Annotated in this window: 53 protein-coding genes (1 of these 53 only partly in view); 25 read left to right on the plus strand and 28 right to left on the minus strand. The window is 51.7% G+C overall.

Annotated features, from left to right (window positions below):
• The 6 genes from pseC to M0R33_RS02225 all read right to left on the minus strand — a co-directional run.
• A protein-coding gene (gene pseC, locus M0R33_RS02200; RefSeq protein ID WP_292564387.1) for a UDP-4-amino-4,6-dideoxy-N-acetyl-beta-L-altrosamine transaminase crosses the window boundary here: on the minus strand, window positions 1-361 show its start. Its footprint begins 794 nt before the window's first position; only the first 361 of its 1,155 coding nucleotides appear in the window; its start codon is at window positions 359-361; its stop codon lies off the left edge, out of view.
• A 15-nt stretch (window positions 362-376) separates the two neighbouring features.
• A complete protein-coding gene (gene pseB, locus M0R33_RS02205) occupies window positions 377-1,369 on the minus strand; it encodes a UDP-N-acetylglucosamine 4,6-dehydratase (inverting) (protein ID WP_292564389.1) in 993 nt (330 codons plus the stop codon).
• 157 nt (window positions 1,370-1,526) lie between these two features.
• On the minus strand, window positions 1,527-2,945 hold the full coding sequence (locus M0R33_RS02210) for an MBL fold metallo-hydrolase (RefSeq protein ID WP_292564392.1): 1,419 nt from the start codon (window positions 2,943-2,945) through the stop codon (window positions 1,527-1,529).
• 9 nt (window positions 2,946-2,954) lie between these two features.
• A complete protein-coding gene (locus tag M0R33_RS02215) occupies window positions 2,955-3,614 on the minus strand; it encodes a Uma2 family endonuclease (RefSeq protein ID WP_292564394.1) in 660 nt (219 codons plus the stop codon).
• Between the two features lie 28 nt (window positions 3,615-3,642).
• Window positions 3,643-6,678, minus strand: a complete 3,036-nt coding sequence (locus M0R33_RS02220; protein WP_292564397.1) for a DEAD/DEAH box helicase — start codon at window positions 6,676-6,678, stop codon at window positions 3,643-3,645.
• Window positions 6,679-7,348: 670 nt separating this feature from the next.
• Window positions 7,349-7,807 carry a hypothetical protein gene (locus tag M0R33_RS02225; RefSeq protein ID WP_292564399.1) on the minus strand — a complete coding sequence of 153 codons (459 nt, stop codon included), beginning with the start codon at window positions 7,805-7,807 and terminating at the stop codon, window positions 7,349-7,351.
• A 312-nt stretch (window positions 7,808-8,119) separates the two neighbouring features.
• Between M0R33_RS02225 and M0R33_RS02230 the strand changes: the two genes are divergently transcribed.
• Both M0R33_RS02230 and M0R33_RS02235 read left to right on the plus strand, forming a co-directional pair.
• Window positions 8,120-8,374, plus strand: a complete 255-nt coding sequence (locus M0R33_RS02230; RefSeq protein WP_292564402.1) for a type II toxin-antitoxin system prevent-host-death family antitoxin — start codon at window positions 8,120-8,122, stop codon at window positions 8,372-8,374.
• Window positions 8,367-8,630, plus strand: a complete 264-nt coding sequence (locus tag M0R33_RS02235) for a Txe/YoeB family addiction module toxin (RefSeq protein ID WP_292564405.1) — start codon at window positions 8,367-8,369, stop codon at window positions 8,628-8,630. The genes M0R33_RS02230 and M0R33_RS02235 overlap by 8 nt, the downstream gene beginning before the upstream one ends.
• A gap of 38 nt (window positions 8,631-8,668) precedes the next feature.
• Here M0R33_RS02235 and M0R33_RS02240 read toward each other — a convergent pair whose 3' ends face one another.
• The 14 genes from M0R33_RS02240 to M0R33_RS02305 form a co-directional block, all read right to left on the minus strand.
• Entirely contained in the window at window positions 8,669-9,061 is a 393-nt protein-coding gene (locus M0R33_RS02240) for a type II toxin-antitoxin system VapC family toxin (RefSeq protein ID WP_292564408.1), read from the minus strand.
• A complete protein-coding gene (locus tag M0R33_RS02245; RefSeq protein ID WP_292564411.1) occupies window positions 9,058-9,288 on the minus strand; it encodes a type II toxin-antitoxin system prevent-host-death family antitoxin in 231 nt (76 codons plus the stop codon). Before M0R33_RS02245 ends, M0R33_RS02240 begins: the two co-directional genes overlap by 4 nt.
• Window positions 9,289-9,429: 141 nt before the next feature.
• Window positions 9,430-12,168 (minus strand): Hsp70 family protein, encoded by a 2,739-nt coding sequence (locus tag M0R33_RS02250; protein ID WP_292564414.1) that lies wholly within the window; start codon window positions 12,166-12,168, stop codon window positions 9,430-9,432.
• Window positions 12,169-12,270: 102 nt separating this feature from the next.
• Window positions 12,271-13,416: a heme d1 biosynthesis radical SAM protein NirJ gene (nirJ, locus tag M0R33_RS02255; RefSeq protein WP_292564417.1), complete on the minus strand. Its 1,146-nt coding sequence runs from the start codon at window positions 13,414-13,416 to the stop codon at window positions 12,271-12,273.
• Between the two features lie 3 nt (window positions 13,417-13,419).
• Window positions 13,420-13,899, minus strand: coding sequence for an AsnC family transcriptional regulator (locus tag M0R33_RS02260; RefSeq protein WP_292564420.1), 480 nt, complete (start codon window positions 13,897-13,899; stop codon window positions 13,420-13,422).
• On the minus strand, window positions 13,899-14,342 hold the full coding sequence (locus M0R33_RS02265; protein WP_292564422.1) for an AsnC family transcriptional regulator: 444 nt from the start codon (window positions 14,340-14,342) through the stop codon (window positions 13,899-13,901). The genes M0R33_RS02260 and M0R33_RS02265 overlap by 1 nt, the downstream gene beginning before the upstream one ends.
• Window positions 14,335-14,844, minus strand: a complete 510-nt coding sequence (locus M0R33_RS02270; protein WP_292564424.1) for an AsnC family transcriptional regulator — start codon at window positions 14,842-14,844, stop codon at window positions 14,335-14,337. The genes M0R33_RS02265 and M0R33_RS02270 overlap by 8 nt, the downstream gene beginning before the upstream one ends.
• Window positions 14,837-15,292 (minus strand): Lrp/AsnC family transcriptional regulator, encoded by a 456-nt coding sequence (locus tag M0R33_RS02275; RefSeq protein WP_292564427.1) that lies wholly within the window; start codon window positions 15,290-15,292, stop codon window positions 14,837-14,839. Before M0R33_RS02275 ends, M0R33_RS02270 begins: the two co-directional genes overlap by 8 nt.
• Before the next feature lie 3 nt (window positions 15,293-15,295).
• Window positions 15,296-16,474, minus strand: a complete 1,179-nt coding sequence (locus M0R33_RS02280; protein WP_292564430.1) for a cytochrome D1 domain-containing protein — start codon at window positions 16,472-16,474, stop codon at window positions 15,296-15,298.
• 76 nt (window positions 16,475-16,550) lie between these two features.
• Window positions 16,551-17,174, minus strand: coding sequence for a cold shock domain-containing protein (locus M0R33_RS02285; RefSeq protein WP_292564432.1), 624 nt, complete (start codon window positions 17,172-17,174; stop codon window positions 16,551-16,553).
• A gap of 20 nt (window positions 17,175-17,194) precedes the next feature.
• Entirely contained in the window at window positions 17,195-17,611 is a 417-nt protein-coding gene (locus tag M0R33_RS02290; RefSeq protein WP_292564435.1) for a DUF3465 domain-containing protein, read from the minus strand.
• Window positions 17,608-17,916, minus strand: a complete 309-nt coding sequence (locus tag M0R33_RS02295) for a cytochrome c (protein WP_292564438.1) — start codon at window positions 17,914-17,916, stop codon at window positions 17,608-17,610. Before M0R33_RS02295 ends, M0R33_RS02290 begins: the two co-directional genes overlap by 4 nt.
• 3 nt (window positions 17,917-17,919) lie before the next feature.
• Entirely contained in the window at window positions 17,920-18,228 is a 309-nt protein-coding gene (locus tag M0R33_RS02300; protein ID WP_292564440.1) for a c-type cytochrome, read from the minus strand.
• Window positions 18,225-19,805: a nitrite reductase gene (locus M0R33_RS02305; protein ID WP_292564442.1), complete on the minus strand. Its 1,581-nt coding sequence runs from the start codon at window positions 19,803-19,805 to the stop codon at window positions 18,225-18,227. Before M0R33_RS02305 ends, M0R33_RS02300 begins: the two co-directional genes overlap by 4 nt.
• A 204-nt stretch (window positions 19,806-20,009) precedes the next feature.
• Here M0R33_RS02305 and M0R33_RS02310 point away from each other — a divergent pair, with 204 nt between their 5' ends.
• The 11 genes from M0R33_RS02310 (at window position 20,010) to M0R33_RS02360 (ending at window position 33,260) form a co-directional block, all read left to right on the plus strand.
• Window positions 20,010-20,573 carry a MarR family winged helix-turn-helix transcriptional regulator gene (locus M0R33_RS02310; protein ID WP_292564445.1) on the plus strand — a complete coding sequence of 188 codons (564 nt, stop codon included), beginning with the start codon at window positions 20,010-20,012 and terminating at the stop codon, window positions 20,571-20,573.
• A gap of 42 nt (window positions 20,574-20,615) precedes the next feature.
• A complete protein-coding gene (pdxA, locus tag M0R33_RS02315; RefSeq protein WP_292564448.1) occupies window positions 20,616-21,614 on the plus strand; it encodes a 4-hydroxythreonine-4-phosphate dehydrogenase PdxA in 999 nt (332 codons plus the stop codon).
• Window positions 21,614-22,393: a 16S rRNA (adenine(1518)-N(6)/adenine(1519)-N(6))-dimethyltransferase RsmA gene (gene rsmA / locus M0R33_RS02320; RefSeq protein WP_292564451.1), complete on the plus strand. Its 780-nt coding sequence runs from the start codon at window positions 21,614-21,616 to the stop codon at window positions 22,391-22,393. Before pdxA ends, rsmA begins: the two co-directional genes overlap by 1 nt.
• A gap of 517 nt (window positions 22,394-22,910) precedes the next feature.
• Complete coding sequence (locus M0R33_RS02325; RefSeq protein WP_292564454.1) at window positions 22,911-23,462, plus strand: hypothetical protein; 552 nt, start codon at window positions 22,911-22,913, stop codon at window positions 23,460-23,462.
• Window positions 23,463-23,547: 85 nt separating this feature from the next.
• Entirely contained in the window at window positions 23,548-24,060 is a 513-nt protein-coding gene (locus M0R33_RS02330; protein ID WP_292564457.1) for a transposase, read from the plus strand.
• A gap of 1,110 nt (window positions 24,061-25,170) precedes the next feature.
• Entirely contained in the window at window positions 25,171-25,809 is a 639-nt protein-coding gene (gene adk, locus M0R33_RS02335; RefSeq protein WP_292564459.1) for an adenylate kinase, read from the plus strand.
• Window positions 25,810-25,885: 76 nt separating this feature from the next.
• Complete coding sequence (gene leuC / locus M0R33_RS02340) at window positions 25,886-27,295, plus strand: 3-isopropylmalate dehydratase large subunit (RefSeq protein WP_292564463.1); 1,410 nt, start codon at window positions 25,886-25,888, stop codon at window positions 27,293-27,295.
• 363 nt (window positions 27,296-27,658) lie between these two features.
• Window positions 27,659-28,297, plus strand: coding sequence for a 3-isopropylmalate dehydratase small subunit (leuD, locus tag M0R33_RS02345; protein ID WP_292564466.1), 639 nt, complete (start codon window positions 27,659-27,661; stop codon window positions 28,295-28,297).
• A 16-nt stretch (window positions 28,298-28,313) separates the two neighbouring features.
• Window positions 28,314-29,393, plus strand: coding sequence for a 3-isopropylmalate dehydrogenase (gene leuB / locus M0R33_RS02350; RefSeq protein ID WP_292564469.1), 1,080 nt, complete (start codon window positions 28,314-28,316; stop codon window positions 29,391-29,393).
• Between the two features lie 5 nt (window positions 29,394-29,398).
• Window positions 29,399-30,421, plus strand: a complete 1,023-nt coding sequence (locus tag M0R33_RS02355; RefSeq protein WP_292564472.1) for an aspartate-semialdehyde dehydrogenase — start codon at window positions 29,399-29,401, stop codon at window positions 30,419-30,421.
• A gap of 85 nt (window positions 30,422-30,506) precedes the next feature.
• Window positions 30,507-33,260, plus strand: a complete 2,754-nt coding sequence (locus M0R33_RS02360) for a FimV/HubP family polar landmark protein (protein ID WP_292564475.1) — start codon at window positions 30,507-30,509, stop codon at window positions 33,258-33,260.
• Window positions 33,261-33,339: 79 nt separating this feature from the next.
• Here M0R33_RS02360 and glcF read toward each other — a convergent pair whose 3' ends face one another.
• The 3 genes from glcF to M0R33_RS02375 are packed head-to-tail and all read right to left on the minus strand — an operon-like array spanning window position 33,340 to window position 37,061.
• Window positions 33,340-34,545, minus strand: coding sequence for a glycolate oxidase subunit GlcF (gene glcF, locus M0R33_RS02365; protein ID WP_292564479.1), 1,206 nt, complete (start codon window positions 34,543-34,545; stop codon window positions 33,340-33,342).
• 3 nt (window positions 34,546-34,548) lie between these two features.
• Window positions 34,549-35,604, minus strand: coding sequence for a glycolate oxidase subunit GlcE (glcE, locus tag M0R33_RS02370; protein WP_292564482.1), 1,056 nt, complete (start codon window positions 35,602-35,604; stop codon window positions 34,549-34,551).
• Window positions 35,604-37,061 carry an FAD-linked oxidase C-terminal domain-containing protein gene (locus M0R33_RS02375; protein WP_292564485.1) on the minus strand — a complete coding sequence of 486 codons (1,458 nt, stop codon included), beginning with the start codon at window positions 37,059-37,061 and terminating at the stop codon, window positions 35,604-35,606. Before M0R33_RS02375 ends, glcE begins: the two co-directional genes overlap by 1 nt.
• Window positions 37,062-37,304: 243 nt before the next feature.
• Between M0R33_RS02375 and M0R33_RS02380 the strand changes: the two genes are divergently transcribed.
• The gene (locus M0R33_RS02380; protein ID WP_292564488.1) at window positions 37,305-40,754 is read left to right on the plus strand and encodes an AAA family ATPase; all 3,450 of its coding nucleotides are present in this window, start codon (window positions 37,305-37,307) and stop codon (window positions 40,752-40,754) included.
• 51 nt (window positions 40,755-40,805) lie between these two features.
• On the opposite strand, the gene M0R33_RS02385 is transcribed toward M0R33_RS02380, so the two are convergent.
• The 3 genes from M0R33_RS02385 to M0R33_RS02395 form a co-directional block, all read right to left on the minus strand.
• Window positions 40,806-41,195, minus strand: a complete 390-nt coding sequence (locus M0R33_RS02385) for an exosortase system-associated protein, TIGR04073 family (RefSeq protein WP_292564491.1) — start codon at window positions 41,193-41,195, stop codon at window positions 40,806-40,808.
• 173 nt (window positions 41,196-41,368) lie between these two features.
• The gene (locus M0R33_RS02390) at window positions 41,369-43,645 is read right to left on the minus strand and encodes a Tex family protein (protein WP_292564494.1); all 2,277 of its coding nucleotides are present in this window, start codon (window positions 43,643-43,645) and stop codon (window positions 41,369-41,371) included.
• 187 nt (window positions 43,646-43,832) lie between these two features.
• Window positions 43,833-44,030, minus strand: a complete 198-nt coding sequence (locus tag M0R33_RS02395) for a hypothetical protein (RefSeq protein ID WP_292564497.1) — start codon at window positions 44,028-44,030, stop codon at window positions 43,833-43,835.
• A 201-nt stretch (window positions 44,031-44,231) separates the two neighbouring features.
• Here M0R33_RS02395 and pap point away from each other — a divergent pair, with 201 nt between their 5' ends.
• The 7 genes from pap (at window position 44,232) to M0R33_RS02430 (ending at window position 50,365) form a co-directional block, all read left to right on the plus strand.
• On the plus strand, window positions 44,232-45,728 hold the full coding sequence (gene pap, locus M0R33_RS02400; protein WP_292564500.1) for a polyphosphate:AMP phosphotransferase: 1,497 nt from the start codon (window positions 44,232-44,234) through the stop codon (window positions 45,726-45,728).
• Window positions 45,712-46,596, plus strand: a complete 885-nt coding sequence (locus M0R33_RS02405; protein ID WP_292564503.1) for a TRAP transporter TatT component family protein — start codon at window positions 45,712-45,714, stop codon at window positions 46,594-46,596. Before pap ends, M0R33_RS02405 begins: the two co-directional genes overlap by 17 nt.
• A 17-nt stretch (window positions 46,597-46,613) precedes the next feature.
• A complete protein-coding gene (dctP, locus tag M0R33_RS02410) occupies window positions 46,614-47,621 on the plus strand; it encodes a TRAP transporter substrate-binding protein DctP (protein ID WP_292564506.1) in 1,008 nt (335 codons plus the stop codon).
• A 5-nt stretch (window positions 47,622-47,626) separates the two neighbouring features.
• Window positions 47,627-48,115 carry a TRAP transporter small permease gene (locus tag M0R33_RS02415; RefSeq protein WP_292564509.1) on the plus strand — a complete coding sequence of 163 codons (489 nt, stop codon included), beginning with the start codon at window positions 47,627-47,629 and terminating at the stop codon, window positions 48,113-48,115.
• Entirely contained in the window at window positions 48,112-49,395 is a 1,284-nt protein-coding gene (locus M0R33_RS02420; protein ID WP_292564512.1) for a TRAP transporter large permease subunit, read from the plus strand. Before M0R33_RS02415 ends, M0R33_RS02420 begins: the two co-directional genes overlap by 4 nt.
• 12 nt (window positions 49,396-49,407) lie before the next feature.
• Window positions 49,408-49,770, plus strand: a complete 363-nt coding sequence (locus tag M0R33_RS02425; protein ID WP_292564515.1) for a SirB2 family protein — start codon at window positions 49,408-49,410, stop codon at window positions 49,768-49,770.
• Window positions 49,771-49,963: 193 nt separating this feature from the next.
• The gene (locus M0R33_RS02430) at window positions 49,964-50,365 is read left to right on the plus strand and encodes a septal ring lytic transglycosylase RlpA family protein (protein ID WP_292564518.1); all 402 of its coding nucleotides are present in this window, start codon (window positions 49,964-49,966) and stop codon (window positions 50,363-50,365) included.
• Window positions 50,366-50,431: 66 nt separating this feature from the next.
• On the opposite strand, the gene M0R33_RS02435 is transcribed toward M0R33_RS02430, so the two are convergent.
• On the minus strand, window positions 50,432-51,097 hold the full coding sequence (locus M0R33_RS02435) for a Bax inhibitor-1/YccA family protein (protein WP_292564521.1): 666 nt from the start codon (window positions 51,095-51,097) through the stop codon (window positions 50,432-50,434).
• Window positions 51,098-51,220: 123 nt separating this feature from the next.
• Between M0R33_RS02435 and M0R33_RS02440 the strand changes: the two genes are divergently transcribed.
• From M0R33_RS02440 to M0R33_RS02455, 4 genes are all read left to right on the plus strand, one after another.
• Window positions 51,221-51,631, plus strand: coding sequence for a group II truncated hemoglobin (locus M0R33_RS02440; protein ID WP_292564524.1), 411 nt, complete (start codon window positions 51,221-51,223; stop codon window positions 51,629-51,631).
• Window positions 51,615-52,361 (plus strand): SprT family zinc-dependent metalloprotease, encoded by a 747-nt coding sequence (locus M0R33_RS02445; protein ID WP_292564527.1) that lies wholly within the window; start codon window positions 51,615-51,617, stop codon window positions 52,359-52,361. The genes M0R33_RS02440 and M0R33_RS02445 overlap by 17 nt, the downstream gene beginning before the upstream one ends.
• Window positions 52,361-52,840, plus strand: coding sequence for a protein disulfide oxidoreductase (locus M0R33_RS02450; protein WP_292564530.1), 480 nt, complete (start codon window positions 52,361-52,363; stop codon window positions 52,838-52,840). The genes M0R33_RS02445 and M0R33_RS02450 overlap by 1 nt, the downstream gene beginning before the upstream one ends.
• 90 nt (window positions 52,841-52,930) lie before the next feature.
• Window positions 52,931-56,287 carry an EAL domain-containing protein gene (locus M0R33_RS02455; RefSeq protein ID WP_292564533.1) on the plus strand — a complete coding sequence of 1,119 codons (3,357 nt, stop codon included), beginning with the start codon at window positions 52,931-52,933 and terminating at the stop codon, window positions 56,285-56,287.
• Between the two features lie 56 nt (window positions 56,288-56,343).
• Here M0R33_RS02455 and M0R33_RS02460 read toward each other — a convergent pair whose 3' ends face one another.
• Window positions 56,344-57,393 (minus strand): low specificity L-threonine aldolase, encoded by a 1,050-nt coding sequence (locus M0R33_RS02460; RefSeq protein ID WP_292564536.1) that lies wholly within the window; start codon window positions 57,391-57,393, stop codon window positions 56,344-56,346.
• Window positions 57,394-57,671 lie beyond the last annotated feature (278 nt).

The raw sequence follows: 57,671 nt of genomic DNA on the forward strand, positions 1-57,671 counted from the left end.
TTTGCTCGGCGCAATGCAATTTTTCCTCCAAGGCCTGCACGCTGAGATTGAACGTCAGGGGATCGATATCGACAAAATCGACTTCCGCACCGCAATACAAGGCACAATTGGCGCTGGCCACAAACGTGATGGGGCTGGTCCAGACGTAATCGCCGCCCTGCACCCCTAACGCCAGACAAGCCAGATGCAGCGCGGAAGTAGCACTATTGACCGCCACGGCATAGCCGGCACCGCAATAAGCGGAAACGGCATTTTCGAATGCCGGCACGGCGGGCCCCTGGGTTAGAAAATCGGACTTTAATACCTCGACGACGGCCTGAATATCGGCTGCGGAAATCTGTTGCCGTCCGTAAGGAATCATGACGATCTGCGCGGCTTAGGCATCGGCCACGAAGTTATCTATCAAGGTACGCAATTCGTCCACGCCGAGAAAATGCTCATTACTGCCGCTATCGTAGCGAAAACCCGGCTCGACTTTTTGCGCGTTGGTGCGGGCGCAATAATTTTTCATATTGTATTTGGCACCCGCCGGCAAAATCGCGAAATAAGGCCCTAAATCCACCGTATTGAAACTGTCGCTTTCGGTGATCATTTCCTCATGAATTTTTTCGCCGGGCCGCACCCCAATGATTTTATGTTCGCATTCAGGGCCTATGGCCATGGCCAGATCGGTAATCCGGTAAGACGGAATTTTGGGCACCAGCACTTCGCCGCCCCAGGCATTCTCTATCGCCCACAACACCATTTCCACCCCTTCCGGCAGACTGATATTGAAGCGGGTCATCTCCGGATCAGTGATGGGCAACACGCTGCTTTTTTTACGCTGTTCCAGAAAAAACGGAATTACTGAACCTCGGCTGCCCATTACATTGCCGTAGCGCACCACGCTAAAGCGAATATCCCGCGAACCGGCAATATTATTGGCCGCCACGAACAGCTTGTCCGAACATAATTTGGTAGCCCCATACAAATTGATCGGCGCGGCCGCCTTATCGGTAGACAAGGCCACCACCCGCTGCACGCCGGTATCCAGGCAGGCTTCTATCAGATTCTGCGCACCCAGCACATTGGTTTTAATGCATTCGAACGGATTGTATTCCGCCGCCGGCACCTGCTTCAGCGCGGCGGCGTGTATGACCACATCGATATCTTCCAAGCCACGTTTCAGCCGGCTCTGATCCCGGACATCGCCCAGGAAATAGCGCATGCACTTTTGATTGAACAGCTGGCGCATTTCATATTGCTTAAGCTCGTCCCTGGAAAAAATCACCAGTCTTTTTGGGCTATAGCGTTCCAGGATCAACTGGGTGCATTTTTTACCGAACGATCCGGTGCCGCCGGTTATCAATATGTTTTTTCCGTTTAACATGCGCTGGATTGTACCTTTTCGTTTTCAAACCATTTTAACAAGCAACCGTCCCAACACGACTTACAAACCTAAGGCCGGAATACGCAAACCAAGCTTCTTTTACAAATATGTTAACACCTGAATTCGGCAAAATAGCTTTGCCAGGCCTAATAATCATTTAGGGAATCAACACCCGAATTTCTGGAAAAAGTCCCATCAAAGCCTGCTGTAAAGCCTTCTTCGCCGCATCATCGCCGTGAATCAAACGAATCTGGCTGGGTTTGTTCCGCATACCCTTCACAAAGCGTAGCAAAGAATTCCTGTCGGCGTGCGCAGAATAACCGTTTAAGGTATATACACCGGCATTAATCGTATAGCGGCGACCGTCCAGTTCCACATAACCGTGTTTAGGTCCGTATTGCTGAATATCTCTACCCGGCGTACCTGCCGCCTGATAACCCACCAATAAAATATCGGTGCGTTTATCTTCTATCAAAGCCTTCAAATAATTAACGATACGCCCACCGGCGCACATGCCGCCGGCGGCAATCACAATACAAGGCTTGGCGGTTTTTTGCAGATAAGACACCGCCGCCAAATGATCCTGGTGGTTATTGACGGTAGTCAGCTGTTCAAACGCCAATGGATGTCGACCCGTGCGCAACCTTGCCTTGGCTTCCGCATCCCAATAAGGTTTAAGCTGCTTATAGACTTCGGTAAATCGACTGGCCAACGGCGAATCAACAATGATTTCCATCTCTTGCCACAACAAGCCTTTGGCCACTGCTTGGGTTTTATGTCTATGAATGATATCTTCCAGTTCGTACAGCAATTCCTGAGTTCTGCCGATACTAAAAGCCGGAATCAAAATCACCCCGCTGTTTTGCAAGCAACGGCCAATCAATTGCTGCAACTGGGCTTGTCGCTGTTTGCGATTTTCATGTAAACGATTGCCATAGGTGCTTTCCAGCACCAGCACGTCGGCCTGATAGGGCGATTTCGGTGCCGGCAGCAGCGGCGTGTAAGGCCCACCCAGATCGCCGGAAAATACGATGCGTTGTTTTTGCTTGCCCGTCGTTACCTCGCACTCGATATAAGCCGAGCCCAAGATATGCCCAGCCGGATTGAATTTAACCCGCAACGCACTGCCGCAATCCGCCGCCAAAGTCACAGCCTGCCACTGCGCATAAGGCACGGCGACAAGGCGGCTTTTAATTAATTCGATAAAGGGTTCGATTAGCTGCCGATCTCTACTGATACCCACCGCCACTGCATCTTCCAATACCAGTGGCAACAATTTGGCGGTCGGTTCGGAACAGTAAATTGGCCCGCGAAAACCCGCAGCAACCAAATAAGGAATTCGTCCGACATGGTCGATATGGCAATGCGTCACCAATAAGGCCCGCACGTTATCCAAGGCAAAATCGATAGCCAATTGATTAGCGCCGGCACCGGTACCTGACACTTCCGCACCCTGAAACAAGCCGCAATCAATCAATACTGAATTATCTGCATCAATGAAGAGTTCGTGACACGAGCCGGTGACGCCATCAATAGCGCCATGGTGTTTGATTGTTGGGTAAGTTAATTCAACCATGCGCGGGCTTCATACTTGAGCTTGAGCTTGAGCTTGAGCTTGAGCTTGAGCTTGAGCTTGAGCTTGAGCTTGAGCTTGGGCTTGTTTGGCTTGTAAAAACGTCAACATATCGTCGTTATCCACTTGGTAATAAATATCTTCCACCGCCACCACTACGTCTATCGATTGAAAATTAATGCTATCGCCAGGATAAAAATATTCGGCCTGCCAACCGCTTTGCCGGTTAAACACCTCGATTTCGGCGCGTTCCTGGTCAACCAAAACATATACCTGCAAGCTTTCCAGTGTTTGATACATCTGTCGCTTATGGGTTTTGTCGAAACGCCGGGTAGAGGGTGATAGCACTTCCACAATCACCGTAGGCTGTGTCTTGTAATAATTGTTGACCTTGTCATTAGGGTTGCAGACCACCATCACATCGGGATAGTAGAAATTCTGTTTCACTTTGACTTTCATGTCATTGACATAGACTGTGCAAGGCGCCCCCTTAGCCCTTAAACTCTTCATCAATTCAAACATCAAGTTACCACTTAGTTTATTGTGATAATCACTTGCACCGGTCATGGCATAGGCCTGCCCATCGACCAATTCATGTCGAATCTCGCCGTCCTGTTCGCCCGCCAGATAATCGGCTTCGCTTAAATAACTTACTGCGGTATTCAATGCCATTCTGCCTCCTATTCCTATTCGTTCTTCATCATGCCATTTGGGCAAACATTTGCTCTACATTACTCGCGGCTTGCCGAATCAACATTTCCGGCAGGCTACTGCCCAAACTTAAGCATACCACCTGCACCACTTGGACTGCCTGCTCTGATGTCAACAGGCCACTTGGCACAATCTCGGCATAAACCCAAACCGCCGCTTCCGTTATTGCCGGCGCTTGCGCTTGATTATTCAGAGCCGCCAACTTCATTAGTAATGCCGAAGCCAATAAATCCATCACACCCGCCGTGCATTGCTGCTCGAGCAACACTTGAGCCGAGTGGAGTTTTTGCCCAGCCAGATCATGCAATGGATTTTGTGCAGGCTGACTGTTTTCGCTGGCTTCGAACAGAATGCGGCTTTCGGCTAACGGCGAAGCATGCCCCAAGCGCTGCAAACTGCGCCAGGTACGGCCATCGATAACCGCCACCGGCAAATCTTCAGCCGATAAGTCTTGCGCGGCTTGTTCATCTTCGTCATGCCATTGTTCAACCACCACCAGCAAGCCGCCGGCTTTGGCGAGCACTCGCTCGATGCGCGGACCAAAGGCTGTCTGAATTCCGCTGACAGTCTGCCGAATCGTATCGTCGTCTTGGTCGTTTGTTTCTATGGGTTTTGCGGTAGCCTGGTCGGTCGCCTCCGTTATCGGTTGCGCTGTTTCTGCTTCCGGCTTCGGCGTGCTTTCGACTTTGGTTACACCATCAGCCTCGCCTGCCAAGTCGTCGATCAAGGTCTCCAGCATTTTCTTGGAAACACCAACTGTGTCTTCAGATGCATCCGGATCGATTACGTTATTAAATAAATCGCGTTTACCTTTCACCAACTGAGCAACCCGTTGCTCATAAGAATCCTCAGCCAGCAATATAAAAATCTGCACCTTGTGTTTTTGCCCAAGGCGATGAATACGGGCAATGCGTTGATCCAGAATGGCCGGATTCCATGGCATATCCAGGTTGATCAGCACGGTCGCGGATTGCAGATTCAACCCCGTGCCGCCGGCGTCGGTGGAAATGAAAACCTGCAAGGCATCGTCATTCTGAAAACGTTCCATCATCTCGCCGCGCTTATGACTGGGCACGCCGCCATGCAGTCGCACACACCCCAGGCCCAGGCCGCGCACCAGCGTTTCCACCATTTCCGTCATCATGGTCCATTGCGAAAACACCACTGCCTTGCGATTGCTTTGCATACACAACTCTTCCAGCAAACGCCCTAATTCTTCCAGCTTCGGCGAGCCTTGGGTTTCCTTATCCACCAATCCGGCAGCATTACAGGCCATGCGCGCCTGTTGCAAAGCCGCCAGCATACGATTTTTCTCGCTGGGCGTCAGAGGCCGGCGTTTGGCAATTTTCGCCAACAGGCCGGCCGCTTGCAAAGCAGAGTCGTGCAGTTCCTGTTGCTTGACGTCCATGGCAATATCCAGCGTCACCTCGGTGCGATCCGGCAATTGATCGGCCACCAGACTTCGGTCGCGCCTTAACACTACCGGCTTGATACGGCGACGTAGTTCGGACAGATTACGATAGCCGATCACCTTACCGCGCTCGTCGGTAATATGAAAATCCAGCAAGCAGCGCCACAACGGCCCCAACACTCTGGCATCGACCAGTTGCAACAAACTGTACAAATCTTCCAGGCGATTTTCCAGCGGCGTGCCGCTAAGCACGAACACATAACGAGCCGGAATCAGTTTGATGGTGGACGACAATTTGGTGCGCCAGTTTTTGATGCGCTGAGCTTCGTCCAAGATCAGCAAATCCGGTTTGAGTTGCTCACTGATGATGGATAAATCGCGCAGCACCAGCTCATAATTGAGGATAAAAAATAAAGCATTAGCCCGATATTGCACACCGCGTTGATCAGGACCGCCATGCAGAACTTGCACTTCACGACCGGTAAATTTGGCAATTTCCCGTGCCCACTGATGCTTCAATGAAGTCGGACAAACAATCAGGACACGCTTAACGGCCGCATGATCTGCCAGCCAACTACCGGCAGCGATGGCTTGCAAGGTTTTACCCAAGCCCATGTCATCGGCTAGCAAGGCACGACCACGCGACGCCAAAAAAGCCACGCCTTCAACTTGATAGGGAAATAACTTAACCTTCACTCCCGGCAACACACCATTGCTTTGTTGAATGGCCTGTTGAATTTCTTGCCCACGCATGGCTTGCGCGGCATCTTCGGCACATTGCTGGGCATATTGCACGGCATCGTCGCCTAGCAGAAAATCGTCACGCCCATACACCGTTTGCGACAAGCGAAAAAAATCTTCCGGCAAACGGCCTACGAACTGGTCTTGTTGGTTAAAAAACTCACCCAACACTATCGCCAAATCGTCGACCATTTCCGCGCCGCGCTGTAAGCGCAGCACCGGCCGGGTAGCCGATTCCCAGGCCAAATAAACGAAAGACACCGGGCAACCCTCGGCTTTCAGCCGCTTATAATCCGGTTGCTTTTTGGCATAATGCAGTACCGCTTCGATATGCTTGCAGGTGCCAAGCCGATTGCTGGCCAAATCCGGACAGGTACAATAATTGACGCGCTTATCCAATGAACGAATTTGCACTTGATAAGAACGCCGCCAGTGCGTCGCCGAAACCAGCGAGGTCGCTTGCCAGACACCAAAACCGAGATTACCGCTGAGCAATTTGACCCGTACTTCGTTGCGGCCTTTTTTCACACGTTCCTGTATCGCCTCATCCAGGGCACTGCCCAAATCGACGGCCTCTAGCGGCGCATATTGATCGGCATAAGCGTATAGGGCAGCGACTGCGTGTACGCAAACCGTCGGCTCGACATGACAATCGCAAGCCACTTGCAAACCGCCATCATCCGCGACCGATAACTCCAGCCAATATTGTTCCTCGTTAACATCTTCAACTTGCGCTACGACTCTGCCGTTTTCCGGCGCAACGCCAATCACCCGCTTGTCATTGAAATAATTCAAGCCTTGTTTGACCAAATCGTCGGAAGCAATACTATGCAGGCGTTCGGTGTCGTAAAGATAGATATCGTCGTTGTCCATGATGCGGATGGCGGTTACTTGAAAAATTGGGATTTTAACCAGATAGCAACGAATAACACTAAAAACTCATTTTATCTCGTTCCCACGCGCCGCGTGGGAACGCAGACTATCCGCGCTAGCGGTTAGCTAAAACCAATCCCGATAAACCGGCAACAATCCTTCCTGCCCGAGATAATTCCGCGCACTCGAATAACGCCAATGCTTCGGCAAATCAACAAAACCACGTTTGACCGGATTGAGGTGGATGTAATCTAATTTCTGTCGCAAGACTTTGGGATTCTCGATCAACTGTGGATGGCTACCTTCCTCCCATAACTGATAATCCCGGTCGGTTTTATGCGCCTTGCGGAACTGAGCGCGACGGGGTATGTTACCCCGTCGAAATGTTTGGCGGTGGTTGGCGAAGCGATAGAAGGTATAAATAAAGAAAACGTTATGGACGGGGTGAATACCCCGTCCAGCCTAGGTATCCAGTTGAGTATGGTGCAGGTTAAGAAATGTGGGTGTTGGGATTGAAGTGTGCGGTAACGACTGCGACCCATTTGCTTGTCCTCGTTTGATAGTTTAGCCGCTTGTTACCCGCTAGCGCGGATAGTCTGCATTCCCACGCGGCGCATGGGAACGAGAAAAGCTTATTGCTCTTTCCCTGACAGACAGCGCTGAGAAATAGTTAATATCCGTCGAACGGACCGCTAAACGCAACAGTGCTTACCTGAAAACCTTTATGAGTAGAATCAGTGACACCATTTTTGCAGGCTTTACACTCCCAATATCCCTCTCCATTGCCTTGCAGTCGGATTAACTCTCGGTTTTTGTCGTAGCAGTGCTGACAGAACGGGCCGTCTTTCTCGATACCATCTACTCGCCAGTAATATGGGCTTTCCCACTGAAGTTGGGCTTTGATTTTGAGCTTTTCTTGAAGCTCTCGTATTTCCGCATCCTTACTAAGCAAAACTTGCTGAATTTCTGTTACTTCTATTTTCGCGTCGGCAAGGGTGGATATAAGCTCAGCTAAGCGCATCTTTGATTCAGCTTTTTCGAGGGATGCATCAGTTTCCCTCAACATTTTTGTAATTTCAAAAGCGGTTTTGATGCTTCCTAAAAGAGCGGGAACTTGAGTCATATCCATTCGAAGTCTCTGTAAGATAATTGATTGACGCATATCATCGCCCACCTTGCCTATCTAAGCAATACCCAACTTCCCATGACAAAACATCACGATCATCCATATTTTTTTGCTGCCCGGCAATCACCAACCGCCCGAAAAAGTCATGAAGAACAAACCTCTTGCCCGCAGTATTTTCCAATCCAGACATGAGCCTGAGATAATTCGGTTCAGAGTAAATTAATTCCCTACGCCATACCCACCTATCCCACATCTTGTACACATGTCACAAGGCATCTATACTTGCACAACAAATAGTACAAGTAGGATATCAAAATGCGCATAGTTTCATTTTCAGAGGCCAGAAATAGCTTGAAATCCGTGCTGGATCAAGTAGTCAACGATGCCGACTGCACGGTGATTACCCGCCGTGACAGCGAGGATGCGGTAGTCATGTCGCTGGATTACTACAACAGCCTGATGGAAACCGTGTACTTGTTGAAGTCTCCGGCCAATGCGGAACGACTGATGAAGTCCATCGAGCAATACAAGGAGGGACAAGCTCGACAAAGAGACTTGTTGGATGAGTAGAATTCTGGCCTGGACGGAGATTGCCTGGTCCGATTATCTGTATTGGCAAGGCCAGGATAAAAAGACTTTGAAACGAATCAACAAACTCATCCTGGAAGTACTGCGCACGCCGTTTGAGGGTATCGGCAAGCCCGAGCCGTTGAAGGAAAATTTATCCGGCTTTTGGTCGAGAAGGATAGATGATACCCATAGACTGGTTTATGCCGTCACGGACACCCATGTCACCATCATAGCCTGCAGATATCACTATGGCTGAGAAAAGCTAGGCGTTTCTTATCCAAGCATTAGCCCAACCTACCACAGCGTATCGATCAATCCGCAGCTTAAAAGATTGGCATCGGCGGTAATTAATTGGGCGTTTTTAATAATCGACGTAGCCGCAATAATACGATCCGCAGGGTCATTATTAATTTCGGTGCCTATGTTTACCGATAGGTCGGCAATTTCCGGTGAGATGGAAACCACTTCAATATTACGGGATTGTAGGAATAAGTTAATAAAATTGGCCGGCGTAGTAGCAACCTCAATCCGGCCCTTTTTAATTAACATGGAAATTTCCCATATGGAAATGTCGCAAATGATCAATGCATTATGTGCATCTGCGTTGTTAATGGCTGTTAAGGCTTTCGGAGTCATCGGCTGATCCAATGCATCCCATATAATGGCGCAGGTATCCATTAGAATCATGAAAGTGCATCCCACTCACAATCGACCGGGCCGACAACATCATGAATTTTGGCGCCGGCGGCAAGTTCCTTTAATTGCTTTTTGGCATGTTCTCTCTGTTGTACCGGCGGGTTAATGGTTGCCAATAGCTTGCCGTTGGTCGTCACGGATATTTGCTCGCCGGCGTTTGCCTTTTCCAGGTATTTCAACACGTTGGCTCTAAATTCGCTGATATTAATGATTTGCATAACGCCTCTCAATCGAGATTTGTACAATAATTTTGTACAAGCATATAAGAAAACACATCCCTATACAATCAGCCCTTAGGTACGATTAGCAAAGCGTAATCGTACGACTGCAGCCTCTGTCCACTAACCAACGCCCAACCATCAAATCAACCGCAAACCCGGCGGCAAGGCTTCGCCGAATACTTGTTTTTCCTGTTGCTCGTCCAGTTGTTGGTATTCTGTAACCATCTCCAGCCAAATGGCCGGGGCTTTGGCTTGTTTAAGTTTGTCCCGCACTTGTTCGCGCAAGTCGTCGTCGATATCTCGCGTTCTATCGTCGCAACGGCGCGCCAGCAAGGTGACGGCAAAGGCCACTTGTGACTGTTTTTTCCAGTCCATCTGCAAAATCTGTTGCAACCAGTGCGCTACCGTAGACACTGCAATGACGTCATGTTGATGACCATGAAACAATATCCTGGCGCCCACGCGGCCCAGCGCCCACCAGCTCTGTTCAGGCTCTCCGGCTTTTTGCAGGCGTTTTAGCAACCATTCGCCTAATTGGGCTTTATCGACTGCAGACAAGCGCTCCAGGGCGGCAGCCAGCCTCACCATGTCTTCGTAACCACGCGTGGCTACTTGTTTGGCCACACCAGACTGTCTAGCCGCAGTTGGGTCGATGAATTTGGCAATGTCCTTAAAAATACGCTGCTGAGCCTCGGCATTCAAACCACCTGCTACGCGGCGCCATAAGGTCCACCATTCCGCCCAGTTCTGTTTTTCATTCACAAACTGTAAACCCTCCGGATAGTGCTTCCACAGTTGCTCGACCCGCCAATCATCCAGCGGATAACCAAAGCCGGGCCGCAGACAAAACCCCGCCAAACTCAGCCACAAACGCTCATGCTGCTCACTGCGGCGGCGGTATTTACTGCCCTCCAATAATGCGGCAAATAGCGCCCGCAGCACAGCTGTCTGCCAGTCACCGCGCGGCGCAACCAGGATTTTCTCCAGATCTGCCCGTAAGGTTTTGACCGCCTGCGGATCGACCTGCTTGGATTTTGGACCGAATACTGTTTGAATCTTCTCCAGAGCTTGTGGCAACTGGCTCGGCAAGTCGGCGCTAAGCGTTGTTTGGGCTTTTTTGCGAATCTGAAATTCCACATCCCAGCGCTGCGACACATCATCGACCGCAACGCACTGCAGTTGCAGGGTGCCAACTTCGGTATAGGTGGCCATTAATTGCACCACTATTTCGGCTTTTTGTTCGCCTTCGAATGCCACAGCCAATGGCGGCAAGCCGTTAAAGCGCTCTTCATCGATCTCGACAATCGTACCGGGCTGATAATCGCCATCGCCGCTACTGGTCAACAAATGAAACCGTACTGGTTGCCCTACCCGCAAAGCAAATTGACGATCGCTCAATAAAATTTCATGACCTTCTTCGCTACCCTTGGGCAAAATGCATATCCCTTGAATCTCGCCTGATTTACCGCTGTCGACTTGCAAAAAGTAACTGCGTGCCGCACCGCCGGCGATTTTAAGTTTTTTCTCCTGCCTGGCCATGGCATAACTGACCGCGCCATAGGCTACTGCCAGCTCCGGATGATGATTATCCAGCAATACAGGGCTGCGACCGTCGCGCCACTGACTCAACAACTCGATTATCCGCTGGACCAGTGCAGGACTGCGGAACACGCCGCCATTCAATAACAAGGCATCCGGAGTAATAGCGTCCTCGCCTAACGCTGTCTTGGCACTCTGGGCATGCAGATGCAAAAAGGCGGCGATATGTTTACTAATGGCCGGTTCTGCAGCATAAGGCAGACCAAACTCCACCACCCCGCTGCGTTTTTTGTCAGGCAAATCGGTTAATCCCGATAACGGTAAAAAGCCATCCAGGGCAATTTGTCTGACTTCTTCCCGCGTCAAAGCCGTACTTTTACTGCCGCCGATCAATTTGGAGCCGCCGCCGAGCAAAGTCACCGGCATCTGTTCCGGGGCATCGGCGGCCAGCAAACGCTCTTTGGCGTTGCGGCACTGTTCCAGCAGTTGCGACAAATCCGCCGTAGACAGTTTCTTATCGCCCACCCGCAAGCGACTTTCCGCCAGATGCGCCAAGGCCAGATCGATATTATCGCCACCCAGCATCAAATGATCACCTACCGCGATCCGGGTCAGTTGCGGTTCGCCCTGACCGTATTCAACTTTAATCAAGGTCAAATCCGTGGTGCCTCCGCCGACATCGCACACCAGCAACAAACGGCTGCCGCTCAGACTCGGCGCAATACTGCCGGCATGCCGACGCAACCAGTCGTAACACACCGCCTGCGGTTCTTCCAACAATCTGATACCGGTCAAGCCGGCCATTTTGGCCGCTTCCACGGTTAGCGAGCGGGCCGATTCGTCGAACGAAGCCGGCACGGTAACCACCACTTGCTGCTGATTCAGCGGCGCATCCGGAAAACGTTGTTCCCAAACCGTGCGCAGATGTCTTAAATAACTGGCGCTAGCCTCCAATGGCGAGACCTTGAACACCGACTCGTCGCTACCCCACGGCAAAATGGCTGCGGCATGATCGACCGCGGTATGCGACAACCAACTTTTGGCGCTAGTGACCAATCGGCCTTGCGATTTGGCGCCCAACACCCGCGCAGCTTCGCCCAACACCGCGCCGTCTTCCGGGGTTAAAAAGCCAGTATCGTTACCCAATTCCCCGGCAGCGGGATGATAGCGCACCGAAGGCAGCAAGGGCTGGGCCGCCACCTCGCCCGGCGTCACAAGTTGCGGTATTTCAAATAAGTGAATCTTTTTTTCGGGGTCGTTGACGCTGCAATAAGCCGCGACTGTGTGCGTGGTACCGAGATCTATGCCGACTAAGTATTGGGGGGTTTGTTTGTTCACAAGTGGTTTTAGGAAGAATATTCAACGCTACAATTTTTATTAATGGAACATTGAACACCTTATAAGCTAGCTATTGCAAGAATCGAAAGAGGTTTACCGCTATTACGACACCAAACCAATCTCCTCATCCTCCAAATAACAGCCTGGATCCTCGGCCCAAAAATCGCCGCTGGTTTGCTGGGCCCGCACCCGGGTGTTGCCGTTACAGATAGCTTGATAACCGCAACTTCCGCAGCGGCCTTTCAGTGGCCTGGGGCTGGCTTTCAAGCCCGCCATTAAAGGATCGGACACATCCAGCCATATCTCGGAAAACGGCCGTTGCCGCACGTTGCCCAAGCCGTAATGCCACCAGAAGGTATCGGGATGCACGTTGCCGAGATTGTCGATGTTGGCGACGTTGACGCCGGAGGCATTACCGCCCCATTGCCGCAGTTTGGCCTGCATATGCTCGGCTTGCTCCGGAAAGCGGCGTTTCACCCAATGCAGAAAATACACCGCATCGGCATCGTTATTGCCGGTCACCACCTCCCTATGCAAGCCTTGCCGCTCCCAGGCCAAGGCTTTTTCAAACAGCTTGTCCATCACTTGCCGGGTCAGTTGAAACGCGGCATCGTCCTTGCGGTTTTTGTTGCCTCGGCCGCCATAATTCAGGTGCGACAGATAGAATTTATCGATCTGCTCGTCGTCCATCAATTGCAGCAGGGCATCAAAATCATGCGCATTATCATGTGTTAAGGTATAGCGCACACCAGCCTTGATACCGTAATCACGGCACAGGCGAATACCCGCCAAAGAGGCCTCGAAGGAACCCTGTTTTTGCCTGAATTTGTCGTGGGCTTCCTGCATGCCATCCAGACTGACGCCAATGTATTGATAGTTAATCGCCGCAATTTGTTCGATGTTGCTTTGATTGATCAGGGTGCCGTTGCTGGACAAGGCCACATAAAAGCCCATGTCGCGGGCGCGTTGCGAGATAGGGAAAATATCCGGGTGCAGCAAAGGCTCGCCGCCGGACAGGATCAATACCGGCACCTTAAAAGCTTTCAGATCGTCCATCACCGTGAAAATTTCCGGCGTACTTAGCTCGCCCGGAAAGTTAATATCGGCCGAGGTGGTATAACAATGTTTGCAGGTCAAGTTGCAGCGGCGGATCAAATTCCAGATCACTACCGGCCCGGACGGTTTGCGTGGCGCGGTCAAGGGGGTCGGATGCAGTAGTTCGCGCATATATTGACTGAGTCTGAACATAAGTTAGCCTGCTATCCTTAATCCGGTTTTTTTGAGAATTTTACTGCTGTACAGCACGGCTTGCCGGCGGACGTCGTCACCCAGCAGCTCGGCGATGACGGCAATTTGCCGTTCGGCATCTTGCTCGGTTTTGGCGTGAACCATGGCAAACAGGTTATACGGCCAATCCGGCAAATGCCGCGGCCTTTGATAACAGTGGCTGACGAACGGCAGCTCGGCCACCCGCTGGCCGAGACGGTGCACATGCTCCTCCTCGACATCCCAGACAGTCATACCGTTGTAGTGATAACCGAGCTTGTAATGATTGGGCACGGCGGCAATCCGACGGATCACGCCATCCTGATGCATCTTGCTCATACGCTGCATGACATCGTCGGCTGTCAACCCCAATTGTGCCGCAATGGCTTGGTACGGCTCGGCAACCAACGGCAATCCGGCCTGGGTGGCGTGGATGATTTGTCTATCGATGTCGTCAAGTTGCATCAGGCTTCCAATTGCAAACCTACGTAGTATTCGCGGATTTTCGGCATGTTGTAGACCATCAGCCCGGTGTGGCGTTCAATTAATTCGATCACGCTTTCCACCTGCTCGGGCCTTTCGGTCGCCAACACAAACCACATATTTAACGTATGGTTCCTGGCATAGTTATGGGCCACTTCGGGGAAGCTGTTGACAATCTCGCTGACTTCATCAAAGCGTTCTTCCGGTACTTTCAAAGCCGCCAGGGTTAATGCGCCGCCCATCTGTTCGGCGTGATACATCGGCCCGAAGCGCGACAACACCCCGTCGTCCAGCAGAGTTTGCAGCCTGCTCAAAAGCGCGTCTTCCGTGATGCCGATTTGCCCGGCAACTTGCCGATACGGCGATTCGCAGATCGGAAAACCCTTTTGCAACAGATTGATGATCAGCTTGTCGATATCATCCATGGCTGGCTTCCAACCGCGGCTGGCAGGCTTGCCGATAAAGAGCGCCGCGCTGTTTGAAACAGCGGCGACTGAACAGCACTTCAAAGGTGATGCCGGACAAACCGCAGCTTTGCTGTAATGCCGCCCATTGCTGCATCACCAGCTCGCGGCTTTTGCCGTGTATCATGCAATACAGGTTGTACGGCCAGGTTTCGCCCTGCCGCGGCCGTTGATAACACAAATTAACGAAGCTGAGCTGGCTGATTTGCCGACCCAGCTCCGCTACCCGGTCATCGGGAATGTCCATCACAATCATGGCATTGGCCCGGTAACCCAGCTGCCTGTGCTTGACCACTACGCCCCAGCGCTTGATCAGGCCCCGAGCCTTCAAGCTCAGCAACCTGTCTATCACGTCCTGCTCGCTAAGCGCCAATTGCGCGGCAATGGCCGCATACGGCCGGGCCGCGATCGGCAAACCGGCCTGCACGGCGGCAATCAGCTGAAAGTCGATGGCGTCAATCATGCAGATTCAACTCGAAACCCAGGTTGATGAAATAATCGGCCAGCATCGGCAACAACATGGCTGGGTAGCCGCTACGAGCTTCGATATCGGCAATCACGCTATTCAGGTGTTCTTCGTTGTCGCCGATCAACACAAACCACAGATTGAAGCGGTTTTCCCGTTCGTAATTGTGGTTGACTTCGGGATAACTGCTGACCAGTTCCGCCACCCAGGCCAAGTCGGCGTCGGATACCGCCATCGCCACCAGCGCACTGCTGCCGATGGCATTCGGCGCGATCACCGGGCCGATGCGGCTGATCATCTGTTGCTCGGCAAGCACTTGAAACGCCGCCAGCACTTCGTCTTCACTGACCCCGAGCTGATCGGCGATATCGCGATAAGGGGTCGGACTGAGCGGAAAGTCCTGCTGATAATTATTCAAAAGCTGTTTATGCAGCGGCGACAACATGGTTTACAAACCTAATTGATTGGCGCGGTTGCTAAAGAAAATACCGCTGGGCTTTTGCGCCGGCAATCGAGCGGTTTCGGTCAGGGTTTCCGTGTCGTAGACCATCACCCGGTCTTCGTCGCGCACCGCCAACCAGACCGCTTCGCCGCGCGGGGTAAACTCCATGTGCATCACCCCTTTACCTGGCTGCAGGGTTTTGATGACAGCAAAATCCTTGACATCAATGACCTGCAGGTTCTGATTGTCCGGAAATGCGAAATTCACCCACACCTGTCGTCCGTCCGGCCGCGACATTACGAATACGGGCTGGCCGGCCACCGGAATGCGTTTGACCAACGACCAGTCGCGCTTGTCTATGACCAATACTTCGTGCCGCCCCACGGCCGGCACCAGTAACCAATCGCCAGCCACCGTCCAGCCTTCCAGATGCGGCATTTTATAGACAGGGGTTTGCTCGTCGTCCTTGCCGTAATCTTGCAGGATATGCTTTACACCCAGCTCCGGCTGCCACAAATCCAGCAAAGCCAGGCCTTTTTCGCCGAACAGACCGGCGGCGTAATAATGACCGTCCGGCGTCAGCAAAGCGTCGTAGGGCTGCTTGCCGATATCCTTGAATTTTTGCACCTGCGGCTGGCGCGGATTTTTGGCGTCGATCAGCCAGATTTGGTTGCCCTCGAACAAACTACAGACAAAACGTTGGCCGGGCGCATCGACCAGCCCTACTACTTTCGATAACTGACCGCTATCGCCGTATATCGCCGGAATCTCGGCCAGTTGCTCCAGGGTGTCGGCATCGAACAACTTGACGCCGCCTGGCGTGTAATTGGACACGGCAATCACTTTGCCATCCTGGGAAATTGCGCCGCCTATGCTATTGCCGGCCTGTACGACGCGTTTGACTATCTGGTCCCGCAGCAAGTCAATTTTAGTCAAGCCGCCATCGCGGCCAAACAGGTAGGCATAACGCTGATCGCGGGAAAACACCACCGAGGCGTGCGACAAATCGCCCAAGCCTTCGACACGGCTCAGCATGGCCGGATTGCTGGTATTGACGATCTGTACACTGCCCTGTTCACGCTCTATCACCAGACCAAGATCGCCGGTGGCGCGCAATTCGGCCTGACTGCAAGCGCTTAACAGCAAGGAAAAAAGCAAGGGCAAAATGGAATTTAGGGGTTTCATAGTCAGAAATAGTTAGTCGGCGAATCAGTCTTGGAACGCAATGTAGATGTAAAGTCCATACAATACGTTGTGACAATCAATGACCACACCATTGATCCTCACAAGGCCGGCCATCGCCATCACCGTCAGTAACACTGCCAGGACAATGGTTTAAATAAAACATGGCTTCATCGCATGAAGTCATTTGAGAACATCTGGTTTTGCCTTCACATTTAAATTGACTCACGGAAACCCGGTTCGCGCCCTCTTCTTGCACGGCGAAAGCATTTGCTTCTGATGGAGATTGGGCTAAAAAATCTCTTTCGTTAAATTTGTTGAACCCAGTTACAGCAAAAAACAGAATTACGATGACAACTAAACTCGTGCTTATCCAGCTGCCGCTATTTTTCGGCTTGTAATCGCCTGCCGGGCAAGAATTGCTTTTTCTCGGTTTTTGTTGGTTTTTTTGGATAATTTGATTTTCTAATTTTCGTTCGGCAAATACACTTTCGACACCTTCGATACTCGCATTGACTGCTTTATTTCGACCACTGTTATCCGCTACCAATTTAAATAAGATCACATCACCAACTTCTGGCCTCCTTCCAGCTCTCTGTAATGAAGAAATATGTAAAAAAATATCTTCATCGCTGCCTTTTGACCTGATGAAACCGAAACCTTTCTCATCATTCCATCGCATTAACTGTCCTTTGCGCATCATGCCGATTATCTCCCTTTAATTCACTGATACACCCGCCCGGCAACCTTCAGCCAGCCATCGATATGGCGCCGGCCCGGATCGCGATGGGTCCAATGCACGGTACCGCCTTTTTCGCTCCATTCGTACTCGCCGTAAAACGACACCGTCTCACCAACCCGCAGATTTTCGATTTTGGGCGCCAGATCGATATTATGCGCAATCAATAAGGTTTGACCGGACTGCAACCTGAGTATGAAACGCTGATGGCGGCTGCCGTGGTTATCGTCGGGCAATATCTTGATCACCGAACCTTCGCCTTCAATCTGCAAGTCACTGCGCTGGGCGCGAAAGGCTTGCTCCAGCACGGCATCGTTTGCAGAATAAGGCGTATCGGCCCATACGCTGGGCAGCCCTCCCGACAGCAGTAACAACGCAACTAAGGTAATGACTTTATTCATTTCCAACCCTCTTGCCGCAACTGCTCGACCAGCCAGGCGGTTTCTTCAAGCGATAAAAATTGTTGCCAGGGCGGCATGGCGGTTCCTGCTCTGCCATTTTGGATCACCTCAACCAAAAAGGTGTCGGTTTTATTCGCCAAGGCACCCGGCATCAACGACGGTCCCAGCCCGCCCTTAGGCGGCAAACCGTGGCAGGAACCGCAATCGTGTTTAAGCAGATTGATCAGCGCTTGCTGTCGTTGCGGATCAGGTTGCTCCGCAACGACAGCGGCTGAAAATAAAGCCAGCAGCCAGACCAGGCGCATAACTTACGGCTTAACGCTGCCGTAATAATGCGCTATGTCGTTGATGTCCTTATCGGTCAGCGAGCCGGCAATAGCATTCATGATCTCAGATACCCGCGTTTTATCCCGGTACTGCTTGATGGCCGTTTTCAAATATTCGACATCGCGCCCACCCAAGGGCGGAAACGGCGCATCGGCGCTGGGCATACGAATGCCGTGGCATTGGGAACACACGGCGGCTGCTTTGGCATGCCCGACATACAGGCTTGCCGCCTGACTACTGCCGGCCGCCAACAGCCCGGCCAGCATGAAAACAGAGTGTCTCATCTTCATTTTGATTGCTCCATTTCGTCAGGTGATAGACCGCGTGTCATATATTTAACCCGGCCTCTGGAAAAAATACCCGCAGGGCTTTCCATAGGCACGGAGGCGACTTTTTGCAGGGTATTGGAGTCATAGACCACCACCTCGTCACCGTTATAGCCCGCGCTGATGTAGAGGAATTTGCCGTCTGCGCTGTACTCAGGGAAGTAAGCATGACCGCCGACATCCAGGGTTTTCACGACTTCCAGGGTTTTCTTGTCGATCAATTGAACAGTGCGAGCGCGTCTGTCCTTGCTGATGATATCCACCGCCACATACGGCGCGTTGGCGTGCGCGGCAGGCGATTCGGTACCGCCGGAAACAGGGATTTGTTTTACGACTTCCATTTTGTCCAGATCCCAGACGCTGACCACCATTTTGTCGCAATCGCCGAAGTTGGTACCGAAGCCTAAAGTACGGCCATCGACCACTACCGCGGAACCGCCACCAACATGCGGAACGCAACCGGCCGGCAATCTTTTGATGATTTCGCGTTTTTCCAGATCAATCGCCGCGACGATGCTGTCGTCATAGGATGCCACCATCAGCTTTTTGCCGCCGTGGGTCAGGAACGCATCATGCAAATGGCGACCGACTTTCTCGATTTTGGTGACCGGGAAGCCGTCTTTTTTATAATCGACGACCCAGACCTGACCGGCATTTTCCAAGGCAATTGCAAAAATGTCCGCATAAGGGGTGCCGATGATCATGCCGGAATCGGAACTGACCATTTTGCCGTCGGGATCGATGCCTTCCAGTTCAAAGGTTTTCAAGGGTTCCAGAGTATCGGCATCCAGAATCACCGCGTTGTGCGGCACGAAAGAACCGGCCATGATGTATTTGCCGTCGCGCGACACACCCATGCCGGGTCCGTTGTAACCGGTCTTGATACTGCGGGTGGCTTGCATCGAGTACAAATCCACTTTAAAAATTTCGGCGGTATCGGTTTTCACATAAGCCCAACGCGGATTGGCCGGGTTGAAATCGATGATATGCGCGGCAACGCCGGTAGGGACTTCACCGACCTTTTGATGGGTGGTGCTATTGATGAAAATGGCTCTTGCGCCTTCGCCGCGACCGTATTTGCCGCGCGCCGCCACGCCGATCAGGTTGTCTATGTTATCGATTTTATAAGTCGGCTTGTCCGGCAACGTGCTTTCGTCTTTGACATAGACTTTCAGCGACTTTTTCATGTCGTCGAGGGTCCAAGCCGGATTCGGTTGTTTGGGTGTAGCTTGCAAATGCTTGATGACGCCACGAATCTCGTCGTCGCTGAGTTTGCCGTAGAAAGGAGGCATCAGGGTATCGAAACTGCCCGCCATGACTATGGTCCGCAAAGCGGTGGGGCTGCGGCCTTTCAATGTTTCACTATTTAAGGCCGGCGCCAGATAGCCGCCATGATCAGAACCGTGGCAGCTCGAGCAATTATCTTCGTATAACTGATGCATATCGTCCGATTTTGCCATCGCCACCCCGGATGACAACAGCGTGGTAATCGAAACCGCCAGCAAGGATTGATTCAGTCGTTTTGTTATCGTTTTTTTCATAATGAATTCCCGTCATCCGCAAATTAAAAAAAGAGCCAACTCAAAAATATTAAACCATAATTCCCTGGCGGCACTGAATTTAGCACACCAGTAGGGCTCAAATTTGGGTTGACTCAAGGCCGAATGTTATAAAATATCGAGTCGATATTAAAGCACCTGATTCCAGCCCTTGTCAACCGCTATAGCAATGATAGAATACACAACATGGTAGAAACTGATATTTACGAACTCATAGAATGCATGACCGCGCTGATACGCTCCGAAGAGCGTAAAAAATGCACGGAGCTAGGCTTGCAGCCCGTACATTTCCAGGTCTTGAACTACCTGTCGCGAGCCAACAAATACAGCAACACCCCAGCGGCTGTTGCCAATTATTTGGGCATGACTCGCGGCACGGTGTCGCAATCCCTGATCATTCTGGAAAAAAAAGGCTACATCGAAAAAACCCCGGACAGTAACGATAAACGGGTCATTCATTTACGTTTGCTGGCGGAAGGCTCCGAAGTACTGAAAGAGGCCCGCCCTTCCGATTTATTCCACAGCGCTACCGATATCCTGCGTACTACCGGCCAGGAACTAACCGATGCCAACGTTTTTCAACAAGCGTTGACCGCGCTGCAAAAAGCCAATCAATCGCAATCCTTTGGCGTGTGCAAAACCTGTCGCAATTTCAGTGAAAAAGACGGCGAATTTTTCTGTCAGCTGACGCAAGAAACACTCACCGTCGACGACAGCGAAAAAATCTGCCAGGAACACGCACCTGTCTAAACCCTTCCGCAGGCCAATTTTTCCAAAACCCGGGCCGCCGCCATGTCATTAGTGAGCATACCCCGCATTGCCTTAACCCCCGGCGAACCGGCTGGGATAGGCCCCGATCTATGCATACAACTGGCGCAACAGCCGCAAGTCTGCGAACTGGTGGCGATTGCCGACCCGGAATTGTTACGGCAACGCGCTCAACAACTGGGCCTGCCGCTGACGATTCAAGCCTTTGACGCCACTAAACCAGCCTCTCTCGCGCCAGCCGGCAGCTTAACCGTCCTGCCGGTAGCATTGTCCGAATCTGCTACCAGCGGCAGGCTGAATCCCGCCAACAGTGTTTACGTATTGGAGACTATCCGCTTGGCCACGCAAGGCTGTCTGGATCATACCTTTGCCGCCATGGTCACCGGGCCGGTGCATAAAGGCATCATTAACGACGCCGGCATCCCGTTCAGCGGCCATACCGAATTCATCGCCGACATCGCCGGCGGCACGCCGGTGATGATGCTGGCCACGCCGGGCTTGCGGGTAGCGCTGGTCACCACGCACTTGCCGCTCTCGCATGTCAGTCACGCAATTACCGCCGAAGTGTTGACCGATATCATCCGCTTGCTGGATAAAGACCTGCGCCGGCGCTTTGCCATAACCCAGCCCAAAATTCTGGTTTGCGGCCTGAATCCGCATGCCGGCGAGAATGGCCACCTGGGGCGGGAAGAAATCGAAATAATCGAACCTACCCTGGAAAGTCTACGCTGCGAAGGCATTAATCTTTACGGCCCATTACCCGCCGACACCCTGTTCACCCCAAAATATCTGGATCACGCCGACGCGGTACTGGCCATGTATCACGACCAAGGCCTGCCGGTATTGAAACACAAAGGTTTCGGCCAGGCCGTCAACATTACCCTGGGCTTACCCATCGTCCGCACCTCAGTCGACCACGGCACCGCATTAGAGCTGGCAGGCACCGGTAAAGCCAACATCAGCAGCCTGCAATTTGCCTTGCAAACGGCTTTGGATATGCTCCCATCACTCCAAATAACATAATGACCCACACCGCCCGCAAACGTTTCGGCCAGAATTTTCTGCAAGACCACCGCGTCATCAGCGATATTCTGGATTACGCTCATCCGCAAGCCGGGGAACATTGGGTGGAGATCGGCCCTGGTCTCGGGGCGCTCACCAAGCCTTTATTGAGCTCGGGCGTCACACTCGATGTGGTGGAACTGGACCGCGATCTCGTCGCCCATCTGCAAAAACAATTCGCCGGCAACAATCGACTCAGCATACACAGTGCCGATGCACTAAAATTCGACTTCAATGCCTTGGCGACAGCCGGCCAAAAGCTGCGGGTGATCGGCAACCTGCCTTACAACATCTCCACGCCGCTGATGTTTCATTTGCTGGAAACCACCGCTTGCGTGGAAGACATGCATTTCATGCTGCAAAAAGAAGTGGTGAACCGGATTTGCGCCGAACCCGGCAGCAAAAAATACGGCCGCCTCAGCGTGATGATGCAATATTTTTGCGAAACCGAATGGCTGTTCGACGTGCCGCCGGAAAGTTTCGACCCGGCACCGAAGGTCATGTCGGCCATCGTGCGCCTGGTGCCGCACCAAAAGCCACCGGTTGAGATTGAGGATTTTCAGCATTTCAGTCAACTGGTCACCCAGGCATTCTCGCAACGCCGCAAAACCCTGCGCAATTCGTTGAAAAACTTTATCAGCGAAGACGAGATAGCGGCATTGGGGATTGATGCCAATTTACGGGCTGAATCGGTGTCGTTGGGGGAATTTGCTTTGCTTAGTCGGCATAGTCAGCCTTAGGGGGCAATCTACGGGCAACTGCCGTAACCTAATTTGGAGGATTTTGATTAAGGGTGTCGCTGTCGCGACGGGTGATTTAAAGTCGGTTCCCGCACCGACAGGCGGGATACTTTTCTTTGCTTGTCCAAAGAAAAGTACCCAAAAGAAACGACCCCCGGATTCCGCCAAAATCACTCGACACATCCATGTGCCTCGCCCTGCGGGTGCGGTGCATGCAAATCGGCTATCCTGCCGATTTGTCCTGCGCTTCTCGCTTTTGACGAGGGTTTTCGAAGGACCATCCCTGGCCCTGCGAAAACGACCGGCATCCATGCCGCTCCCCTGCGGGCCTATTTCGCCAAAAGCTGCGATGCTCGGGGCGGAATAACGGGATACTCACCCGTCTTGGAATTAATATCAGTTAAATGAATTTATAAGTTCGATGTGAAATTGTGTTGTAGGATAGTTTAGACAATAAGCCCCCTTGTTCTTAATCAATATATTTCTTTATTCAAAGTATTCCAACGAATTTAAGTAGATGAATGTCACAAAAATCCTTAATGATTTAATTAATTCTGCAAGCTGCGCAAAATCGCATTTTGAAGTTTATTGGACGTTGGTTAGCGATATTTCTCGGCCAAGATATATCAATACAATGAACGAGCATAATGATTTTTTTCGCACTACGATCAATGCCCACTACACAGCTTTTTTTGTTTATTTTGCGCACTTATATGACCCGAGAAGAGATTCTTCTTCGATACCAAATTATTTAAAAGCGATTGACGCTCAATCTGATCCTTTGGTTTTTTCAGCACTTCAAAAAGATTACGAGAGATTAACGAATCGAGCAAAACCATTGCTTATAGGGCGCCATAAATCCGTTGCACATATTGATATCACGCTTACAGAAAAAGAAGTCTTTCAAGATTTACCCATATCTTGGAATGAGATTCGAAGCGTTGTATACGATTCGGCGCTTTATGTAGCAAAACTTGCAGGAACTTCAGATTTAGGCAGTATTGGAATATGCCGTGATAATAGGCTTTCCGATTCCACTGCTCATCTACTAGCGACTTTATCTAAGTAACGTAGGGTGGGCACATGCTTTTTGTGCCCACGCGGAAAATACCATAACGCTTGAATTAACCCTCCCGAAATAACCACCGAAAAAAATGTCCCGTTACCGCCGCTCTCAAACACCCGATGCAACGTATTTCTTCACGGTGGTGACCTATCGGCAACAAGCAATTTTATGCGATGCGGCGGTGCGCGCCAAACGTCCGTTTACCATCAATGCATGGGTGTTGCTGCCGGATCATTTGCATGCTATCTGGACTTTGCCGCTCGGCGACGCGGACTTTGCCACGCGTTGGGCGGTGATCAAACGGCAGGTGGGTGTGGTTTGTGCAATTGAATATCGGCGAGCCGATTGGATTAACCATTCGAAACAAAAACATCGGGAATCGACGCTATGGCAGCGCGGGTATTGGGAGCACCAAATCCGGGACGAAAACGATTTCGAACGGCATATGGATTATATTCATTTCAATCCGGTCAAACACGAGGTTTGTAAACAGGTCAGAGAATGGCCTTATTCGACTTTTCATCGTTATGTGAAACAAGGGGTTTATCCATTGGATTGGGGAAGTGCTAACGTGGATGATAATTTAGTTGCGGATGAATGACGGTTCGCGTGGGCACGAAAAAGCCGTGCCCACCCTACGAATTCAGGATGGTTTATTTCCCGTTATTCCGCCCCGAGCATCGCAGCTCTTGTGCCCTTTGGGTATTTGGCGAATTGGGCCCGCAGGGGAGCGGCAGGAAGCCGCTCGTTTTCGCAGGGCCAGGGATAGCCCTTCCAAAGCCCTCGCCAAAAGCGAGAAGCGCAGGATCAAGGCAGAATCCGGGTGTCGTTTCTTTTGGATACTTTTCTTTCGACTGCATGGATGCAGAAGGTAGAGCAACGCATGGAGCAGTTGCCGAGGACAAGCAAAGAAAAGTATCCCGCCCGTCGGTGCGGGAACCGACTTTAAACACCCCGTCGCGATAGCGACACCTCTTAAACAAAAACCCTTCGCCCCACCAAAGACACTTTCATACAAAACCAACAGCCAAGTAGGTCACGTTGCCGCAATAGCGGTTACGTGACACTCGAAGTCATGGTCCCAAAATTTGTCAGGGAACGCTATCGCGCACCCTGACCTACACGACTAGCCACAACAACCAATAGACAAATTGTTGAACTACTTTGGCGGGGTTCCCCCCTTTATTCCGCCCCGAGCATCGCAGCTCTTGTGCCCTTTGGGTATTTGGCGAATTTGGCCCGATAGGGGAGCGGCAGGAAGCCGCTCGTTTTCGCAGGGTCAGGGACGGCTCTTCGAAAACCCTCGTCAAAAGCAAGAAGCGCAGGACAAATCGGCAGGATAGCCGATTTGCATGCATCGCACCCGAAGGGCGAGGCACATGGATTTGTCGAGTGATTTTGGCGGAATCCGGGTCGCCTTTTCTTTGGATACTTTCTTTTGGCGAAACAAAAGAAAGTATCGCGGCTGTCGGTCCGAGAACCGACTTTAAATAACCCGTCTCGCTAGCGACACCTCATACACAAAAGCCTACGCCCCATCAAAGACTCCCGTATACAAAACCAAACACCAAAAACCAACATTTAACGGCATTCCTATAAGGTTTGCGCTAAAATGCCCGGTTTTTTAACGGCTTCCGCAGACATACCCTCGCGGATACCAAACTATTAAATAGACGGCAAAAGCCGCATTGACGCCCCGGAGTTAAAAACTATGCGTATCATCCTGTTAGGAAGTCCCGGTTCGGGTAAAGGCACACAAGCCCAGTTCATTACCGAAAAGTTTGCCATTCCGCAAATTTCCACCGGTGACATGCTGCGAGCCGCGGTACGCGCGGGTACTCCACTCGGAATCGAGGCCAAAAAAGTCATGGATGCCGGCGGCTTGGTGTCGGATGACATCATTTTGGGCTTGATCAAAGAACGCATCGCCCAGGACGATTGCCAAAACGGCTATTTATTGGACGGCTTTCCGCGAACTATCGCCCAGGCTGAAGGTCTGGAGAAAATGGGCGTGGAACTGGACTATGTCGTCGAGATTGCCGTGGACGATGACGAAATCATCAAACGCATGAGCGGCAGACGCGTGCACATGGCCTCCGGCCGCAGTTATCACGTGGCATTCAATCCACCGAAAACCGCGGGCGTCGACGACCTAACCGGCGAGCCTTTGATTCAACGCGACGACGACACCGAAGAAACCGTGCGTAAACGCCTGAACGTTTATCACGAACAAACCAAACCGCTGGTCGGTTTCTATTCAGCGCCAGGCCAGAAAGCCAAATTCGCCAGCATCGCGGGCGTCGGCTCGGTCGGTGACATTACCGCTAAAGTATTCGCGGTGTTGAATTAAACCATCGTAGGGTACGCATCGCGTACCTTTAGCTTTCGGTACGCAATGCGTACCCTACACCTAAAGAGAAACCAATATGGCAGGCAAAACCTTATACGACAAACTGTGGGACGATCACGTCGTGCATACCGAAGACGACGGCTCGTGCTTGATTTATATCGACAGACAATTGCTGCACGAAGTGACTTCACCGCAAGCCTTCGAAGGCTTGCGTTTATCCGGCCGCCATCCTTGGCGCATCGCCCGCAACCTGGCGGTAGCGGATCACAACATCCCAACCACAGATCGTGCCAACGGTATTGCCGATCCCGTTTCACGTTTACAAGTTGAAACCCTGGAAAGCAATTGTAAGGAATTCGGCATCACCGAGTTCCATATGAGCGATATTCGGCAAGGTATCGTACACGTGGTCGGCCCGGAACAAGGCGCCACCCTGCCCGGCATGACCGTGGTGTGCGGCGACTCGCATACATCCACCCACGGCGCTTCCGCGGCCTTGGCGTTCGGCATCGGCACATCGGAAGTCGAACATGCCTTGGCTACCCAATGCCTGGTACAGAAAAAAGCCAAAAATATGTTGATCAAAGTCAACGGCAAGGCCGGTCCTGGCGTTACCGCCAAAGACATCGTGCTGGCCATTATCGGCAAAATTGGTACGGCGGGCGGCACAGGCTACACCATCGAATTCGGTGGGGAGGCAATTCGCGCATTGTCCATGGAAGGCCGCATGACGGTCTGCAACATGGCCATCGAAGCCGGCGCTCGCGCGGGTTTAATCGCCTGCGACGAAACCACCATGGATTTTTATCACGGCCGCCCCTATGCGCCTAAAGGCGACGACTGGAACATGGCGGTACGCTACTGGCAAAAACTGCATTCCGATGCCGATGCCAAATTTGACAAAGTTGTCGAATTCAACGCAGCCGACATCAAACCGCAAGTCAGCTGGGGCACTTCGCCCGAAATGGTATTGCCGGTCGATGCCAACGTGCCCGATCCCGCGCAAGAAGCAGACCCGGTTAAACGCCAAGGCATAGAACGCGCATTGCAGTACATGGGTTTGCAGGCAGGGCAGAAAATCACCGACATCAGATTGGATAAAGTCTTTATCGGCTCCTGCACCAATTCGCGGATCGAGGATTTGCGGGCCGCCGCAGCGGTTGTCAAAGGCCGGAAGAAAGCCGACTCCGTTAAACAAGTATTGATCGTACCGGGCTCCGGTTTGATCAAGCAACAAGCCGAAGCGGAAGGTCTGGATAAAATCTTCACCGCCGCCAACTTCGAATGGCGCGAACCGGGCTGCTCCATGTGTTTGGCCATGAACGCCGACCGTCTGGAAGCCGGTGAGCATTGCGCCTCCACCTCAAACCGCAATTTCGAGGGCCGCCAAGGTTACGGCGGACGCACCCATTTGGTCAGCCCTGCCATGGCAGCCGCCGCCGCAATTGCCGGCCACTTTGTCAATATCGCAGAAGAAGGAGCATAAAATGACAAAAAGACAGGATAGGATTTTTGCACTGCCAACGGCAGCCCGTCAGGGTACCGCAAGTAGATTCGGAATGACAAAATTGCAGGATAGCAATTTTGCACCGCCAACGGCAGCCCGTCAGGGTACCGCAAGTAGATTCGGAATGACAAAATTGCAGGATAGCAATTTTGCACCGCCAACGGCAGCCCGTCAGGGTACCGCAAGTAGATTCGGAATGACAAAATTGCAGGATAGCAATTTTGCACCGCCAACGGCGGCCCGTCAGGGTACCGCAAGTAGATTCGGAATGACAAAATTGCAGGATAGCAATTTTGCACCGCCAACGGCGGCCCGTCAGGGTGCCGCACAGGGAGGTGCGGCATGAGAGCATTCACCACTTTGACCGCACTGGTTGCGCCGTTGGATAGAGCCAATATCGACACCGACGCCATCATCCCCAAGCAATTTTTAAAATCCATTCGCCGTGCCGGTTTCGGCCCGTATTTGTTCGACGAATGGCGTTATCTGGATCACGGCGAGCCGGAAATGGATTGCACAAACCGCCCGCTGAACCAGGAGTTTGTGCTGAACAAACCGCAATACAAGGGCGCGCAAATTCTGCTGACCCGAGAAAACTTCGGCTGCGGCTCCTCCCGTGAGCATGCGCCGTGGGCGCTGGAAGATTATGGCTTCCGGGCCATCATCGCTCCCAGCTTTGCCGATATCTTTTTTAACAACTGTTTTAAAAACGGTATTTTGCCTATCGTGCTGCCGGCGGAAAGCGTTGACCGCTTATTCAACGAAATGGCTGACGGTTACCAGCTGACCATCGACTTGCAAGCTCAAACCATCACGACGCCCAGCGGCCAAAACATCGGCTTCAGTGTGGACGAAAATCGCCGCCACCGCTTGTTAAATGGTTTGGACGACATTGCGTTGTCGTTGCAGCATGCCGACAAGATCAAAGCCTATGAGGCCGAGCGTGCCAAACGCGCGCCGTGGCTGTTTAAAGAAGCATAAATGAATAGGTAGCAGCATGGCAAAAAAAATCGCCGTTTTAGCGGGTGACGGGATCGGCCCGGAAATTGTCGCGGAAGCCGTTAAGGTATTGAGGTTTTTGAATACCGACATGAACCTGGGTCTGGTATTCGAAAATGCGCTGATCGGCGGTGCGGCTTACGACGCTTTCGGCACCCCTTTGCCGCAAACCACTCTGAACCTGTGCAAAAATTCGGATGCGGTATTGCTGGGTGCTGTGGGCGGCCCAAAATGGGAACCGTTACCGCACGCGGTTCGGCCAGAACGCGGCTTGCTGGGCGTACGTTCCGAACTGAATCTGTTTTCGAATCTGAGACCGGCGATTTTGTACCCGCAACTGGCCGAGGCCAGCCCTCTAAAACCTGACGTGGTATCGGGTCTGGATATCATGATTGTGCGCGAATTAACCGGCGGCATTTACTTCGGCCAACCGCGCGGGATAAGGTTACTGGAAAACGGCGAGCAGCAAGGTTTCAACACCTTGGTGTATTGCGAGTCGGAAATCCGCCGTATTGCTCATTCCGCATTCAAAACCGCCCAAAAACGTCATAACAAACTATGCTCGGTGGATAAGGCCAATGTGCTGGAAGTCACCGAACTCTGGCGGAAGGTGGTAACCGAGGTCGGCAAGGAATACCCCGCCGTGCAATTAAGCCACATGTATGTCGATAACGCTTCGATGCAATTAGTGCGAGCACCCAAACAGTTTGATGTCATAGTCACGACTAACATGTTCGGCGATATTTTGTCGGATACGGCGGCCATGCTGACCGGTTCGATCGGCATGTTGCCGTCCGCATCGCTGGATGCCAACGGCAAGGGCATGTACGAACCGATACACGGATCGGCGCCGGACATTACCGGCCAGGGAATTGCCAATCCGCTGGCCACCATTTTGTCGGTAGCCATGATGTTGCGTTATACCTTTAACGAGACCGCGGCGGCCGAGCGTATTGAACAAGCCGTCAATCGTGCACTGGATTCCGGTGTTCGAACCGCGGATATTTACTCGGAAGGCAAGACTCAAGTCAGCACCTCCGGCATGGGCGATGCCGTACTCAATGCTTTAAAAGGATAAACCCTATGTCCAAAACTTACGATGTTGCAGTTGTCGGCGCGACCGGCGCAGTCGGCGAAACCATGTTAGCCATATTGGAAGAACGTAATTTTCCGGTGGGTAAAGTTTACGCGCTAGCCAGCGAACGCTCGGCCGGCAAACGCATTCCGTTTAAAGGCGGCTCGCTGATAGTAGAAGATTTAGCCGGCTTCGATTTTTCTAAAGTGCAAATCGGCCTATTCTCGCCCGGCGCGTCCGTTTCGGCCGAATACGCCCCTAAAGCAGCGGCCGCCGGCTGCGTGGTGATCGACAATACCTCGCAGTTCCGTTATGACGACGACATTCCGCTGGTGGTACCGGAAGTTAATCCCGAAAAAGTCGCGGACTATAAAAATCGCGGCATTATCGCCAATCCGAATTGCTCCACCATCCAAATGCTGGTGGCATTGAAACCCATTTACGACGCGGCCGGCATCAGCCGCATCAACGTTGCCACTTATCAAGCGGTTTCAGGCACCGGCAAGGAAGCTATCGAGGAGTTGGCGACCCAAAGCGCCAATCTGCTGAACGCCAAACCAGTCGTACCTAGCGTGTATCCCAAACAAATCGCCTTCAACGTCTTGCCGCAAATCGATGTTTTTATGGAAAACGGCTACACCAAGGAAGAAATGAAAATGGTTTGGGAAACTCGAAAAATCATGGGCGATGCCGATATATTGGTAAATCCCACCGCAGTGCGGGTTCCGGTATTTTTCGGACACTCCGAAGCCGTACATATTGAAACCAAGCAAAAAATTTCCGCGGAACGGGTACGGGAGCTACTGTCGTCCGCTCCGGGCGTGACGGTATTGGATGAGCGTGAGGATGGCGGCTATCCCACCGCGGTAACCGAGTCGTCCGGCCACGACGATGTTTATGTGGGCAGAATTCGCGAAGACATCTCCCATCCTAACGGCATAAACTTGTGGGTAGTGGGCGATAATGTCAGAAAGGGCGCAGCTTTGAACAGCGTGCAAATCGCCGAGGTGCTGGTAAAAAATTACATCTAGTCTAAGATTAGCAAGCGTCTTTAATGAGTCGGACAATATGCATCTGATTGATCGTGCCGAGGTAATCCCAGTGAAGGAAAAGAATGTGAAGCACTTAACTAAAACTTTAGCGGTTGTATCGTTGCTGGCACCGATGAGCGCGCAACCGTTGGGTATCGGTGACATTGAGCTGCATTCCGCCCTGAATCAAAAGCTTAATGCGGAAATCCATCTGCGTTTGGCGGCGGGCGAAAACCCCGCCGATGTTTCCGTAAAACTGGCGCCTCCGGAAAAATTCGATCAGGCAGGCGTTCCCTGGAACTACTTCTTATCTAAAATCAAATTCAATCCTGTCGTACAGGCTAATGGTTCCATTGTGGTCAAAATCACATCTCGCGAACCCTTAACCGAACCGTTTTTAGATTTTCTGCTTGAGGTTTCTTGGCCGCAAGGTAGCCAATACCGCGAATTTACCGTTTTGGTCGACCCACCGGAAGCCTACCGGGCCCCCGTCACCCCCAGCACCTTCAATGCCGATTACCGTGTAGAACCGCTTGAAGACTATTCAAGACCGGCGCGCAAAACTCAAACCGGTAGAAAAAGCGTCCGCCAGGTGCGGGCAGCGGCCAATATCACACCGCAGACGCCGACCAGCGGCGAATACGGCCCGGTTCAAACCGCCGACACTTTGTGGCGTATAGCCGATCAACTTGGTAATGAACGCGGCGTACCGACAAACCAAATGATGGCGGCACTGTTTAGAGCCAATCCGGACGCCTTCAACCGAGGCAATATAGACTCGCTAAAGGCAGGTGCGGTATTAAAAATCCCGGCAACCGATGCCATTTTGCAATCCTCCGGCGAGCGCAAACCGACCCGTAAAACGTCTAAGCCAACCACGGATTCCGTTGCCGCCAATAAAGCCCTGGAATTAATCGCTCCTACCGAAGCCAAAATCACCGAAAACACCAGTCCCGTCGGACAGGTCAAACCCGGACAAGAGCAGGGCGAAAGCCCGGCAAGCGGCGAAGGCGCCAGCGGTGCTACATCCGACGGCAAGGATCTTGAGCTGCAAAGCCGCATCGATCGGCTCGAACAACAGCTAAACATGATGCAACAATTGCTGGCGTTGAAAGACCAGCAATTGGCTGCTCTGCAAAGCAACGACCAGCAAGCAGCACAACAGGCCGCCGAAAGCGCCCAAAAATTACCAACCCAACAAACGGAGCCAGTCGAACCGGAAGCGACCGCTCAACCCGAGACTGTTCCACCTCTTGAGGAATCAACCCCCGCTGGAGTAACACCTCAACCACCAGCAGAAGTCAAACCGACACCGCCAGCCGTTGAAGCTCCCAAACAGGTCAAACCCGTCCCGCCGCCTCCACCGCCGCCGGTTGACGAGGAGAGCTTCTTTTCTTCATCGACCTATTCAATGGCGATTGGCGGATTGAGCTTGGGCATTATTGGCTTACTGGGCTGGTTATTATGGCGAAAACGTAAAATTGAGAGCCAAACCAACACCGAAAGCATGTTTGCCTCGGCCAGCCAGATCAGAATGCCGGATTCAGACAGCAGCCTGTCGGTTCCAGTCATGGATATCAACAGCACCGGCGCTTACGATGTCGGCACCGTCGGTGAAAGCTCGTTTATCAGCGACTTCACACCCAGCGATTTCGAAGCGTTCGACACCGATCAAAGCGATATCGACCCCATGTCGGAAGCGGATGTGTATTTAGCTTATGGCCGTTACCAACAAGCCGAAGATTTAATTCGCCAGGCGATTAAAGAGCAACCGGATAAAGACGATTACAAGCTCAAGCTGCTTGAAATTTTTTATGCCAATGAAAATAAAGAGCGCTTCGCCGAATACACGCAAGAACTGGCCGAGGCAGGCAAAAACGCCGATCGTTCGTTCTGGAACAAAGTCTCGGACATGGCCAAGGAAATTATTCCGGAATCGACTTTATTCGGCGGTCTGGCAACGGCTGTCAATCAAAAGTCACCCCAATCGCCAGCGGCACAGCCTCATGATGTACAGTCCAGCCAACCGGCGAATTTTGAAACCGACGATGATGATTTTAACTTTGAAGCCGCATCAACCAACGATGACTTGATTGATCTGAAAGCCCCCACGCTGCCGGATATGGAATTAATGGATGAGATTAATTCCGAATTGGCCGAAATGCAATTAACCCTCCCGGACGATGAATCCGACAACAGTAGTCTGGATTTCGATCTCAGCTCATTCGATAAACCGACGAATAAGGCAGAAGCAACGGATCAGCCTATTGAGCCGGTCGCAGACATCGAATCGATCGATTTCGATTTAAGCGGGTTAAGCGATAGCGGCACGGAAGCAACTGAAGACGCGGACGGCAAGGCCAGCGCTACCTTAGAAAGCTTCGATTTCAATTTTGATCTCGATTCGACACCGTCAGCAGCAGACAAGGCAAGCGACGGCGAAGCACCTGCCAAAAGCGATGAGCCGCTGGACATGGCCAGTCTGGAAAGCTTTGAATTCCCTGAGTTCGGCGAAGATGAACCCGAAGAAAAACCAGCTCCAGCTGCAACCCCAGCTCCCGCCGAACCTTTAAGTGAGGCGGTTTCCGAAAGCGCCGATGAATTCGACTTTAACTTCGACTTTGAAACCCTCGGCGGCGAAAGCATTGATGATGATATTGATTTTGGCGTCTCCGATCTGACCGATATGGATGAGTTTGAAACCAAAATCGACTTGGCGAAAGCCTACATCGACATGGGCGATGCCGAGGCGGCCAAATCCATTGCGACGGAAGTCTTGGAAAAAGGCACGCCCGAACAAAAACAAGCCGCGCAAGCTTTGCTTGACGAGCTGAAATAACCGCTATATTCGATTATCTATCGATCTGCTTGAGTTAAATCAAGCAGATCGTCTTCAGGTTTTCCCGGCTGAACATTCATCATTGGCCGACCAATAGTTCAATCCAATGCACAACCGGCAGATCCGACTTTTCCTGCAATTGCAACCAGCAGCCAATATTGGCCGTAGCAATCAATTCGGGTTGATCCGCTTGTAACGCTTGGATTTTAGCCTGCTGCAACAGCCCCGACAGCTCGGGTTGCAACAAAGCATAACTGCCCGCCGAACCACAACATAAATGCCCATCGGCAACCTGAGTCAGCTTAAATCCCAACTTTATCAACAACCTTTCAACTTCACCGCTCAGCCGTTGTCCATGTTGCAGGGTACAGGGCGAATGAAAAGCGATCCGGCGGGGTGCGGCGGTAAAGGCCGTCAAATCCTCGGCCAGCAAGATTTCGCCAATATCCTTAGCCAAGCCTGAAATATGCGCGGCCTTCCGAGCGTAGGAGGGGTCGTGCTGTAATAACACCCCATATTCCTTAACGGTTACACCGCAACCACTCGCGGTCAAGACTATCGCCTCAACGCCGTTTTCGACCGCCGGCCACCAGGCATCGATGAGCCGTCGCATGCTATCCAGACCGCCTTGCTGATCGTTCAAATGATATGCCAACGCGCCGCAACACCCCGTGGAGGGAAGATCGACTACACTAATGCCTAACTGATCCAGCACCTTTGCCGCTGCGGCGTTAATTCGCGGCGCCAGAGCCGGCTGTACGCAACCTTCCAATAACAGCATACGCCGCTGATGCCGCTTGGCAGGCCTCGCGCCGGCTGCTTGCAAAAGCGGCAGCTTGCGTTTAACCCGTGCCGGCAACAAGGGACGGCATAGTCTTGCCATGACCAACAACCCGGCAAATCGCTGCGGAAAAGGCAAACAAAACAACATCAATTGTCGAAGCAGACGCTGATGCCAGCGGCGCGGCACCTGTTGTTCGACCAAATTCCGGCCGATATCCAACAAGCGCCCATATTCAACCCCGGAAGGACAGCTGGTTTCGCAGGCCCTGCAAGTCAGGCACCGGTCCAAGTGCAGCTGGCTGGCGCGGGTTGCGCGATTACCCTCCAAGACCTGCTTTATCAGATAAATCCGCCCGCGCGGCCCATCCAGTTCATCGCCCAATAATTGATAGGTTGGACAGCTGGCATTACAAAATCCGCAATGCACGCAATGCCGTAAAATAGCCTCGGCCTGTTGCCCCCGTGGGCTGGATTTAATGAAATCGGCGAGTTGGGTTTGCATGCGTCAGGAAAATAGCCGACCGGGATTAAATACGCTTAACGGGTCGAATGCCAAACGAATGTTTTGTTGCAAACCCAGCAAATCGCTATCCAGCCGCAACCAATCGGATTTATCCTCACCGCGATAACAAATCGCGTGACCGCCATGCGCCGCCGCCGCGGCATGAATCGCTGCAGCAGGCATATCGGTATTTAGCCAACGCAAGGCCCCGCCCCAATCCAGCAAACCACGCCCAACCAAATCCAAAGGCGCGGTTGCGGGCGCCACGCTGATGCGCCACAAGGTACCGGGTAATTGAAAAAAACCTATGCGCTGTTCGCGTAAGTCATGCCAAAACCTATCGCCGGCCGGATCGGCGTCACCCGCCAGTTGTTTGGCGACGGCTGTTAGGGCCGTCTCGGCACCGGACAATCTGATCCGCAGATACTCACCATCGTAAGCGCTGCCGGAAAGCGGCCAGGGTTGCCCGGATAATTGCTGCATTCTGCTTAAAGCCTGCTGCTCCGTACACGCACAAGCTAGGGTCAAATCGGTTTCAGGCACGGGTAATACACGTAGAGACGCTTCCAGTAACACCCCTGTCGTACCCAAGGCCCCCACCATCAAGCGCGACACATCGAACCCGGCCACGTTTTTCATTACGCGCCCGCCGAAATTTAGTATCTGCCCGCGCCCGTTAATGATTTTACATCCCAGCATGAAGTCGCGAGCGCTGCCGGCAAAAGGCCGTCTCGGCCCGGAGAAGCCGCATGCCAACGTGCCGCCCAACGTCGCTTGACCGGTATAATCCGGCGGCTCAAACCCCAGCATTTGCCGATGACCGGCCAACAACTCGGCGATATCCGCTATACGGCTACCCGCCCGTGCTGTAATAACCTGTTCGCTGGGCTGGTAATCGATCACTCCGCAGTGATCAGCTGTGTTTAACCAGGCTTCGGCCGCGCAATGTCCGCCGTAAAATGCCTTGCTGTCGCCGCCGACAATACGTAAAGCACCGCCGGTTTCGACCGCCTGCAACACCTGTTGTTGTAATTGAGTACCGATATCCAGATCGTGCATTAAAACCGTTCCAATTCCGGGTGCGGCAGTTGACCGTGATGCACATGCAGATGCCCCAGCTCGGCGCATCGATGCAGGGTCGGAATGGCTTTACCGGGGTTGAGCAAGCCAAAGGGGTCGAATGCCCGCTTAAGCCGATGAAACTGCGCCAGTTCGGCCGCCTGAAACTGCACGCACATCTGCGCCAACTTTTCGTGACCGACGCCGTGCTCGCCGGTAATGGTGCCGCCTACCGCCACGCACAGTTCCAGGATCTGGCCACCCAGCACCTCGGCTTTTTCGAAATCACCCCGTATGCGCGCGTCGTATAAAATCAACGGATGCAAATTGCCGTCACCGGCGTGAAATACATTTACCACACTCAAACCGCACGCTTCGGCCATGGCGCTAATCCGTTGCAATACGCACGCAAGCTGTTTGCGTGGGATGGTGCCGTCCATGCAATAGTAATCGCTGGCGATGCGGCCGACCGCCGGAAATGCCGATTTGCGGCCGGCCCAAAAGCGTCTACGTTCCGGTTCGTCACTGGCGGTCCGAATCTCGACCGCCGCATTGTGTTGCAATATGCCAATGGCACGCTGGCTGTCCGCCGCCACCTGCTCCGGCATACCGTCCAGTTCGCACAATAAAATGGCCGCGGCATTCACCGGATAACCGGCGTGCACGAACGCTTCGGTAGCCCTGATAGCGGCGTTATCCATTAATTCCAATCCGGCCGGCGTTAAGCCGTCGGCAATTAGCGCCGCAACCGCCGCGCCGGCCTGCTCCACGCTGGCAAAAGCCGCCAACAACACCTGGGTTTGCGGCTGCAGCGGCAACAGCCGCACGGTAATTTCAACCACCACGCCGAGTAATCCCTCGGAACCTATAGCCAAAGCCAATAAGTCATAGCCCGGCATATCCAGCCCGCTGCCGCCCAAAGTCAATAACCGGCCTTCCAATGTGACTAACTTGATTTGCAACACGTTATGCACCGTCAAACCGTATTTCAGACAATGCACGCCACCGGCATTTTCGGCCACGTTACCGCCTATGCTGCAGGCAATTTGCGAGGAAGGATCCGGGGCGTAATATAAACCGTAAGGTTTGGCCGCTGCGGAAATAGCCAGATTGCGCACGCCAGGCTGCAATGTGGCGGAACAGTTTAACGGGTCGACCGCCAGAATCCGGTTCATTTTACTCAGACCCAAGACGATTCCGCCGCTTACCGGCAAGGCACCACCTGAAAGCCCCGTGCCCGCGCCTCTGGCCACCACCGGAATGCTATGCTGGTTACACAGTTTCAACAGCGCCCGCACCTGCGCGACAGAGTCCGGCAACACCACCAAATCCGGCACTTGGCGATAAGCGGACAAGGCGTCGCATTCGTACACCCGCAGGGATTCCGGGTCGGAAATCACTTGACGATTCCCGAGCAAGACTCGGCATTGCTGAACAAATGCGGCTGATAACGGCATGCTAATTCTACGAAGAACGCTACTAAATGATAGCTTACGGGCTAAGCTTACCCCAAGCCGGGGATAAGCCGAAAATATTCCGAAAAACGATATAAAACCAATGCGGTTTGTTTTTGTTTAGCAAAATCCCATCGTGTATCATGACAGGTTAACGGTTGAACCCCGAACAGGTTATTTTTGGGCAGCACGATCTGCCGCAGCCGCAAGACAAAGCCCAATAAATGCCAGATAAATCATAAATTTATGAAAATTCTTAATATTTTTTTCAAAAACATCAATTCTCTGGAAGGCGAAGGGCGAATTTATTTCGATCAAGGCCCGATTGCCGATAGCGGGGTTTTTGCCATTACCGGCCCTAACGGCTCCGGCAAATCCAGCATATTGGATGTGATCACCCTGGGCCTGTACGGCGAAACATTCCGTTTCGATAAACCGGCCGCCCACGTAATGACCAAACAGACCGATGAATGTTTTGCACAAGTTGAATTTGCCTTGGGAGAAGATAAATATCGCTCGACTTGGCAGGCGAAACGTAGCGATACCACGGAGAACGCGATTACGCTGTTACCGAAAATGACCCTTACCCGCCTGAACGGTCAAGAATTATTACTGGCGGAGACCCCCAATCAGGTCCGCCATCGTATAGCCGAGCTGACCGGCATGGATTTTCATAAATTCAGCAAATCCATCGTGTTGCCGCAGGGCGATTTTGCCGCCTTCCTGAATGCGCTGGACAGCGAACGCATGGACATTCTGGAAAAAATCAGCGGCACCAATCTTTATGCCGATTATCGTCAGCAAACCGAAGCTCGGTTCAATCAGGCTCAAACCCGTTTGACCCAATTACAACAGGATATCGGCAGCCTGCCTCTGTTAAGCCCGGAAGCACTGGAAGCCGCCGCGCACGATCTGGAGGATTTCAAGGAACAAGTGGCGGAATTCAAACAGCAGCAAACACAAACCCGGCAACAGCTGGCCGGCCTGCAGAACGTAGCCGAGCTGGAAGATAAGCAACAAAGGCTGCACGGTCAACAGCAAGGCTTGCTGAAAAAAATTCAGGAATATCAGCTCGATTTACAACGCATTGCCGACAATCAGCAGGTGTTGCAATTTCGCACGGAAGTCGCGTTGTTGGATAGTAAACAGGCCTTGATCGAACAAAACCAAGCCACTTTGGACAATTACCGCAACGAGTTGTCCATGTTGCAAAATCAGCTAGGCACACAAGCCAGTCCGCAAACTTTGCCCGTTTCGGAAAAATCGCTGAGCGAACAAAAACAAGCCGTAGACGCACTCAAATTATCGCTTAGCGAATTGAAGCTGGAATTACCGCGACAGCGGGACCTGGCGCGATCCATACAGCAACAGCTGACTGACAATCAATCCAGCTTAGCGGAAATAGAGCGCTGGTTTCAGGCCCATCAAGCCGATGCCAGCCTACTGGATGACTTTCCCGACGTGGTCCGTTTACGTAAACTCAGAGCCGAACGCATCGAGTTAAGCGGAAAACAGAAATCCCAGGCCGGTTGGACCAAAAATATCACCGCCTCGCTGAAAAAAAACAAGTCCGCCCTGCAATCCACCCAGGAAGATTTAACCGACCTAAAAGCGCAGATTGAAACCGATCAACAGACTTTACTCGATATTGCCCAAAACAGAAGCTTAGAGCAACTGCAGGAATTGCAGCAGGAACAACAGGCGCGCGTCATCGACCTACAGGAGTTATTATCGTTGGCCGGCGTGACAGCCAAACTCAGCGACCGAGGCCTGCTAGGCTGGCTGGGCATCAAAAAACGCACAGATATCGCACCCAATATCGATGAACTGCAAGCCCGGCTAGATGAGCTTACCCAGGAAATGAGCCGGGAAGAAAACATTATCAAAGTGCTCGAACAAGCACTGCGGAATGAAGCGCTGATCAAAAAAATGACTGCCGACCGCGCCAAGCTGGTCGATGGCAAACCGTGCTATTTATGCGGCTCGACAACCCATCCGTTCGTACTGAAACCGCCGGTTTTTACTGACGCCAAAGCGGCATTGGTGGATCAACGCGGTAAGATACAAGCACTAAAATCGGCTATCGATATCGCCGCCACTAAATTGAAAACCGCACAAAAATTCGACTCGCAACAATCGACTAAACAGCAGCGCCTGCAACAAATGCATTCGCAATGGACCACCCTGGCCAATCGCCTGAATATCATGCGCGACGGCATGGATATCGATAATTTAGCGCTGCAAAAACACTTGCTGGCACAAGATACCGAAGAGCTGAACAAAGTCAACAATTTGGTAAAACAGTACGCCCAGTTACAACGCAATATTGCCAAAATGACGACCGAGATTGCCAGTAAACAAAACACCCAAGAACGGCTGACCAAAATGGTCCATGATCTGGAAACCGAATGGGCCAATCGCCCCCCCGAGTTCGATGAGATTGAACAACGCTATGCAACCTGCGAAGCCGCGGAAAAAGCCCTGATCGAAAAACTGGAAACCCAGTTGAGAAAGTTGGGCGAGAAGCTACCCGGCAAAGGCAAGGAAAACGCCTTGTTCGACCGACTGAATAGCCGACGCCAGGATTATCAGGTCTATCTGTTGCGCCAGGAAGGACTACAAAAAGAGATCTCGGCCCTCAACCAGCAACTGCAAGACTGCGAAAGTAAAATGGCTCATTATCAGGCGCAGATCAGCAGTAACACCACAAGCTTGGGCCAACAGGAACACCTCAGTCTGCAGATCGCCATCATCGAAAAACAAAAATTGATAGTCGACCAGGAGCAGCAATTACGCATCTCGCAGATTGAATACAAAACCATTCTACAAACCCTCGGCGACAGAATGGCCGACACCGCGTTTACCACGGTAGACGAAATCCGCGATATCATGCATTTGATCGCCCGGGAAACCGACATTCGGCAACAGCTGGATTCAGATCAGTCAAAACTGGCGGAGCTCGAACTTCAAGTACAACAACTTGCCAGCACGCTAGACACTGAAAGGACGACGGCATTAGCCCATAAGCAGACTGAACCGGAGATTCAGCAAGCGCTCAAGCGGATTACCCAACAACTGGATATTGCCGAACAGGAAGTGCAAGCCCTGGAAAACAAACTGGCCAAGCAACAACAATATCGGGAAAAACATCAAACCTTGCACGAGCAGCTTGCGGCGGAACAGCAGCAGTTTAGTCAGGCACAAGCCGAACTCAAGACGATCAATGACGACCCGGCCGGCTTCAGACACCAAATCCAACAATTGATGACGGATAAACTACTATCGCAAACCAACCAGATTCTGGAAAAGCTCAGCGGCCGTTATTATGTGCGCAGCGGCGCCAGCGAACATGGACTGGCACTGGAAATCGAAGACACCAAACAGAAAAATGCACATCGTTTGCCGCAAACCTTATCGGGTGGAGAAAGCTTTGTGGTAAGCCTGGCTTTGGCGCTGGCTCTGGCGGAAATCGCCAATAACGGCAAGGCGATCGATTCGCTATTTCTGGATGAAGGTTTTGGCAATCTGGATGCGGAATCGCTTTATTTAGCCATGAGTACGCTGGAAACGCTGAAAACGCACGGCAAAACCGTAGGCATTATCTCGCATGTGGAAGGGGTGAAAAAACGCATCAAAACTCAAATCGAGCTGGTGAAAAAACCCAACGGCCTCAGCGAACTTAAGATGGTGGCCTGATCAATCAAAAGGCAACAGCCAAAAACCGCCGACTGCTGCCTAAAAACCGGCTTATCGGGTAGGCTCGCCCACCATGGCCGGCCCGTAAGTGGTTTCGGCATAAAAATCGTCCCACACGTAGTTTGGATAGACTATCGGATAAGTTGGAATAGGCGATGAAATCAGATCGACAACCCCAACCCCCATGCGGCCGGCCATATTCAAGATGCCTTTGAAGCTTCCGCCGATCAGACCATAGGCAAAGTTGGACTGGTTGTTGACGATGATGATGTTTTTAGGAATTTCCGCCACGCCGGTGGTAATGTTGGCCAAACCACTCAACACTTTGCGGCCAAATATTTCACCGTAGGATTCGTCGTCCGGTTCAGCCAGAGCCGGTGTTGCAGCAGTAAAAAAACCAATCAGCATGATGCATGCGAGGCCATGGGTTTTATATTTCATATCTTTTCCTGTGAATGGTGTCAATCGCAGCAAGTCATGGTATATCACGTCCTCCCGTAAAACACCGCAAGTTGACGAACGGCATCCGGAGTAAACAAGTATTATTTAGTCACAAACACTCGCCGCCCAAGCCCACTGCATACGGGAAAAAAGTATAGCAGAGCATTTTTATTTTATTTTTTCAGCGCCTTGGCAAAAGCGTTACTCATGCTGTTTTGCAAAATGGGTTGCGGCTTGTGCTTGTGACTGATTTTTTGCGGTTTTTCGCTAGGCAAAATGTCGCTACTGTCGACATTTTTCTTCATACTCAAAGAAATCCGCCGCCGGGCCACATCCACTTCCAGTACCCGCACATTGACCATATCGCCGGCTTTCACCACGCTACGCGGGTCTTTCACAAAGTCGTCCGCCAGATGAGAAATATGCACCAAACCGTCCTGATGCACGCCGATGTCCACGAAGGCGCCAAAGTTGGCCACATTGGTAACCACCCCGTCCAAACGCATGCCGGGTTGCAAATCGGTGATTTTCTCCACCCCTTCTTTAAATTGTACGCTTTTGAACTCCGGCCGAGGGTCGCGGCCGGGTTTTTCCAATTCTTGTAAAATGTCGCCGACCGTCGGCAAACCGAATTCGCTGCTGGTATAGTTAGCCTGATTCAGGCTGCGCAAGTATTGGCTTTGACCGATCAAATCCCGAATCGATTTGCCGGTATCGTCCAGAATCGCATTCACTACCGGATAGGCTTCCGGATGCACGGCGGACGCATCCAGCGGATTGTCGCCGTTCGTGACCCGTAAAAACCCTGCAGCCTGCTCAAATGCCTTGTCTCCCAAACGCGGCACTTTTTTCAATTGGCTGCGATTGGCAAACGGGCCGTTTTGATTGCGGAAGGCCACAATATTTTCACTGATACTGGCCGATAGCCCGGATACCTGCTTCAACAAAGCCGCCGAGGCGGTATTCACATCCACGCCCACCGCATTTACACAGTCTTCCACCACCGTATCCAGCATTCGGGCCAGTTGAACCTGATTCACATCGTGCTGATATTGGCCGACGCCGATGGATTTAGGATCTATTTTCACCAATTCCGCTAGCGGGTCCTGCAAGCGACGGGCGATGGAAACCGCGCCGCGTAAAGACACATCCAAATCCGGAAACTCCTTGGCTGCCAGTTCCGAAGCCGAATACACCGACGCACCCGCCTCGGACACCATGATTTTCTGAATCGGCAGATCTTTATGCTGCTTCATCAAGTCGGCCACCAAATGATCGGTCTCGCGCGACGCCGTGCCATTACCGATACTCACCAACGAGACTTGGTGCTGTTTTATCAGTCGCGCCAGCACGGAAATTGACTGGTCCCACTGGTTTTTCGGCGCATGCGGATAAATGGTATCGGTCGCCAAAACTTGGCCGGTGGCATCCACTACCGCGACTTTCACCCCTGTACGAATCCCAGGATCGAGGCCCATGGTGGCCTTTTGTCCCGCAGGCGCAGTCAACAGCAAATCGCGTAAATTGCTGGCAAACACCCGGATTGCTTCCAGTTCCGCCGCTTCGCGCAACCGAAGTTTTAAGTCCAGATCTATGCGGGTAAATACCTTGACTTTCCAGGCAAACCGCGCGGTTTCCGCCAGCCAGGCATCGGCGGGCCGGCTGGTATCATTAACATTCAACCGCTGCGAAACGAATTGAGCGCACAGCTGGTGCTCTTCCTGATCCAGTTCGGCCGGCTTCAAGGTCAGATTCAGCAAATCTTCATTTCTGCCACGGAATAATGCCAGCGCCCGATGAGAGGGAATTTTATTGATCGCTTCGCTGTAGTCGAAATAATCCGTGAATTTGGCCGCTTCCGCTTCCTTTCCGCCGACTACGCGGGAATGCAATATACCCTTGCGCCAGATCCGCTCGCGCAATTGCGCCAATAAATCGGCGTCTTCGGAAATCCGCTCCATGATGATTTGTCTGGCGCCATCAAGCGCCGCCGTGGCATCGGCCACACCCATCTCTGCATTGATATATCCGATAGCGGCTTGCTCGGGTATCAGGCCGCGATTCGCCAATATTGCCTCCGCCAAAGGCTCCAGCCCTGCTTCGCGGGCAATTTGCGCCTTGGTGCGGCGTTTGGGTTTATAGGGAAGATATAAATCTTCCAATAAGGTTTTGGTGTCGGCAGCCAGAATGGCATCCGCCAGTTCTGGGGTAAGCTTGCCCTGAGAAGCAATGCTATCGAGGATAGTTTTACGCCTGTCGTTGAGTTCGCGTAGGTAGATCAGACGCTCTTCCAACAACCGCAACTGAGTATCATCAAGTCCGCCCGTCGCCTCTTTCCGATAGCGGGAAATAAAAGGCACGGTAGCACCTTCATCCAGCAAGGCCACGGCCGCGGCTACTTGCTGGGATTTAACGGAGAGTTCTTCGGCAATACGCTGGATAACGTCCATTTTGTTCAGTTAGGCTAGTTTTTGAAAGGCGTGCATTTTAACAGCACTAAGAATGTAGAGAGGAATAAGCAGATATTGAAGGGCGAAGAATTAAAAAATTCATCCCCTCCAGACGTAAAAAAGCCACCTCTCGCCGCGGCAAGAGATGGCTAAACTGATAAGAATTTATTATTATTGTAACTTTTTCTTATTCTGCTTGTTTCAGTACGTCGTTGTTGAAGTCTTTGTGTTGTTTCAACACTTGAGCTTCAGCAGCAGCAGTAGTTTCGCTGCTCATTTGTAAATGTTTGGTTTCGTCTTGTTTCAACAGGAAAACGCCGATGATTGCGATCACAGTTACTGCAATAACTACGGTCATGGTGTTATCTTTTTCTTGTTCAGCCATTTTTAAATCCTCATTTGATTGTTGTAATAATAAAAACCCTAAAAGGGAGCAACTCGAGTTGCATGTCGAAGTTAGTATTGTTTTTGGTCGACGGGACATTTTTTACACGCAATTTTGTTTTGTGTCAAAACAAAATTTCAAAACGTGTTTTAAATCCGATTGTCCGGTAAAGTGATAAGCAAAAAACAAGGAGTTTGCATTGTGTTTGAAGTCGCCGAATTAGGACACACCGTGGAAAAATCGGTGTACAAAGAAAAATCCGCGCAATTGCGTACAGAGCTGCTGACAATTCAACACCGCCTTAAAAGCTGCCCGTTTCCGGTTATCGTCATCATATCGGGTGTGGACGGCGGCGGCAAAGGCGAAGTGATCAATCGCCTCAATGAGTGGTTCGATCCGCATTACATGCGCACGATTGCGCTGAGCGAACCCACGGATGAAGAACGTGAGCGGCCGAAATTCTGGCGATACTGGCGTACGCTACCGGCCAAGGGCACGATTGGGGTGTATGTCGGTTCCTGGTACAGCGACCCCATCGCCCAGCGGGTTTACCAAAAAATCGACGATACCGTCTTGCAAGCCGAGTTAACCCAAATCAACCAGCTGGAAGAGCTGTTGGCGGACGACGACACGCTGATCATCAAGTGCTGGCTACATCTCAAAAAAGACATGCAAGTCAAACGCTTGAAACAGCTAGCCAAAAATCCCGCCACCAACTGGCGGGTCACGGACAAGGACCGCCAGCACCTCGGACTATACGATGACTTTATCGGGGTGGCCGAAAAGGTTCTCAGCGAAACCAGCAAAGCTTATGCACCCTGGTTAATCGTGGAAGGTTCGGATAACCGTTACAGCAGCCTGACAGTAGGCCAGCATGTTCTGGAACGCATCCGACAGCATATCCTGCTACATGAAAACATCCTGACCGCATCGGCCCAACAGGAGGAACCGCCGAAAAGCCAAGTCGAACAGTATAATTTACTGGACGCCTTAGACTTGAGCCTGAAACTGGACAAATCCAGCTACAGAAAACAATTGGAAAAATACCAGGGTAAGCTCAACGAGCTCAGCCGGCACGCCTTGGCCGCCAAACGATCCAGCATACTGGTGTTCGAAGGCTGGGACGCGGCAGGCAAGGGCGGCGCCATTCGTCGCCTGACCGAGTCCATGGACGCCCGGCACTACCAAGTCATCCCCATAGCCGCCCCGACGGACGAAGAGCGCGCCCACCATTACCTCTGGCGTTTCTGGCGGCATATCCCGCGCGCCGGACAGGTGACCATTTACGACCGTAGCTGGTATGGCCGGGTTTTGGTCGAACGCGTCGAGGGCATGGCAAAAACCCGTCAGTGGCAGCGCGCCTATTCGGAAATCGTCAATTTTGAAGAGGCTATGTTGGCGCACGGCATTGTGATCATGAAATTCTGGCTGCATATCGACCATGATGAACAACTGGCCCGCTTTAAACGCCGCGAAGAAATCAGCTACAAACAATTCAAGATTACCGAAGAAGACTACCGTAATCGCGAAAAATGGGACGATTACCAAAAAGCCGTCAATGAAATGATTGCCCGCACCAGTACCAGCAAATCGTCCTGGTTGCTGGTAGAAGCCAACGACAAGTATTATGCCCGCATCAAGGTGATTAAAGCCTATTGCGAATGTCTGGAGAAAATGCTCGATGAGTCCAATAAATAACGTAGCCTTCTTTATCCCCCGCGCGGTACGAACGCTGGCGATATTATGCAGTTTGACCGGCATCAACGGCTGCAGCTATTTCGTCAGCTCAGCGACCGGGGATTTTTCCGAACGTCTGAAACAAACCATTCTGGCCCAAAATGATCCGGAAACAGTTGCCGAAGCCTTGCCGGCCTATCTGTTGATGCTGGAAGCCTCGGCCGCCGGCAACCAGGACGACGAAAGCCTGATGTTCGCAAATGCCAACCTGTACACGGCTTACCTGGGACTGCTGTCCGACGACCCTATCCGTAAACCCCGACTCAGCCGTAAAGGCCTCGATTTTGCTCTTCGCGGCATTTGTTTGCATAAACAGGATTGGTGCGATCTGCAACAACAACCCGTCACCGCCATGCCGGATTTGCTGGCGCTGGCGGAAAATGACGACATCGACAGTCTGTACAGCGTGGCTACCGCCTGGTCAACCTGGATCCAAGCCAACAAAAGCGACTGGAATGCCATAGCACAGCTGGCGCAAGTCAAACAAATCATGCAAAAAATTATTGAACTGGACGAAACCTACAAGGCAGGTAGCGCGCATGTTTATCTCGCCGTGATGGAGAGCCTGATACCTGAAACTTTGGGCGGCAAACCCGAGCTTGCCAAACAACATTTCCAACGCGCGCTTGCCTTGTCGCCCAATAATCTGATGATCAACGTCCTATATGCCAAGCATTACGCGCGCATGATTTTCGATCGGCAGTTGCACGACGCGCTATTAAAAACTACCCTTACCGCCCAGGCGACCGCCCCAGGCCTGACGTTGATTAACACGTTGGCGCAACAACAAGCACAACAATTACTCGATAGTGCCAACGATTATTTTTAATGAAACGCTACCTACCCATGAAACCGAACTTATTCAAATTCCTGGCCTTTGGCCTACTGCTTTTTAGCGGACAAACCGCCTCCGCGCTGACCCTTAAAATTGCCACCTTATCGCCGGACGGCTCATACTGGATGCAAAAAATGCGAGCCGGCGGCGAAGAAATCGAAAAACAAACCGGCGGCCGGGTTAGCCTGAAATTTTATCCCGGCGGGGTGATGGGCGACGACGCCACTGTACTGCGTAAAATGCGCTTGCATCAATTACAAGGCGCGGCGGTTACCAGTGGGGTATTGAACGGTGTTTACCCGGATATACAACTTTACAATCTGGTGCTGTTATTCCGCAACGCGCAGGAAGTCGAATATGTCCGGCAAAAAATGGATGCCGAACTGATGCAGGGTATGGAGCAGCAAGGCATGGTTGCGTTGGGATTCGCCGATGTGGGCTTTGCCTATATGATGTCCACTGTACCGATTCGGACCCTGGCCGATATGCGCAGCCAGAAAGCCTGGGCTCCGGATGACAACAAAATCGCCGTCAGCGCCCTGCAGGCTTTTGATATTTCCCCGATTCCGCTACCGCTGCGGGATGTATTGATGGGGCTGCAAACCGGCATGATCAATGTCGTGGCCGGCTCCCCAGTCGGTGCGCTGGCTTTGCAATGGCACAGTAAAATCAAATATGTCACCGACCTGCCCATGCTGTATCTTTTTGGGGTACTGGCTATCGATAAACCGGCCTTTGACCAAATCGCCCCCGCAGACCAACAAATCGTCCGCGAAATTATGGCAAGGGTAATTAAGGAAATCGACCTGCACAGCCGTGAAGATAATGAGCAAGCCATCGCCGCCCTGAAAAATCAGGGTATTCAATTCGTCAAACCCAGCCCGGAAGCAGCGGAAGAACTCAGACAAAAAATCGCCGCCACCAACAGCGAGTTTGAGAAAACGGCCGATTTCAGTCCTGAAAAAACAGCGGAACTGCATCGTTATTTGGAAGAATTCAGAAGCCGGGCCCAGCCCTGATCGTCATGGCCCTACTGAGCAAATCGTACCGCTTTCTTTTAAAAGCGGAAACCCTGCTGCTGGTTACCCTGCTGCTGTCGCTGATACTGATCGCGGTTACCCAAGTGGTGATGCGCAATGTCGTTGGCGGCGGCTTGCTGTGGGCTGATGCCTACACGCGGATTAGCGTCCTCTGGCTGGCCATGCTGGGGGCGATGATAGGCAGCCGTCGGCAAAGTCATCTGGCCATCGATGCCTTCGTGCGTTTTCTACCCGCCCGCTGGAAAAACCTCATGGCCCGACTGAGCAACGGCATGACGGGTTCGATCTGTTTTGCCGCGACCTGGTTCAGTAGCGATTTTTTAGTGCAGGAGTATCGCTATGCCGATCTGGCCTTCGCCAACGTTCCCAACTGGTGGTGCGAAGCCATCATCCCGCTGGCTTTTTTCGTCATCGCTTTGCGTTACAGCGTTGCGGCATTCTTGCCTGAAACTCAAACAAGTTTAGACCCATGACGTTTGCACTCGCCCTACTGCTAGTGGTGATGCTGTTACTGGGCGCGCCGCTATTCGCAGTCATACTCGCAGCGACCATGCTGGGTTTTTACAGCGCTGGGATAGACTTTACCGTCATTGCCGCTGAATTGTATCGTATCGCCAACACCCCGCTGCTGGTGGCCTTGCCGCTGTTCACCCTGGCCGGTTACGTGTTATCGGAATGCAACACATCGGAACGCCTACTGCGTCTGACCAGAGCCTGGTTCGGCTGGATGCCGTTTGGGCTGGCGATTATTTCTTTGTTGACCTGCGCAGCCTTCACCGCCTTTACCGGGGCTTCCGGCGTCACCATTATCGCCTTGGGCGCCCTGCTTTTGCCGGTCCTGGTCAAGGAAGGTTATCAATCCAAGTTCAGCCTGGGACTGGTTACCACGTCCGGCAGTTTGGGGCTGTTATTGCCGCCCTCGGTACCGCTGATTTTGTACGGCATTATCGTGCAACAGCTGGATATCGGCGAAAAATTCACGCTGCCGCAGCTGTTCTTGGCGGGTTTTCTGCCGTGCTTGCTGATGATTGCGTTGTTAATAGCCTGGGCGATATGGGCTAACCGAGGCGTTAAACTGGATCAAACGCCATTCACTTGGCCCGAGGCGATTGCTTCAATTAAAGCTATCGCCTGGGAACTGCCTTTACCGCTGTTCATCATGGTCGGGATTTTCGGCGGTTATCTGGCCATTTCCGAAGTAGCCGCGGCAACCGCTTTATATGTACTGGTGATCGAGGGTTTTATTTACAAGGAAATTCAACTCGCCAACCTGACGAAAATCATCAGCGATGCCATGCAGATGCTGGGCGGCATTTTGCTGATTCTCGGAGTATCGATGGCCTTTACCAATTACTTGATCGACGCCGAAGTACCCATGCATCTGTTCGGATGGGTTAAGGAACATGTCAACGACAAACTCAGTTTTTTACTGTTGTTGAACCTGTTTTTACTGGTATTGGGCGCTATTTTGGACATTTTTTCGGCCCTGGTAATAGTGGTGCCGCTGATCGTACCGATTGCGGTCAGCTACGGCATACATCCCATACATCTTGGCATCATTTTTCTGGCCAACATGCAGATCGGCTATTTGACTCCGCCAGTAGGCATGAACCTGTTCATTGCCAGCTACCGTTTCAACAAGTCCATCACTGAACTTTACCAGGCCACCTTGCCCTTCATGCTGATTTTGCTCGTCGCAGTGTTTATCATCACTTATATTCCGTGGCTTAGCTTATGGTTTCTAGCCCCCTGAGGCTCGAAAACCATGCTCAAATATTTGCATATTTTCTTGGTGGCCCTGGTTTTTATCAGCTTCACCGGCCGCGTCATTGTTGCCGAGTTCAAACCTAAACTATTAGCTAAAAACTGGTTGAAATTTACACCGCATTTTATTGATAGTTTACTGCTGCTGACCGGCATAGGGCTGGTCGTTCAAGGCCGATGGCTAAATGCCGATTACCACTGGCTTGTTGCTAAAGGTTTGATTTTGGTTGCTTATATTGGCCTGGGCATGTTGAGTATGCGTAGACATGGCCGGCAACGCTGGCTGGCGGCAAGCGGCGCACTGATATGTTTGGTTTTTATGATTGAAATTGCAGTCAGCAAAAAAATATTTGCTTTTTTTTAATAGCCGTTTTCCAGCGCACAAAAAATACCGCCAGCCCCTGCCCCCACTGGGCTTAAAGGAATTAAACCCAGCATTTTAGTGGCTAAATGACAACATTTGATGCCCAAAAGCCACGAAAAAGATTGCCAAAGCCACTTTCGTGGGGTAATCTCGACACTCCTTTTATCAATTACTTAATGTAAGGAGGTAGAGGATGCGAAAGAGAAACAGGTGGTTGCTTAAAACCATACTCTCCATTTCGTTGATGTCCTTTTACACATTCAGTCTCGCCAAAGCTGACAGGCCAGACACCGCGAAAACCCGTAAAGCCGGTACCGCGTCTTATTACAACGACAAGTATCATGGCCGAACCACCACAAGTGGCGAAACCTATGATAGAAACAGTATGACCGCCGCTCATAATTCTTTACCCTTGGGCACGCGGCTACGAGTAACCAACCTAAAAAACAATCGTAGCGTGATTGTTAAAGTCAATGACCGGATGCATAGATCCAACAAACGGTTAATTGATTTATCGAAAAAAGCAGCTAAAGAGCTCGGTTTTATTAAAGCCGGCCTCACGAAGGTAAAAATTGAAATTTTAAAGAGTACTTAAAGTTTGACTTTTTACCTCATAAAAAAAAGCCCGGCATTGCCGGGCTTTTTAGTTTAAGCCGTTTGATTAGTCATCACCGCCAAACACGCCCAACAGCTGTAGCAAGCTGGTAAACAAGTTATACAACGACACATAAAGAGACACGGTTGCCAGAATATAGTTGGTTTCGCCGCCATGGATGATTTCACTGGTTTGATACAAAATCATACCCGACATCAGCAAAATAAACATAGCCGAAACCGCCAATGTCAAAGCAGGTATTGAAAAGACGATCGCCCCCAAACCGGCCAAAAACGCCACCAACACCCCGACCATCAAAAAGCCGGCCATAAAGCTGAAATCCTTACGGGTTGTTAATGCATAGGCTGACAAACCCAAAAAAATCGCGCCGGTGCCGCCAAGAGCAGTCAGAATCAATTCATTACCGTTGCTAAAGGCCTGAACATACATGTTCAAAATCGGCCCTAAAGTCATCCCCATGAAACCGGTCAGAGCAAACACAAATACAATACCCCAGGCACTGTTACTGAATTTACCCGTCAAAAACAACAGGCCGAAATAACCGACCAGCGTGATAATCAGACCCGGATGGGGTAAATTCAACGCCATGGACACGGCAGCCATCGCCGCGCTGAACAACAAAGTCATCGACAGCAGCAAATAAGTGTTTTTGAGAACTTTGTTAGTCTCCAAAATGCCGGCTTCCGAACGAACGGCAGTATTTAAACGCATGATAATGTCCTCCAAATAGAAAAAAGTAGTCAATAGGACCGTGCAAGCCTCGGAGAGTTTCCCTAAAATTGCCATCCATCCTGTTAGTATAAACAACAAACAACCCAGTGAGCGTAAATACCTATGTCAACAGAAACGCCCTATGATTTTATAGGCGGAGAGTCAGCCATCCACAGTCTGGTAGATCGATTTTATTTTTACATGGACATTTTACCGGAAGCGCAGGGCATACGGGCCATGCACCAGCCTAATCTGGCCTCGGCCAAGGACAAGTTATTCAAATTTGTATCCGGCTGGCTGGGCGGACCCAATTTGTTTATCGAAGAATTTGGCCATCCCATGCTGCGCATGCGCCACTTCCCGTTCAAAATCGGCCCGTCCGAACGCGATCAATGGATGCTATGCATGAACAAAGCGCTGGCGGAAGTCCCCATGGACCCGCGTTTGCACAGTAATATTCAAACAGCATTACAGCAATTGGCCACTCACATGATCAATCAGGAACCGAGCGACAGCATTGAAACCGCATCCTAACGCCTCTTCGGCCGACCAACATCCCATCAATTACCAAATACGTCGCAGCGAGCGGGCCCAAAAAACCCGTATCGTCGTCTCCGCGGGTAAAATTGAAGTGGTGGCACCGTTAAAAATCTCGGAGCAACGCATTCATGCCTTTGTAACCGCGCAACATGCCTGGATTCGGGACGCGCTCAAACGCGTCCAGCATCGCGCGCAAAATAGCCCTTCGCTTGCCCCTACCGCTTATAGCAATGGCGTCCTGGTGCCCTTTCAGGGCAGGCAAATTCCGTTAACCATCAAACCGACCAGCGCCAAACGGTTACGGGTACAATTCAGCGACGATCACTTTCTGGTGTATTTTCCAGAAATTATTGCGGATGACGGCTCCGAACGTATCAAAGCCGCGCTGGAATCCTGGATGAAGCAACATACCCGGCAACTAGCATTGCAATGGATAGAAAAACACAGTGCATCCCATAGCCTGATTCCCCGCAGCCTTAGAATTAAAACCCAAAAAAGCCGTTGGGGCAGCTGCGGCCCATATAACGATATTAACTTGAACTGGCTGTTAATTTTAGGGCCGCCGGTGATCATGGAATATGTAGTGGTGCACGAACTCTGCCACATCCGGCATAAAAACCATTCCCGGGATTTCTGGCAATTGGTGGCCGACCATATGCCGGATTATCTAAAACACCGCCAGTGGCTGAAACAATACGGTGCCAGCCTGATGCGAGGCCTATGATGCTGAAAAAATCGGCGTTTTATATTTTTGCGATGATATTTGTCTTTGCCGGACAATTTCTGATGACACGTGGCTTGGTGACGGGACAGCCGCCGCTGATTACGCAAGCGACGCTTTCCAATCAAAACCCGATGCCCACCCTTGCCAAAGGCCCGGCAATCATTTATTTCTGGGCCGAGTGGTGCGGCGTCTGCCGCGGCATGCAAGGCAATATTAGCGCGGTTTTGCAGGATATTCCCGGCATCACCGTAGCGGTACGCTCCGGTAACAACCAGCAACTCTCCGAGTATTTATATAAAAACGAACTCGCGTGGACAGTTGTTAACGACCAGGACGGCGAGGTAGGCCAACAATACGGAGTACAAGCAGTACCAGCATTGTTTTTCGTCAATGACCAAGGCCATATCGTCTTTAACAGTGCCGGTTATACCAGCGAATGGGGCCTGCGACTCAGATTATGGTTAGCCGGCTTGCTTTAAGGTCTAATTGGGTGTATTTAATTTCCCCACAAAAAACTTAGTTAATTATCCGGTTTGTCTTCAAATACTTAATCAACATCCATAGTCGCCGTGCCAGATCAACACCCCCATCAGAGCATCCGCCTGGGCTTAATGCCGCCGTTAACCGGCTTGGTGAGTATGTATGGGCCCGAAATTATTCGGGCGGCCCAGATTGCCTGCAACGAAATCAATCAGCAGGGCGGGCTTTTAGGCAGGAAGCTAGAGCTCATCGTCGAAGACGACGGCAGCCTGCCGGGCACGGCTGTGCCAGCTGCTTTACGTTTGGTAAAACACCACCAATGCGTAGCCATTATCGGCACGCTACTTTCCAATTCACGAATTGCCGTTGCCCATCAGGTAGCGGAACCGTTACGCATTCCCTATTTAAATTTTTCATTTTACGAAGGCAGCATTTTCAGCCACCATTTTTTCAATTTTGCCGCCCTGCCCAATCAACAGATCGACAAAATGATACCTGCCATGGCAGTCCGTTACGGGTTAAAAATGTACTTTGCAGGCAGTAATTACGAATGGCCGCGCGGCTCGATAAATGCCGCCAAACAAGCGCTTAGTCGGCTGGACGGCGATGTCGTTGGTGAAGACTACTTGCCCATCAACGCCGATGCCGCCGACGTCGAGCACTTATTGCAAAAAGTGGCGCGCTCGGGGGCCGATGTATTCGTACCCTATTTTGCCGGGATCGATCAGATTGCCTTGCTTAACCGTTTTTGCGAACTAGGTTTGAAACAGCGCATGGCGGTCGTGATGGGCCATTTCGACGAAGCTCTGGCACAGCAATTATTACCCGAAGTACGGGAAGGCTTTTATTCCAGCAACACTTATTTCATGTCGCTGGATACGCCGCAGAACCACCAATACCTGGAACAACTGGCCACCCTGCCGGGTGTGAACGGTATTTGGCCCCACGTAAATGGCGTAGCAACCAACTTTGGTGAAGCCACCTATGTTTGCGTGCTTGCTTTTGCCGATGCGGTGCAACGTTGCGGGCAAACGGATGCCGCCGCTCTTGTCGATGCACTGGAAACCACCAGCATTCTAGCGCCGCAAGGCTGGGTGCAAATGGATGCCAAAACCCATCACGCCTGCGTCAATACTTTTTTAGCGCGCAGCAACAGAGACGGCAGCTTCAGCATCATCGAACGTTTCGGCAATACGCCGCCGGAAATACCCAATCGTTATCAAAATCAAGCGATCGCCAACCGGGAAGTTACGCTCCCGGCATCGCTCCTGGAACAGGTCAACACCGAAGCAAAAATCAGTCTGAGTAAACTAAACTCCGATCATCAGATCCTTTCGCTGACCGACATGGCCATTCTGGCCACCGACGAAAACGGAGTCATTCATGAAGCAAACCCCAACGCGGGCAGCTTGTTCGGTTACCACCCGGATGAAATGCGCGGCATGTCGGTACATTTACTGGTACCGCCGCATTTACGCCAACGGCATGCGGACATGGTTCAACGCTTTGTACAGGGCGCCGAGACCGAGCGTCCCATGTCGCAACGCAACGAAGTAACCGGTTACCGGAAAGACGGCTCGTTTTTCCCCCTGGAAGCCTCGCTTGGCAAATTCCGCAATGGCGACCAGTGGATACTGGTTGCCACCATGCGGGACATCTCCGAACAAAAACGCATCCAAGTTGATTTATTGTGGGATGCCACCCACGACGAACTCACCGGACTACCGAATCGTAATCTGATCCACGACAGACTCAACCACGCCCTGCAACGCAGTCGCCGACAGGGCTTAAGCTTAGCGTTGTTATTTATTGATCTGGACGGCTTCAAACTGATAAACGACACCTACGGCCACAAAACCGGCGATCAGATACTAAAAACGGTCGGCAATCAGCTGATTGACATGGTACGGCCCGGCGATACCGTAGCCCGTTTAGCGAGCGACGAATTTGTCATTCTTTGCGAACAATTGGAACAACCAACCGCGATTTCCGCGTTGGCCGAACGTATTAATTACAAACTGCGCCAACCGATTGAGCTGAGCGGTCAGCAACTGTATCTGAGCGCCAGCATCGGTATTGCTGTCGGCCACGGCTCTACCCATTCCGCCGACGACCTGCTGCGCGCCGCGGATACCGCCATGTATGACGTTAAAGAGCAAGGTCGGGACGGCTGGCATTTTTTTAGCGCTAGCCTGGAAGAAAAAGTACGCGGAAAATTGGCGATTTCCAATGCTCTGCACTTGGCTATCGAGCGGGAAGAATTGTCAGTGCGCTTTCAGCCTATCGTCGACATCCGCGGCACCCGTATCGTCGGCGCCGAAATGTTGCTGCGCTGGCACCCCGACCAAGGACCGATTCCGCCCGCCGTCTTCATTCCGATTGCCGAAATAACCGGCAGCATAATTCCCATAGGCAGCTGGGTATTTGCCCAAGCCTGCCAGGCGGAAGCCGAGTGGCGAAGCCGCTGGGGAGAACAGGCTCCCTCTTATGTTTCCTTGAATGTCTCCACCCGCCAACTGAATGAAAAAAATCTGCTGACCGAAATTAAAACCGCAATAAAAGCCCATGCCTGCGATCCATCCCGTATCCTGCTCGAAATTACCGAAACTGCCGTAATGGCTGACATCGAGACCAACCTGAGAATATTGCGCAGCCTGGCGGATTTAGGATTTCGGGTCGCCATCGACAACTTTGGCACCGGATACTCTTCCTTGGCGCAACTCACCAAATTGCCGGTCAATATTCTAAAAATCGACAAAGCATTTATCGACGGCATTGAACACCATCCGGAAAGCCGGGCAATGATTAAAGCCGCCATAGGGCTAGGCCGCGCCGTGGGCGTAAAAGTGCTAGCAGAAGGGGTGGAGAACCCGGCACAATTGCTGGAACTGCGTAACCTTGGTTGCAACTTCGCTCAAGGCTATCTATTTTATCGGCCATTGGAAAAAAATCAGTTTATCGAGGCCGTCGAGCAGAGCTTTGAAAGCGAGCGTACTCGCCACGAGACGCCGTTATTTTTTCTGCTCTATACCAGTCAGGCCACCTCTAAGCTGGAAAAAAATCATATCGCTGCATTATTGGACAAGACTCGGTTAGCGAACTGTGACCGGGGCATAACCGGCTGCCTGCTGTACCAGGACGGCTATTTCATGCAATATTTGGAAGGCGACAAGCAGAAGGTATTGGCGTTGTTGGAACGCATCCAACAAGACCCCAGACACAGCAACTTCAACGTGATTACCCAAGGCAGCGAATACCGCCGGGTGTTTCCCGAATGGAGCATGGGATTCTGCGAAATAGGCCACCAACTCGACCACATGGTGTTTCCGGAGCAATGCGAACATCGATTCAACCTAATGGAATTAGCCCAGGACCCTCGAACCAGCTACATTTACATCACCTCGTTTCGGGAAACCAGGCAGCTCTACGCTGACTATTCCGCATAGAGGCAATGGGTGCTGGATTTTATCCTCAGCGTCGCAATGCCGATGTCGGGCTCGCTTTAACCCAAAATATCGATGAATTGATCGACCTGCGCTTCTTGCGTGGCAAAGCTGGTTACCAAGCGCAACAAAATTTCATTCTCTCCCAACAGCGCCTGTTTTGCATGGGGCGGGTTCCACGCATAAAACATCGCGCCTTGACGCTTAAGGCGATCCGCCTGATCTTTGTGCATAATGCAAAAGACCTCATTGGTTTCGGCTTCCCAGGCCAAGCGGGCATGCCGGGAAGACCTGATGCCGTTTTGCAGGCGTTGCCCCATCTCATTGGCGTGCCGGGCCAGCTCCAGCCAAAGCCCTCCCGTTAAATACGCGTCAAACTGGCTAGCAATAAAACGGGTTTTAGAAAAAAGTTGTGCGGCGCGTTTACGGATAAAGGGTAAATCCGTGGCCATTTCAGGTTGCATAAACACCAACGCTTCCGCGCACCAGCAACCGTTTTTGGTGGCTCCGAAAGAGACGATATCGACGCCGAGTTTCCAGCTTAATTCCGCCGGCGAGCAATTTAAGGCCACCAACGCATTGGCAAAACGCGCCCCATCCATATGCAAAGGCAGTTGCTTCTCTTTGGCAATATTTGCAATCGCAATGACTTCATCCGGCTGATAAAGGGTGCCTATTTCCGTGGCCTGGGTGATCGATATCGCCATGGGCTGGCCGGTGTGAACAAAACCCGGCGGAAACCGCTTAATCTCGGCTAGCAGGTTGTGCGGATCGATTTTGCCGTTTTCGCCATCCACTGGCGCAAGACGGGCTCCATGGGTAAAAAACTCCGGAGCCCCGCATTCATCTTCAATCAAATGCGCTTCTCTATGGCAAAAAGTGACGCCTCCCGGCCGATTTACCGCTGCCAGCGCTAAAGAATTTGCCGCAGTCCCGGTTCCTACAAAGAAAACCGCAACTTCCCGCTGAAAAATTTCATTGAATTTTTGCTCAACCAGGCGATCCAGTTCACTAGCACCATAGGGCGCGGAAAAGCCGTCCGCTTCCGCTAAAAGACGCCGCGCAATGACGGGATGAGCCCCAGTCCAATTATCCGACCCAAAATTCATATCGACTTCCATTATTGATAAACTATTATTATAGGCTTCAAGGCGCTAGATATTACTCATAACTCGAATCTGATTATCTCAATATACCTAAACATATTGCCTCGCTAGCCACCCCCGCATTTAAACTTTTGATTATATAAACGCCATGGATACCATCCCCCATGGCGCAAGAAATACAACGCTAAACGCCTAATGTGTTTTTTATCCACGGCAGAAAAATCGCTTTATTTATCCTTCAGCAATCTTAATCCAATCATAATCAAAAATTCATATGATTT

Source organism: Methylomonas sp., from assembly GCF_023228165.1.
GTDB lineage: Bacteria > Pseudomonadota > Gammaproteobacteria > Methylococcales > Methylomonadaceae > Methylomonas.

Excerpts from the sequence above, each read along its gene's own strand:
- M0R33_RS02305 (WP_292564442.1), bottom strand. The coding sequence starts at position 19,805 with ATGAAAAAAACGATAACAAAACGACTGAATCAATCCTTGCTGGCGGTT.
- nirJ (WP_292564417.1), bottom strand. The coding sequence starts at position 13,416 with ATGTTCAGACTCAGTCAATATATGCGCGAACTACTGCATCCGACCCCC.
- M0R33_RS02270 (WP_292564424.1), bottom strand. The coding sequence starts at position 14,844 with ATGATTGACGCCATCGACTTTCAGCTGATTGCCGCCGTGCAGGCCGGT.
- M0R33_RS02280 (WP_292564430.1), bottom strand. The coding sequence starts at position 16,474 with ATGAAACCCCTAAATTCCATTTTGCCCTTGCTTTTTTCCTTGCTGTTA.
- M0R33_RS02295 (WP_292564438.1), bottom strand. The coding sequence starts at position 17,916 with ATGCGCCTGGTCTGGCTGCTGGCTTTATTTTCAGCCGCTGTCGTTGCG.
- M0R33_RS02435 (WP_292564521.1), bottom strand. The coding sequence starts at position 51,097 with ATGCGTTTAAATACTGCCGTTCGTTCGGAAGCCGGCATTTTGGAGACT.
- M0R33_RS02385 (WP_292564491.1), bottom strand. The coding sequence starts at position 41,195 with ATGAAATATAAAACCCATGGCCTCGCATGCATCATGCTGATTGGTTTT.
- M0R33_RS02460 (WP_292564536.1), bottom strand. The coding sequence starts at position 57,393 with ATGAATTTTGGGTCGGATAATTGGACTGGGGCTCATCCCGTCATTGCG.
- M0R33_RS02330 (WP_292564457.1), top strand. The coding sequence starts at position 23,548 with ATGTCCCGTTACCGCCGCTCTCAAACACCCGATGCAACGTATTTCTTC.
- M0R33_RS02405 (WP_292564503.1), top strand. The coding sequence starts at position 45,712 with ATGAGTCCAATAAATAACGTAGCCTTCTTTATCCCCCGCGCGGTACGA.
- M0R33_RS02290 (WP_292564435.1), bottom strand. The coding sequence starts at position 17,611 with ATGAATAAAGTCATTACCTTAGTTGCGTTGTTACTGCTGTCGGGAGGG.
- M0R33_RS02245 (WP_292564411.1), bottom strand. The coding sequence starts at position 9,288 with ATGCAAATCATTAATATCAGCGAATTTAGAGCCAACGTGTTGAAATAC.
- leuB (WP_292564469.1), top strand. The coding sequence starts at position 28,314 with ATGGCAAAAAAAATCGCCGTTTTAGCGGGTGACGGGATCGGCCCGGAA.
- M0R33_RS02265 (WP_292564422.1), bottom strand. The coding sequence starts at position 14,342 with ATGGATGATATCGACAAGCTGATCATCAATCTGTTGCAAAAGGGTTTT.
- M0R33_RS02415 (WP_292564509.1), top strand. The coding sequence starts at position 47,627 with ATGGCCCTACTGAGCAAATCGTACCGCTTTCTTTTAAAAGCGGAAACC.
- M0R33_RS02430 (WP_292564518.1), top strand. The coding sequence starts at position 49,964 with ATGCGAAAGAGAAACAGGTGGTTGCTTAAAACCATACTCTCCATTTCG.
- M0R33_RS02420 (WP_292564512.1), top strand. The coding sequence starts at position 48,112 with ATGACGTTTGCACTCGCCCTACTGCTAGTGGTGATGCTGTTACTGGGC.
- M0R33_RS02210 (WP_292564392.1), bottom strand. The coding sequence starts at position 2,945 with ATGGTTGAATTAACTTACCCAACAATCAAACACCATGGCGCTATTGAT.
- M0R33_RS02380 (WP_292564488.1), top strand. The coding sequence starts at position 37,305 with ATGAAAATTCTTAATATTTTTTTCAAAAACATCAATTCTCTGGAAGGC.
- M0R33_RS02220 (WP_292564397.1), bottom strand. The coding sequence starts at position 6,678 with ATGGACAACGACGATATCTATCTTTACGACACCGAACGCCTGCATAGT.
- M0R33_RS02310 (WP_292564445.1), top strand. The coding sequence starts at position 20,010 with ATGGTAGAAACTGATATTTACGAACTCATAGAATGCATGACCGCGCTG.
- M0R33_RS02390 (WP_292564494.1), bottom strand. The coding sequence starts at position 43,645 with ATGGACGTTATCCAGCGTATTGCCGAAGAACTCTCCGTTAAATCCCAG.
- M0R33_RS02325 (WP_292564454.1), top strand. The coding sequence starts at position 22,911 with ATGAATGTCACAAAAATCCTTAATGATTTAATTAATTCTGCAAGCTGC.
- dctP (WP_292564506.1), top strand. The coding sequence starts at position 46,614 with ATGAAACCGAACTTATTCAAATTCCTGGCCTTTGGCCTACTGCTTTTT.
- pdxA (WP_292564448.1), top strand. The coding sequence starts at position 20,616 with ATGTCATTAGTGAGCATACCCCGCATTGCCTTAACCCCCGGCGAACCG.
- M0R33_RS02275 (WP_292564427.1), bottom strand. The coding sequence starts at position 15,292 with ATGTTGTCGCCGCTGCATAAACAGCTTTTGAATAATTATCAGCAGGAC.
- M0R33_RS02300 (WP_292564440.1), bottom strand. The coding sequence starts at position 18,228 with ATGAAGATGAGACACTCTGTTTTCATGCTGGCCGGGCTGTTGGCGGCC.
- leuD (WP_292564466.1), top strand. The coding sequence starts at position 27,659 with ATGAGAGCATTCACCACTTTGACCGCACTGGTTGCGCCGTTGGATAGA.
- pseB (WP_292564389.1), bottom strand. The coding sequence starts at position 1,369 with ATGTTAAACGGAAAAAACATATTGATAACCGGCGGCACCGGATCGTTC.
- leuC (WP_292564463.1), top strand. The coding sequence starts at position 25,886 with ATGGCAGGCAAAACCTTATACGACAAACTGTGGGACGATCACGTCGTG.
- adk (WP_292564459.1), top strand. The coding sequence starts at position 25,171 with ATGCGTATCATCCTGTTAGGAAGTCCCGGTTCGGGTAAAGGCACACAA.
- M0R33_RS02285 (WP_292564432.1), bottom strand. The coding sequence starts at position 17,174 with ATGATGCGCAAAGGACAGTTAATGCGATGGAATGATGAGAAAGGTTTC.
- M0R33_RS02395 (WP_292564497.1), bottom strand. The coding sequence starts at position 44,030 with ATGGCTGAACAAGAAAAAGATAACACCATGACCGTAGTTATTGCAGTA.
- M0R33_RS02425 (WP_292564515.1), top strand. The coding sequence starts at position 49,408 with ATGCTCAAATATTTGCATATTTTCTTGGTGGCCCTGGTTTTTATCAGC.
- rsmA (WP_292564451.1), top strand. The coding sequence starts at position 21,614 with ATGACCCACACCGCCCGCAAACGTTTCGGCCAGAATTTTCTGCAAGAC.
- M0R33_RS02355 (WP_292564472.1), top strand. The coding sequence starts at position 29,399 with ATGTCCAAAACTTACGATGTTGCAGTTGTCGGCGCGACCGGCGCAGTC.
- M0R33_RS02450 (WP_292564530.1), top strand. The coding sequence starts at position 52,361 with ATGCTGAAAAAATCGGCGTTTTATATTTTTGCGATGATATTTGTCTTT.
- M0R33_RS02230 (WP_292564402.1), top strand. The coding sequence starts at position 8,120 with ATGCGCATAGTTTCATTTTCAGAGGCCAGAAATAGCTTGAAATCCGTG.
- M0R33_RS02375 (WP_292564485.1), bottom strand. The coding sequence starts at position 37,061 with ATGCCGTTATCAGCCGCATTTGTTCAGCAATGCCGAGTCTTGCTCGGG.
- M0R33_RS02260 (WP_292564420.1), bottom strand. The coding sequence starts at position 13,899 with ATGCAACTTGACGACATCGATAGACAAATCATCCACGCCACCCAGGCC.
- glcE (WP_292564482.1), bottom strand. The coding sequence starts at position 35,604 with ATGCACGATCTGGATATCGGTACTCAATTACAACAACAGGTGTTGCAG.
- glcF (WP_292564479.1), bottom strand. The coding sequence starts at position 34,545 with ATGCAAACCCAACTCGCCGATTTCATTAAATCCAGCCCACGGGGGCAA.
- M0R33_RS02225 (WP_292564399.1), bottom strand. The coding sequence starts at position 7,807 with ATGGATATGACTCAAGTTCCCGCTCTTTTAGGAAGCATCAAAACCGCT.
- M0R33_RS02240 (WP_292564408.1), bottom strand. The coding sequence starts at position 9,061 with ATGATTCTAATGGATACCTGCGCCATTATATGGGATGCATTGGATCAG.
- M0R33_RS02235 (WP_292564405.1), top strand. The coding sequence starts at position 8,367 with ATGAGTAGAATTCTGGCCTGGACGGAGATTGCCTGGTCCGATTATCTG.
- M0R33_RS02215 (WP_292564394.1), bottom strand. The coding sequence starts at position 3,614 with ATGGCATTGAATACCGCAGTAAGTTATTTAAGCGAAGCCGATTATCTG.
- M0R33_RS02440 (WP_292564524.1), top strand. The coding sequence starts at position 51,221 with ATGTCAACAGAAACGCCCTATGATTTTATAGGCGGAGAGTCAGCCATC.